This window comes from Mitsuaria sp. MSU3D (assembly GCF_056867975.1).
In genome coordinates this window covers 3,521,437-3,576,711 of sequence record NZ_CP200314.1, presented here as the reverse complement: position 1 = coordinate 3,576,711, position 55,275 = coordinate 3,521,437, and the positions used below count along the sequence as shown (strand labels likewise).

Below are 55,275 nucleotides of genomic sequence, written 5' to 3'. Positions count from 1 at the left end.
GCTGGACCATGACGGCGACAACCAGCACTTCAGCGTGCTGGTGCCCAAGGTCGACAACATCGCCAGCATCAGCGTGATCAAGGACGGCGTGACGCTGGCGCAGGCCCAGGCGAAGGTGACCAACGCCCGTGCGAAGTCGCTGGCGGCCGGCGGCAGCCGCGCGCAGGTGACGGTGAAGGAAGCCGGCGGCAAGGCCACGCTGCGCTGGGACGCGGAGTCCGCGCCGTTCCTGAGCGTGACCTGGACGGACGGCACCCGCCGCCTGAACCTGGCGCAGGACCTGCAGGGCGGCGAAGCGACGCTGGACACGCATGAACTGCCGACCGGCGGCCGCTTCGAGTTCATCGTGTCGGATGGCTTGAACGCCCAGCGGATCGAGTCGGCGCGTTGAAGCGGTTGAGCGCGCGCTAGCGCGCAGCCAGTCAAGACGGGGGATTGGGCTTGAGCGCTCGATCCCCCGTTCTCATTGGGAACGCCGGTGACGGATGCTTGTTCGCGAGTAGCGCGGACGTCCCGTCGCAGAATGCGCCGAAGTCCGTCGGCACCAGCAGGCGTCGTGTCCTTTATTTCGTGTTTGGTCCACCGCGCGTGCCGCCGGGGCTTGATTTGGTTCGGAGCGAGGGAGCGCCAAGCAGGATGACTTTCGTGAACTGCACGAGGGCGTCATAGCAGGTAAAACATCTCTCCGTTGAATTGACCTGCATTCGTCCGTCCCCGCGACATCATGAGCGTTACAGCCCGCGTTCCCGGCCCGTTGGGGACGGACACCAATCCCGGAGCCATCGATGCCGGAACGTCGATGCTCTCGCAAAGCCTTCCGCCAACACCCATCTGTCGAGAGTCCCCGTTCGATCACGCGTGCGCAAACCAGACGTCCACCGCGGCCACAACGAAAGAGCTGAGCGGCGCGCAGTGGGTGTCGAAGTTTCCAGGCAGTTCGAGCTTGGACGACCTCTCGGCGGACTTTCGACCAAAGGCAAAGAAGTTTCTTGATGCGATCCGCGCAGCAGGTGGATCTGTCGTGGTGAACGCGACCTATCGACCTAGGAAGCGTGCCTATCTCATGCACTACAGCTTGAGGATCGCGAAGGGTCAGATCAAGGCTGATGCGGTGCCGTCAATGGAGGGAGTCGACATCGAGTGGGTTCATGAGTCCGACGAAGCTTCCGTGAAGGCCGCCAAGGCGATGGTCAAGGGATATCGAATCGTCTATCCCCCGGCCTTGATCTCCCGCCATACTGAGCGCGGCGCCATTGATATGACCGTCACAGGCATCATCGGGAAGAAGATGACCGGCGCGGACGGCAAGGAGGTGGAGGTGAAGACCGAGGCCGATCTTCATGCCGTGGGAAAGAAGTACGGTGTCATCAAGCTCCTGGACGACGAACCGCATTGGTCAGACGATGGTCATTAAGTTTCCGCTGTTGAGACTCCCGCTACTGGCACTTCTGTTGTGGTGCTCGGCATGCGTCGGCTCGCCCAACATCGCGTTTGGTCTTGTGACGTTGGATGGTGATGGCAATGCAATGCTGGTCACCGACCGCCCGATCCCGGCAACGGCGACGATTCATCTGCAGTTCGCCGATGCGCAGTCGAAGCCGCGGTGCTGCAAGCAGCTGCGCGGGAGCGACTTCCGGGCAAGCAGCGAAGAGGTCGTCGCCACGAACAAGCTGACCGATGCCAAACCGCTGCTCTATCGTGCAAAGGTTCCTGGTGAATGGGCCGAGCTCCCTTTCGTGGGAGCTGCCGCCTTCGGTGACGTCGGCACCGTGACGGGCGACTCAACCAGCCTTCTGGGCACAGGTCGAGACGGCGTCAAGGTGCGTGCGGACCTCTGCGTCAGCAGAGAAGGCGTGCACCTGATGGAAAAGCAGGGTGGCAAGGTGGTGACCCATCTTTACCTCTGGCTCGGATACGAGGTGGAGTCGCCTACCTGTCGATGATGGCGGCGATGGCGTCGTCGACTTCGATGGTCCTCCCGGTATCGCCGCGCGATACCCCAGGACTTTCGTCCATTGACGCGGCAGGCCCCTGAAAGACACTGCGGTCCTTCTCCCGACCTGCTCCGGCCGCGCGCGACATGGACTCCTTCGAAGCTTTCTGCCTGCTCGCCGCCCTGGGCTATCTGTGGTGGCAGCTCACCAACGTGAAGCGGCGCGTCCGGGTCCTGGAGGAGCGCCTCGCGGGACAGGACGCTGCGCGTCCGCTGTCCGCATCCGCCGACGCGGCACCATCGTCACAGGGGGCGGCCCCGGTGCCGAAGCCGCCGGCCACGCTCCCTGCGGCGACATCGCCGATCGCCGCCGCGACGGCAACTGCAGCCGTGCCGATGTCGCATCAGGGTGTGCCGTCAACGCCGCGCTCCGTCGAGACACCGCCAACGCCTCACCCCGTCGACGCGCCGCAGGCGCCGGCGGCGCACGCGCCCGATGAGCCGGTCTCCGTGCCCGTCGGGCCTGCATCCGTGCCCGCGGCGGCGGTGACATCGACGACGGCCCCGGCACGCCCGCCAGCAGCAGCGCGAGCCGCGCCGGCATCGCCGGCTCCGTCCGCCACGCCGTCATGGCAGGTCGCCTTCTTCGACCTGCTGCGCAAGAACCTCTTCGCCGTCGCCGGGATCGTCCTGCTGCTGCTGGGCTTCGTCGTGCTCTTCCGCTCCATCGAGTGGGGCCATCTGCTGTCGCCGCTGGCCAAGGTGTCGCTGGGCTGGGCCGCGGCGGCGGCGCTCGGTTTCGCCGGCATCAAGCTCAGCGCGCGCAACGGGCTCTGGGGTCAGGTCGTGCAGGGCGGGGCGGCGGCCATCGGCTTCCTGGCGACCTATGTCGGCGCGTCGGGCTACGAAGTCATCTCACCGACCAGCGCGCTGGTGCTCTTCACCGCGATCTCCGGCGCGCTGGTGTATCGCGCGCTGAAGGAGGATGCGAAGGTGCTGGCCGGCGTCGGCTTCCTGGGCGCCTACGCGGCGCCGCTGCTGGCGATGTACGGCCACGCCGGGCTGCTCTTCAACCTCGGCTACGGCCTCATCGTCACGGCCTTCGCACTGTGGGTGAGCCTGTCGCGCCGCTGGCAGGAGATCGGCATCCACGCGCATGTTTGCGCGACGGGCCTGGCCTCGCTGGCCTATGCAGGCGCGAGCCACGAGCCCGCGCTGCCCGCATGGCAGCAGCAGGCGCTGCTGCTGGCCTACGTCGCGCAGTTCGCCGGCTGGGCCCTGGCCTGGGCGCAACGACACAGCCCCGCCGCGTTGGCGAGCGGCGATGTGTCCTCGCCACCGGCGCGCGAGATCCCGATCCTGAGCGCCTGCTTCTCGACGACCACCGTCGTGTTCATCGCGCTGGAGAGCTGGCTGCTGGCGCCGACCCCCTTCATGGTCGTCGCTTTCGTCACGGCGGCGGTTCTCGCCTTCATCGGGCTCAGGGTGTTCCGGCAGCAGGCGCTGCGCGAGACCGCCTGGGTGCTGAGCGCGCTGAGTGTCGCCGCCGGACTGGTGCAGGGCGACCTCGCGCGTTCGGTCGCGAGCTTCGGTCTGTTCGCTGAAGGCGCCATCCTGATGCTGACGACGCGCGCGCAGTCCGTCATCCGGCGCGTGCTGGCGCGCGTGCTCTTCGCCGTGGGCGCCGTCGCCGTGATGGACGTGCCGGCGCTGTGGCCGGCCGCGCTGCTGCTGGTGGCAGGTCTTGCCATGTCCCTGCGCATGCAGCGCGAGGGCAGGGCGGTGGACGAGGCGCTCGCGGCGGCCGTGACGGTCTCGGCCGCCGCGGCGTTCTCGTACCGGTATGCCGGGCTCGATTTCCGCCTCCTGCCCGTGTTCACGCTGATCATGCTCGAAGCGACCGCGCTGGCGCATGTGCTGGGCCGATCTTCGGCCGTGTCGGACGAAGCCGGTGATGCGATGCACGTGTCCTCCGCGAAGCATGCGGAGGATTCGAAGAACGCTGGCGTCGGAATCGTGCCGACGATCTACGCGACCGTCCTGGCGCTGGGATGGCTGCTCACGCTGACGGTGGCGCGGGAAGCGCCGCGAAGTCTGACGCTCGGCGCACTGGTGACGCCGGTGGTCTTCGGCGCGGTGGTGGCGTTGAGGTCGTTGCGCAGGACGCTCAGCCCCGGCGCGGCCGAGCGCGCGAAGGCGCTGCTCTGGCAGGCGCATCTGCTGCCGGCGCTCGTGGCCTTCATCTTCAACAGCAGTTGGGCGCTGATCGCCTTGCTCGCGGTCGCGGGTACCGCCGCCTTCGCGCATGTGCTGCTTGGACTGAGGGTCGATGCGCCGGCGGCCAAGGCGTTCTACGTCACGCCCTACAGCGTGGCGCACGCGGCGCTGCTGGGATCGCCGGTCCCGCTGGTGCTGGCGGCTTGGCCCCATGTCGGCACGAACAGTCTGGAATGGGTGATGGCGGCAGCGTCGTTCTATGCCGCGCTGGTCACCTGGTGGAAGCTCGGCGATGGCGTGCCCGCGCAGGTCCGCAGCGTCGCCGCTTTGGCGGCGGGCGTGGCGATGGGCTACGTCGTCGTCCGTGGCCTCACGGATCCGCCGCAACTCGCGTTCGAGCTCGCGTGGAACAGCTACCTGCTGCCGGTGGCGTTGGCCGCCGTCGGCGTGGGCTTCCTGTTCCTGAGCACGCGCAGCGGTCGTCGCCTGGCGTGGCAGGTCTCGGCCGTCGTCCTGGCGGGCTCGGCGGTGAAGCTGCTGCTGTCGCTGGGCAGCCTGGCCCTCTCGCCGATGGGCATCGTCGGCAGCCTGCTCGGCATGGGAGCGCTGTTCCTGCTGGCGGGATATCTGGCGCCGCAGCCACCGGCCAGGGAGTAGACACGCCAACGCGCCCAGCGGGCCTAGGCGAAGCGCTTGCGGTACTCGACCAGGCTCAACCCCAGCCTTCGGCTGAACGCCCGCCGGAAGCCGTCCACGTTCGCGTAGCCGACCGCGTCGGCCAGGCGCTTCGCCGGCAGGTCGGAGTCCTCCGCCATGCGGCGCGCGGCATCGATGCGGGCGTTCTCGACGAACTCCGCGGGTGTCGTGCCCGTCTCGCTGCGGAACACGCGCGCGAAGGTGCGCTCGCTCATGCCCGCGCGGCGCGCGAGCGCCGGGATGGACAGGTCCGCGCGCAGATGGGCGAGCACGTAGTCCTGGATCGTGCTCACGTCGGAGCGCTCCGCCGTCTGCGCGGCCAGATGGGCGCTGAACTGGCTCTGTCCACCGGGGCGCTTCAGGAACATCACCAGCTGGCGCGCGACGCGCAGTGCGAGCTCTCGTCCGTGGTCGTCCTCGACCATCGCGAGCGCCAGGTCCATGCCCGCGGTCACGCCCGCCGAAGTGAAGAGATTCCCGTCCTTCACGTAGATCGCGTCGGGCTCGACGCAGGCGTCCGGATGCTCGGCCGCGAGACGGTCGGACGAGTTCCAGTGCGTTGCCACGCGTTTGCCGTCCAGGAGGCCTGCGGAGGCCAGCGCAAAGGCGCCTGTGCACACCGAGCCGTAGCGACGCGCCGTGCGTGCCTGGCGTTGCAGCCAACGCCGCAGGTCCTCGTCGATCGCCATGTCGTCGCGCCGGGGGCTGCCCGCGACGAGCAGCGTATCGATGCGCCCGCGATGCGTCGCCACCGTCGCGTCGACCGCCATGCGCAGTCCGCTGCTGCTGCGGAGCAGGCCCGCGTCCGTGCTGATGACGCTCACCTGATACGCCTTGGCATCGTCGAGCTGCTGGGACGCTTCCGCGAAGACATCGGCAGGTCCGGCGACGTCGAGCAGCTGGAAGCGGGGGAAGGCGAGGATGGCGATGCGCATGGCGGTGAATGCCCGGTGATTGGCAGGAAACGCCGTGCCGTGGATGGGCACGTCCCAGGGAGCTTGGCAGAAAATAACAGCACACGAAAATTCAGCCAAGGACGCCCGCCATGCACGCCTCGCCTCCCATGCCCCCGCCCATGTCCCCGCCCATGTCCGTGACGCCGAGCCTGCCGGGCCCGTCGGCGTCTTCCGCTCACGCCGGCGCCTCGATCCGTCACCTGCCGGTGAACCTCTTCGCGTCCGTGATGGGCTTGTCCGGCCTGGCGCTGGCCTGGCGCCTCGCGCACCGCAACCTCGACGTGCCCGCGTTCATCGGCGAGGCGGTCGGCGCGCTCGCGGTCGCCGTGTTCGTGGTGATGGCAGCGGCTTATCTGGCGAAGCTGGCGAAGCATCCGGACGCCGTGCGCGCGGAGTTCCACCACCCGGTGGGCGGCAACTTCTTCGGCACGATCGCGATCTCGCTGCTGCTGCTGTCGTCGCTGATCGAGCCCTACAGCGCGACGACGGCCCATGCGCTGTGGACGCTCGGCGGGCTGGGTGCGTTCACGCTCGCGTTCATCGCGGTCTCGCGGCTGCTGAAGGGCCAGCTGGAGTCCGCGCTCGTCATGCCCGCGTGGCTGCTTTCCGGCGTGGCGACGCTCGACATCGCGGTCACGGGCCGCGACATGCCCATGGCGTGGGCGCCGGAGATGAACCTGATCGCCGGCGCGCTCGGCGCCATGCTGGCGCCGGTGCTGTTCGTGATGATCGTGAGCCGCCTCGTCCACCGCGATCCGCTGGCGCCGGGGGTGACGCCGTCGTTGATGATGCTGGTCGCGCCGTTCGAGGTGGGCTTCCTCGCGTACACCAACATCGTCGGTGGCGTCGATCGGTTCGCGGCAGTGCTCTTCTACTTCGGGCTGTTCCTGTTCCTCGTGATCGCGCCGAAGGTGTTCCGCCCGAGCATCGCGTTCTCACCAGCCTGGTGGGGGATCAGCTTCCCGATCGCGGCGCTGGCGAGCGCGGCGCTGAAGTACGCGCATCACGCGGGCGGACTGCCGCTCCAGGGGCTGGCGATCGCGCTGCTCGGCGCGTTGAGCGTGGCGTTGGCGGTGCTGTTCGTGAGGACAGTGCGGATCGTGTTGAACGGACAGTTGTTCCGCTGAACGGCCGCGACGGATCGGGCGCACGCCCAGCGCGAATGAAGTTCCCGTTACGACGCGAGCGATTGTTGAATGCGCCGTGTCAGGTCTTGCGGGTATCCCAGGAGGAGTGCCCGAAGACCCGCTGATAGCGTCTCCCACACAAAAACGCGCATCAGGGAGAGAGCGTGAAATCAGCGATTGGACTGGTCGTCTTGTTGGCGGCCGGGGTGCATGGCGTCGCCCATGCTCAGGACGACGACGGCAAGCCGCATCCGAAGTGGGATGACGGCACGAACATCATCACCCTGCCGAAATGGGACATCTCGGGGAAGTCGATCGGCTACATCAAGTACACGTCGGTTGATCAGGGGCTGATCCGGAACGTGCCGCCACTCGGCGGTGACGCTGGCTCTCCGCTCAAGAGCAACAAGGAGAAGCCGGCGGGAGCGAATGGTGGCACGGACGATCCGTGCACCACGCCGCAGACCACCAACCCGGTGATGATCGCCACCGGCGAAAAGTTCAAGGTCGAGCAGGACATCGTCGCCAACGGGTCCTACGGACTGGGCTTGAGCCGCACCTATCGCAGCTTCTCCAGCACGCCGGGCATGTTCGGTCCGAAGTGGACATCGAGCTACGACTACGCGCCGCTGACGCCGCTGGGCGCCTGCAACACGAATTCCGACTACCCGGGCAAGTGCGTCCCGAGTTCGATCCGCTTCACTCGGCCCGATGGCGCGAGCTACACGTTCACGCCCGATCCGACCAACAACATGGTCTATCACGTGAGCGGCTCGTCGGCGATGGGCAAGCTCACGATCGTGCCGCGTGATTGGTCGTTCGTCATCAATATGGATGGCGTCAGCTATTTCTACAACAACACCTACACGATCCGCAGCATCACCACCCGCGGCAGCTCGCCACTGGTGACCTACACCTACCCGTTCGCGGGCTCGACCTCGCCGTCGCGCATCGCCAATGCCGCCGGGCATTACATCGACTTCACCTACAACGCTGCCAGCGCGGTCACTCAGGCCAAAGACCAGGACGGCAACATCTGGACCTACGGCTACGACGCGCAGGGCATGTTGGCGACGGTCACCGCGCCGAGCGGCGCACCGGACGTCCGGACCTACTTCTACGAAGCCGGCGCGATCGATGCCAAGCTGCTGACCGGCATCGCCATCAACGGCGTGCGGTACAGCACCTACGGCTACTACGCGGACAAGCGCGTGCAGTTCAGCGGGTTGACCGGCGACGAGGAACGCGACAGCTTCAGCTACGGCACCAACACCACGACGCTCACCGACGCGCGCGGGCAGGCCACGATCTACACCTTCGCGTCGCTGCAGGGCGGGAAGAAGCTGACCTCGGTCTCGCGCCAGCCGACCTCGTCGTGCCCGGCCGCTTCCGCGACTACGGTCTACGACGCCAACGGCTGGACGGACTACACGCTCGACTGGAACGGGAACAAGGACGACTACAGCTACGACGCCGCCGGCAAGCTGCTGCAGCTCACGACGGCGATCGGCACCAGTTCGGCGAGCACGCAGGTCAACACCTGGAACGGCGACCTGCTCGCGAGCTCGCTCTTCAAGGACGCGAACGGCGCGTCGCTGTACCGGGTCGACTACACCTACTTCACGACGGGCAATGCGCTGAACAACGTGCAGACGATCGTGACCACGGACCTCGTCAACGGCGGCACGCGAACGACGACCTTCGGCTACACGTACGCCGCGTCCGCGGTGCTGACGAGCAAGACGGTGACGCAGACCCTGCCGGGCGGCAGCGCCACGACCACTTGGCTCTTCGACGCCGCGGGCAACCTCACGTCGGTCACCGATCCGGTGGGGCGGCAGTGGAGCTACTCGGGCTACAACGGACGCGGGCTTCCGTCCCACGTCGTCGATGCCAACGGGGTCGCGACCGACCTCGTCTACGACGCCAAGAGCAACGTCAGCACGTCCACGACGACCATCAACGGCGTCGCCCGCACGACGACCTACGCCTACAACGCCGATCGGCTGATGACGGATGCCAGCTATCCGGACGGCTCGGCGCAGCGGTGGCGGTACACGGCCTCGATGCGCCTTTCCGACGTCGGCAACGTGCGCGGCGAATACGTGCACACGGCAGTGGCGGTGCCGCCGTTGTCGAGCTCGACGAGCTCCGCGCGCAACACGCCGGCGTCCAGCGGCGGGACACCAGTGGTCGGCGGAACGGGGAGCTTCGCCACGGCGGCGCAGTACGACAGTCTTGGGCGCACGCTCACGACGCTCTGGAGCGACGGCGTCAACGCGCGGCAGACCTTCAGCTACGACAACAACGGCAACCTGCTGACGAGCACGAGCTCGGGGCACACGACGTCCATGGCGTACGACGCCGTAGACCGTGTCACGCGCATCACGGCGCCGGATTCGGGGATCACCCAATTGGGCTACGACCCGGCCGGCAACCTGCAGACCGTGCAGGATCCGCGCGGGTTGACGACGCGCTACGGCTACAACGGGCTGGGCCAGCGCGTGTCGTTGACCAGCCCGGACACGGGCGTGACGAGCTATGCCTACGACAGCGCGGGACGACTCGCCAGCGAGTCGCGTGCCAACGGTCAGGTCTGGACCTACGGCTGGGATGCGATCGGCCGCATGACGAGTCGGTCGTCGGGCGGGCAGGTCGAATCGTTCACCTACGACGGCGGCGCCAACGGCAAGGGCCATCTGACGCAGATGAACGACCTGTCCGGCCAGACGAGCTTCGCCTACAACGCGGATGGCCAGCTCGCCACGCAGACCGTGACGATCGCGGGTCAGACCTACTCGACGTCCTACAGCTATGACAACGCCGGTCGCGTTACCGGCATGACGTATCCGACGGGCGTGAGCGTGAGCTACCAGTACGACGCCTACGGACGGCTCAGCGCAGTGCTGGGGACGCCGACGGTGCCGTGGTCGACGGTGGCGAGCAACTTCCTCTATCAACCGGCGACGGACCGCCCCTATGCCTGGCGATTCGGGAACGGTCTGCCGCGCATGGAGACGTGGGACGCCGATGGGTTGCTGCAGCGCCTGGAGAGCCCGGGGGTGCACAACCTCGGCTACGGCCATCTCGGAGAGAACATCTCGCAGATCACCGACTCGGTGTATTCGGCGCAGACGAGCGCGTTCGGCTACGACGCCAATGATCGGCTGACGTCGGTCGGCAAGTCCGGCGACGACCAGACCATCGCGGTGGACAACGTCGATAACAGGACCCTGCTGATTCGGGCGGGTGCGTCGACCAGCTACGGCCTGGCCTCAGACAGCAATCGCCTGATGAGCGTGGGCGGCGCTAACTGGCGGAATTTCTCGTACGACGCGGTGGGCAACCTCTCCAGCGAGTCGCGTTGGGATGGGAGCCGCGGCTACGGCTATGACGCGTTCAACCGTCTCAACAGCGCGACGATCAGTGGCGTGACGATCGGGCAGTACCTGAACAACGGCATGAACCAGCGCGTCATGAAGACCAGCGCGGCGGGGCAGACGCGCTACTTCTACGGACCCGGCGGCGAGCTGCTCGCCGAGATCGGACCGCAGACGACGATCTACCTCTGGGCGGCAGGCGAGCTGCTGGGGATCTCGCGCGACGGCCAGTTCTACGCGAGTCACAACGATCACCTCGGCCGGCCGGAAGTGCTGACCGGATCGTCAGGCAACGTGGTCTGGCGGGCCAACAACGCGGCTTTTGATCGCAGCGTCGTCGTCGATGCCATCGGCGGGATGAATATCGGCTTCCCAGGGCAGTACTACGACGCGGAGACGGGGCTGTGGCAGAACTGGAACCGGTATTACGATGCGGCGGTGGGGCGGTACATTCAATCTGACCCCATCGGGCTACAGGGTGGCATCAACACCTACGCATATGCGGGGGGAATTCGCTCAGCTCGGTTGATCCGTTTGGACTAAATTACGCCGATTCGTGGGCGATTGGTGGCGCATTCGTTGGCGGTGGGCTTACAGCGGCTGGCTCCGTGGTAGTAGATGCCGCGACTGGAGGATTGAATATTCTCGCAACTCCGGCGGAAATTGGTGCAGGTGCCGCGGTTGGTGGAGGTATTGGCTTTGTGCTGGGTTCGGCCGCCGATTGGCTTGATTCGGTGACGTTTTCAAAAGGTGGTAGGCAAAATATTCGCGATAATGGACTCGTCGGCGTGTCCGATGACGAAATCGAACGGCGCCTTAAAGACCCAAATACTCCAGCCGCAGAAAAGGAACGATTGAAGAAGGAGCAGAAGGCGAGGGGTACGCGGAACCGGCGCAAAGATGGGCGAAAGAAGTGTTAACAGGATCGGAGGATTGATATGTGGTTCTGTGCTCACGCAATCATGTACTTCAAATTAATAGACGCCGCTCAAGAGTCATTTTTGATCCATGAGAATGTCTATCTTGTCGAAGCGAAAGGCACGGATGAGGCGGATTTGATTGCTCGGAAAATCGGCCAGTCGAGTGAAGATCCTAATGAGGATGGACATCTGGAACTGAATGAACAAAAGGCCGCCTATCTATTTGCAGGAATTCGCAAGATAATCGAGGTGGAAATTAGTTCGGAGACGATCTCTGCGATAAATCTCAGCGGGCGGGAAGTCACATATTCCGTATATGAGGTTGATACATTTGAAGATGTCTGTTCTCTGGCGAATGGTGATATGGTAGATGTCTTGTATCGAGAATAGGTATTAAGGTTGGTGTGCCTGTGCGGGTGTTAAATCGATCGGCCGCATGAAAAGATTATTCGTCGGAATTCTGAAGCTTGTCATCGCTGGCTCCGGGCCAGTTCTCATCTGGCATGGCATCAGTCTCTTTGAGAAGTACTTCGCTGCCTGGAAGGAAGATCCTGTTGGACTCCATACCGTGATTGCAAACAATCATGGCGTCTACAGATACATCACCGAAGCGCAAAACGACGAAATCCGCTTCTTTCTAAAAGCCGGAGCCGCCCTCGCGCTTGTGATGTTCGCAATGATCTTTCTAGAGCTCAAGAAGAACGGGAAACTGCGCGGCTGGCGCTCATAGAGTGCGCAACGGCAGGATGGCGCGCTGTTCGACAGGCGTGTTCAAGCGAGAGGCGAAAGATGTTCTTCTTCGGCGGCGGTGGCTACAAGAAGCCGGGGTATAGATTGCCCATCTGGATCAAGGTCCTCATGCTCCTGACCTTCATCCTTGGCTTCGTCGTCATTTGGTTGAAGTCCGGGCGTTGATTCGATGCTGGACGGCTTCCACCGCATCCAGCACCGCCTCCGGCGTCGCCGGCGCGCGCAGCGGCGGATCGCAGCGCTCGGGCCCGCAGGCCGCGACCGCGTCCTTGATCGCGAGCAGCACCGAGAACGGCAGCAGCAGCGGCGGCTCGCCGACCGCCTTCGAGCGGTGGATGCTGTCCGCCGCGTTCGGCGCGTCGTAGAGCGCGACGCGGAAGTCCTGCGGCATGTCGTTGGCCGTCGGGATCTTGTAGGTGCTCGGCGCGTGCGTCAGCAGCAGCCCCGACTGCGGATGCCACACGAGCTCCTCGCTCGTGAGCCAGCCCTGGCCCTGCACGAACGCGCCTTCGACCTGGCCGATGTCCAGCGCCGGGTTCAGCGACCGGCCGACGTCGTGCAGCACGTCGGCCCGCAGCACGCGGGTCTCGCCGGTCAGCGTGTCGATCAGGACCTCGGCCACCGCCGCGCCGAAGGCGAAGTAGTAGAACGGCCGACCCTGCAGCTTCGCGCGGTCCCAGTGCAGGCCCGGCGTCGCGTAGAAGCCGTCGCTCCACAGCTGGATGCGCTCCAGGTAGGCCTTGGCGACAAGCTCCTTGAAGCCGATCGCCTTCGGGCCGTCGAGGCCCTCGCGATGCCCGTCGCCGTTGCCGTCGGCGCGTCCGTCGACGCGCACCTCGCCGCCGTCGAAGACGAGCGCTTCCTCGTCGCAGCCGAGCAGCCGCGCCGCCAGCGGCAGCAGGCGCTGCTTGATCTTGCGCGCCGCATCCTGTGCCGCCTTGCCGTTGAGGTCCGAGCCAGTCGACGCCGCCGTCGCCGAGGTGTTGGCGACCTTGCTCGTGTCGGTGGCGCTCGCGCGCACTTGCGACGCGGGCACGCCCAGCTCGTGCGCCACCACCTGCGCGACCTTGGTGTTGAGCCCCTGGCCCATCTCCGTGCCGCCGTGGTTCACCAGCACCGAGCCGTCCGTGTAGACATGCACCAGCGCGCCCGCCTGGTTCAGGTGGACGACGTTGAACGAGATGCCGAACTTCACCGGCGTCAGCGCCAGGCCGCGCTTGAGCACGGGATTGGCGGCGTTGAAGGCGGTGATCTCCGCGCGTCGCGCGTGGTAGCCGGAGGTCTCGATCAGGTGATCCGTCAGCGGCTGGATCTGGTTGTCCTCGACGCGCTGCCCGTAGGGCGTGACGTCCTGACCGTCGCGATAGAAGTTGCGCTGCCGCACCGTGAGCGGATCGAGGCCGAGGCGCCGCGCGACGCCGTCGAGGATCATCTCGATCGCCAGCGCGCCCTGCGGGCCGCCGAAGCCGCGGAAGGCCGTGTTGCTCTGCGTGTTCGTCTTCGCGGCGTAGCCGTGCATGGCGACGTTCGGCAGCCAGTAGGCGTTGTCGAAGTGGCACAGCGCGCGCGCCATCACCGGGCCCGAGAGGTCCGCGCTGTGACCGCAGTTGGAGATCAGGTCGATCTCCGCGGCGAGGATGCGGCCCTCGTCGTCGAAGCCGACCGACCAGCGATAGTCGAAGCCGTGACGGCGGCCGGTGACGAGGAAGTCGTCGTCGCGATCGACGCGCAGCTTGACCGGCCGGCGCAGCTTGTGCGCCGCGATCGCGGCGACGCAGGCGAAGAGCGCCGACTGCGATTCCTTGCCGCCGAAGCCGCCGCCCATGCGCCGGCACTGCACGGTGACCTGGTGTGCCTGCCAGCCCATTGCGTGGGAGACCAACTGCTGCATCTCCGACGGATGCTGCGTCGAGCAGTGGATCAGCAGCGCCTGGTTCTCCTGCGGCAGCGCGTAGCTGATCTGGCCTTCCAGGTAGAACTGCTCCTGGCCGCCGACGGCCCATTCGCCGTCGAGTCGGTGGGGCGCGGCAGCCAGCGCCGTCTGTGCGTCGCCGCGTGCCAGGTGCATCGGCGGAATGACGTATTGGCCGATGGCATGGGCCTCGCACGCGGTCAGCACCGCCGGCAGCGGTGTGCTGACGACGGCCTGCTTCGCCATCGCGGCGGCGCGGCGCGCGAGCTCGCGGTCGGTGGCGATCACCGCGTAGACCGGCTGGCCGACGTAGCGCAGCTCGCCATCGGCGAGGATCGGATCGTCGTGGAGCAGGGGGCCGCAGTTGTTCTCGGCGGGGATGTCGGCGGCGGTCAGCACGGCGACGACGCCCGGCTGGCGGCGCAGCAGCTCGACATCGATGGAGACGAGCGTCCCGTGCGCCACCGGCGACAGCCCCAGCGCCGCGTGCAAGGTGCCCTGCGCTTCGGCGATGTCGTCGATGTAGGTGGCTTCGCCGCTGACGTGCAGGTGAGCCGCCTCGTGCGCGCGGCTGATGCCGACTTGCGGCTGCAGGGCTGGTGCCGGTGCGTCGACGTCGAAGCCGACCGGCAGTTCCGAAGGCTTGTTCATGCGACGCTCCGCTGCAGGTTGACGGCCTGCCAGACGCTGGCCGACTCGGCCGCGACGGGCGCGTTGGCGCGGGTCTCCAGCCAGAACCGCCGGATCAGGTTCGCGGCGGTGCGCTCGCGGTAGCTCGCGCTCGCGCGCAGGTCGGTCATCGGTTTGAAGTCCTCGCGCAGCGCCGCGGCCGCGTCGCTTGAGGCGGCCTCGTCCCAGGCGCGGCCGGTCACGGCGGCCTCGGCCTTCGCCGCGCGCTTGACGATCGCGGCCATGCCGCCGAACACGAAGCGGGCATCGCGCACGACGCCGTCCTCGAGCCGCAGGCTGAGCACCGCGCAGACGGCGGAGATGTCGCTGTCGTAGCGCTTGGCGAGCTTGTAGCCGCGCAGCCGCGTGCCGGGCGGCGGGGTGGGGACCTCGAGCGCTTCGACGAACTCGCCGGGCTCGAGGGCGTTCTTCATGTAGTCGAGATAGAAGGCCTCGAGCGGCAGCGAGCGCCGCGCCGCGCCGCGGCGCAGCACGATGCGCGCGCCCAGCGCGATCAAGGCCGGCGCGCCGTCCCCGATCGGCGAGCCGTTGGCGATGTTGCCGCCCAGCGTGCCGGCGTGCCGCACCGGCGGCGACGCGAAGCGCAGCCACAGCTCGCGCAGGGCGGGCACGCGCGCGGTCAGCGCGGACCAGGCGTCTTCCAGCGGAACCGCCGCACCGATGCGCAGCGTGGTGCTCTCCTGCACCGTGACCGTGTCGATACGCCGGAGTTCTTCGACACGACCCGTGAGGATCACGTCGCCGAGCTCGCGCTGCTGCTTGTTGACCCACAGGCCGACGTCGGTCGCGCCGGCGACGAGCCGCGCCTGCGGCATCGATTCGCGCAGCGCGGCGAACTCATCGATCGAGCGCGGCGCGAAGACACGCTGCGGCGGACCGGCGCGCGAGGGCGCCTCGTAATGGAGCGGCGGATCCTCGGCCAGCGCGCGCAGCGCTTCGACGATCGGCGCGCGATCGATCGTGCGCGCCGGCGCATCGAACATGCGCTCGCCCGCGTCCAGGATCGGCCGGTAGCCGGTGCAACGGCACAGGTTGCCCGACAGGTCGTCGGCGAGCGTCTGACGCCCGGGCCGCGTGCCGCAGGCCTGGTGCCGCTCATAGACCGCCTGCATCGTCATCGCGAAGCCGGGCGTGCAGAACCCGCATTGCGAGCCGTGGCAGTCGACCAGCGCCTGCTGGACCGGGTTCAGGTCGGCGCTGTCGCCGAGGTCCTCGACCGTCAGCAGCGCCTTGCCATCGAGCATCGGCAGGAACTGGATGCAGGCGTTGACGTTGCGCAGCTCGACGGCCTTTCCGTCCGCATCCAGCTCGCCGACCAGCACCGTGCAGGCGCCGCAGTCGCCTTCGGCGCAGCCTTCCTTGGTGCCGGCGCAGCGGGCGTGCTCGCGCAGGTACTGCAGCACCGTGGTGGTCGGCGGCAGCCCGGTGACGGACTGAAGCTGGCCCTGGTGGAAGAAGCGGATCGGGCGGGGATCGGTCATGGACGGGAAGAGGGCTGATGCGCTGGAAAGGGCGCTGGCTGGCAAGCAAGAAGCGGGCGAGGTTCGCAGCAGGCGAGGCCGGATGCAATTAACCGGAACGGTACTCCTCCGACGTCGCTATGGTTATACGATGGGTCTTATGACATCTATACGCCATCGGCCATGTCGGAAGCGCTGAACTTCGACAAGATCGACCTTCTTCTGGTGCGGGTCCTGCATACCTTGATTTCCGAGCGCAGTGTGTCCAGGGCCGCCATGCGGCTCGGCAGCACGCAGCCCGCCTTGAGCGCGCAGCTGCGGCGTCTGCGCACCCTGACGGGCGATCCGCTGCTGGTGCGCAGCGGCGCCGGCATGACGCCGACCGCGACCGCGCTGGAGCTCCTCGCGCCCGCGGAGCGCCTGCTGCGCGAGGCCGACGAGCTGTTCGGCGCGCGGCTGCGCAAGACCGGCTTCGATCCCGCGACCGCCGAGCTGCGCCTGCGCGTCGCGGCCAGCGACTACCTCGACCCGCTGTTCCTGCCGATGCTGGTGGCGCACCTGCAGCGCCTCGCGCCGGGCGTGCAGCTCGACCTGCAGCCGCTGAACGCCGATTTCGACTACCGGACCTCGCTCGCCCGCGGCGAGGTGGACCTGGTGATCGGCAACTGGCTGGAGCCGCCCGGCGAGCTCCACATGGGCCGGCTGCTGGTGGACGAGGTCGTCTGCCTGGTCAGCAACGATCATCCCGCCGCCCGGATGGCACCGCGTGCCTGGACGCAGGAGCGCTACCTCGACTGCCAGCACCTGGCGCCGATGCCGCTGAGCCGCGGCCAGCCGGGCGTGATCGAGCAGCACCTGGCCTCGCACGGCCTGGAGCGCCGCATCGCGGTGCGCTGCGCTCATTTCGGACAACTGCCGCAGATGGTGGCGCGCAGCTTGCTGGTGCTGACCACCGGCCGGCTGTTCTGCAACCGCTACCTGGACCAGTTGCCGGTGACGGTGTTGCGCTGCCCGGTGGCGTTCCCGCCGATGACGTACTACCAGCTGTGGCATGACGTCAGCCACAACAGCGCACCCCTGCGCTGGCTGCGCGAGCAGGTGCGCGAAGTCGCGCGCGAGCTCGTGAAGTGATGTTCCTGAATCCCTTTCCTCTGAACGCATGACGACCGACCGATCCGCCGCTCCCGCACGCCTGGCCCTGAAGGGCGACCTGCTGGACTTCACCGCCGCACCGCAGTGGGCGCGCGTGGACGACCCCGCCGTGCGCTTCCGTCCGGATCACTGGCTGCTGATCGAGGACGGTCGCATCGTCGGCGCGCAGCCCGAGGACCCGGGCGAGGGCTGGGTCCGCCATGACCACAGCGGCCGGCTGATCCTGCCGGGCTTCGTGGACACGCACGTGCACAGCCCGCAGCTGGACGTGATCGCGTCCTACGGCACGGAGCTGCTGGACTGGCTCAACACCTACACATTCCCTGCGGAGCAGCGCTACATGGACCCCGAGGTCGCGCACGTGGGCGCGGGCCGGTTCCTCGACGCGCTGCTGGCGCACGGCACGACCTCGGCTGTGGTTTATCCGACGGTGCACAAGGTCTCGGCCGATGCACTGTTCGATGCCGCCGCCGAGCGCGGCATGCGCCTCATCACCGGCAAGGTGCTGATGGACCGCAACGCGCCGGAGGCGCTGCGCGACGATGTCGTGCAGGCCGAGCGCGACTGTCTCGACCTGATCGCGAAGCACCACCGGCGCGAACGCCTGTCCTATGCCGTGACGGTGCGCTTCGCGCCGACGAGCACGCCGGAGCAACTCGCGATGGCCGGCGCGTTGTGCCGCGCCGATGCCAGCCTCTACATGCAGACCCACGTGGCCGAGAACCGCGGCGAGGTCGAGTGGGTCGCCAAGCTCTTCCCCGAGGCGCGCAGCTACCTCGACGTCTACGACCGCGTCGGCCTGTTGCATCCGCGCGCGGTGCTGGCGCACGGCATCTGGCTGGACGACGAGGACCGCCGCGTGATCGCGCGCACGGGCGCGCACATCGCGCACTGCCCGTCGTCCAACCTCTTCCTGGGCAGCGGGCTGTTCGACTGGCCCGGCGCGCTCGCCGCCGGCGTGCGCGTGAGCGCGGCCAGCGACGTGGGCGGCGGGACCTCGCTCTCGGCGCAGCGCACGCTGGCGGACGGCTACAAGGTGCAGGCGCTCAACGGCCAGCGCCTGACCGCCTGGGCGGGGCTGCATGCCGCGACGCTCGGGGCCGCCGAGGCGCTGGGGCTGTCGGACGAACTGGGCCACTTCGGCGCGAAGACCCTGGCCGACGTCTGCATCTGGGACTGGGCCGCCGGCCCGGTCGCGGAGGCCCGCATGGCGCTGGCGCGCGATCCGCATGAGCGCGCCTTCGCCTGGATGACGCTGTCGGACGACCGCAACCTGGTGGCGAGCTACGTCGCGGGCGTGCCGCGCTATCGCCGGCCCTGAGAAGGCCGCGGCCCGCCGTTCGTCGCGCCTGCATGCGTCCTGTCGCGGCAGCGCGCAGCGCGTGGATCCCGGGATAGTCAAATCCTGACCCTGATGCCTACAGTCGGGGGTTCCCGGGACGTCCCCGGGACCGATCAGGAGAGGAGATCCCCGATGACGAAGTTGTCCCCGATGGGCGCGCCGCGTGTGGCGCTGACGGCGCTGTGCCTGGCGCTGGGCGCGATGGCGGCGATGCCGGCGCAGGCCGCGACGGAGAAGGTCGCGAAGACCCCCGCGACCGCCGCCACCGCCAAGGCTCAAGCCAGGCCCTCGCAGCCGCGACCGGCCAAGCCCTACACGATCGAGCAGTTCATGGCGACGACGTCCGTCCGCGGCGCGTCGTTCTCGCAGGACGAGCGCCGCATCCTGTTCAGCAGCAATGCGACCGGGATCTTCAACGTCTACAGCCAGTCCGTCGACGGCGGCGAGCCGGTGGCGCTGACCCAGTCCACGACGGAGAGCCACTACGCGGTCAGCTATTTCCGCAACGACGACCGCGTGCTGTTCACGCGCGACCAGGGCGGCAACGAGAACAACCACCTGATCGTGCGCGAGCTCGATGGCAGCGAGCGCGACCTGACCCCCGGCGACAAGGTCAAGGCCGGTTTCTCCGGCTGGAGCCGCGACGGCGACGCCTTCTTCGTCACGACCAACGAGCGCGACGCGCGCTACATCGACGTCTACCGCTACGACGCCAAGACCTACGCGCGCACGTTGATCTACCAGAACAACGACGGCAACGCGGTGTTCGACGTCAGCGGCGACGGCCGCTGGGTGGCGCTGGGCAAGACCAACACGACGGCGGATTCGGACGTCTACCTGTACGACACGCAGTCGAAGGAGACCAAGCACCTGACGCCGCACCAGGGCGTGGCCTCGTTCAGCACGACGGACTTCGATCCGGAGTCGAAGACGCTGCTGATCCTGTCCAACGAGGGCTCCGAGTTCCAGCGCCTGATCGCCTACGACCTGGCCTCGGGCCAGAAGCGCGACCTGGAGAAGGCGGACTGGGACATCGTCTACAGCAGCTACTCGCGCGACGGCCGCTACCGCGTGACCGGCGTCAACGCCGATGCCAGCCTGGAACTGCGCATCGTGCAGACCGCCGACGGCAAGCCGGTCGTGCTGCCCAAGCTGCCCGGCGGCGAGCTGCGCGGCGTGACCTTCTCGAAGAGCAGCCAGCGCATGGCGTTCTACCTGAACGGCGACCGCTCGCCGAGCAATCTCTACGTCTACGACTTCGGCACGAAGCAGGTCAAGCAGCTGACGCGCACGCTGTCCAAGGACATCGATCCGGAGGAACTCGTCGAGGGCCGCATCGTGCGCTTCCGCTCCTTCGACGGGATGGTCATCCCCTCGGTCTACTACGAGCCGAAGGAGGCGTCGCCGACCCACAAGGTGCCGGCCGTCGTGATGGTGCACGGCGGCCCGGGCGGACAGACCACGCGCGGCTACTCGGCGATGGTGCAGTACCTGGTCAACCACGGCTATGCGGTGCTGGGCATCAACAACCGCGGCAGCTCCGGCTACGGCAAGACCTTCTTCACCGCGGACGACGGCAAGCACGGCCGCGAGCCGCTGTGGGACTGCATCGAGGCCAAGACCTACCTTGCCGGCACAGGGCTCATCGATCCCGAGCGCATCGGCATCATGGGCGGCAGCTACGGCGGCTACATGACGCTGGCGGCGATGGCCTTCCGGCCGGAGGCCTTCAAGGTCGGCATCGACATCTTCGGCGTGTCCAACTGGCTGCGCACGCTGGAGTCGATCCCGCCGTACTGGGAAAGCTTCCGCAAGGCGCTGTACCTGGAGATCGGCGATCCGGTGAAGGACAAGGATTTCCTGGTCGCGACCTCGCCGCTGTTCCATGCCAAGGAGATCCGCAAGCCGCTGCTGGTGATCCAGGGCAAGAACGACCCGCGCGTCATCAAGCCGGAAAGCGATGAGATCGTCGATGCGGTGAAGAAGAACGGCGTGCCGGTCGAGTACGTGGTCTTCGACGACGAGGGCCACGGGTTCTCCAAGAAGAAGAACCAGATCGAGGCCAACCAGAAGATGCTCGAGTTCCTCGACAAGTACCTGAAGCCCGGCTTGAAGAATTAAAACCGTGTGAAGTTGCACGGTTTACAGGCTGTTGCCGGGCTTCGCCCCGGCATAGGCAGGATGCCCCCAGCAGCAGAAAGCGCCCGGCCAAGTGCCGGGCCTTTTTGTCCAGACAGAGAAAGAAGCGCCCGGTCCAGGACGCCCGAGCAGGCCACAAGCTTGCGGGGCTCGTCGGGCTTCTACACGATGGGGGATCAGATCATGCGATTCGAAGGCACGTTGGACAGCTGGTATGCCGAGCGCGGTCACGGGATGCTCAAGCCGGCGCAGGGCGGTGATGCCCTGTTCGTGCATGTGTCGGCCTTTCCGATGGACGGCCAGACACCCCAGGAAGGCGAGCGCCTGAGCTTCGAGGTTGTGTCCAGAAGTGACGGCAGCAAACAGGCGGTGCGGCTGCAGCGCCTGCAGGAATTCAAGCTGCCATCGCAGTTGCGCCCCGCCCGCATGGCCTCGCGGCCGCCGCGTCCGATCGCCCGCCGTCGCACCTCGCCGCTGACATGGACGGTCCTGGCCCTGCTGGTGCTGGGCGTCGGCGCCACCGTGTGGGCACCCGCCAGCCATGCAATCGGCGGCAAGTTCCTGAGCCAGGCGCAAGACCTGACCCAAGGCCAGGCCCGCCGCTGACAAGTTGACTCCTTGGGGCTGGCACCTGCAGCCCCGTCGCCCTCGCGGAGGCCCTCTCGCTCCGCATTTTTCAGGCTGCCCCCGCGGGCAGCCTTTTTTGCGTCCTCAGACCTTCAGTTCGAGGCGCACCGTCCACACGGTGAAGCTGCGGCCGGTGCTCTCGCTGGTGACGATGCGGCCCGGCGTTGTGGCGATGCTGCCGTTGCCGTAGGTCAAGGGGACGAGGTTGCTGGCGGCCACGCGCATGGCCACGGTGGGCGAGAAGGTCCACATCGCAGAGAGGTCGATGACGCGCTTCTTGTCGATGTCGTTGAGCACCTGGTCGCTCTGCTGCAGCAGCGTCGTGGGCGTGTAGTTCAGCGAGGCGCCCAGCGTCAGCGGTACCGAGCGCAGCCGGTAGTCGGCACCCAGGTTGGCCGTGTAGCGCGGCTGCTGGTCCAGCTTGTTGTTGGGACCGGGGATGCCGTCCACGGCCGAATGGAACAGCGAGAGGTTGCTGCGCACGTTGACCGGGAGTGCGTCGGTCAGGTACTCGTCGAGACGGAACTTGGCCTCGAGCTCGACGCCGTAGGTCTTGGCGTTGCCGATGTTGCGCGGGCGGATGACCCAGCGCTGCTCGGTGGCGTAGGGCACCGTCTCGAGTTGCGCCTGGCTGCGGATCAGGTCGGTGATGCGGCGGTAGAAGACATTGGCGCTGAGCAGGCCGCCCTTCGAAAGGTATTTCTCGTAACCGATCTCGACACCGGTGGCCATCTCCGGCTTCAGGTCGGGGTTGCCGAAGCGGTCCGGGTAGTTGATCAGGTTGGGACCGCAGAGCACGTCCGGCGGCTGGCACGTGAACTGGTTGTTGATGCTGAGCCGGCCGATGACGTCGTTCAGGTTGGGCGCCTTGTAGCTGCGCGTGAGGCTGGCGCGGATCTGCTCGCGGCTCTTCTCGTCGATCTTGTAGACGCCGTGCAGCAGCGGCGTGAGGACGCTGGAGGTGTTCTTCACCGGCCCCTGGTTGTTGGTGCTGTCGGTCTGGATGCCTTCCCAGCGCAGGCCGGCATAGAAGCCCCACTGCTTGCCGACGCTCCACTCGTCCTGCCCGTAGACGGCCAGGCGGCGCGTGGAGGCGCTGACGTTCTCGCCGAAGTCGGCGAGGAAGGCGCAGTTGTTGCCGCTCATGGTCTGCCCGAAGACCTCGTAGCAGCCGCGCGTCTGGGTGCGCTCGGTGCCTTCGCCTTCCACGCCGGCGACGAGGCTGTGCTCGTTGTCCATCTGGTGCGTGAGCTTGAGGTTGACGCTCCACTGCGTGTCGCGGCTCCTGGTCGTGTCGTCCTGCGTGCGATAGAAGACGCCGGGCGTGGCGTCGAGGTCTTCCTCGCGATGGGCGCTGCTGTTCATCGTCATGCGCCCGGCGCCGAGGCGCGTTTCCATGCGGGTGCGCTCGTCGATGCGCTTGTTCCACTGCAGGTTCAGACGCGCCATGGCGGAGCGGCTGGTGCTGTCGTTCGTGGCGGTGTCGTACTTGATGCGTTCGAAGGCGTTCTCGTCGGGCACGGCGGACTGGGTCTGCCGGGAGCTGCTGCCGCCGCTGCCGCGGTTGACCATCACGAAGGGCTGCAGGGCGATGGTGTCGCCGCCGTCCAGGCGCAGCTGCAGGCGGCCGGTCATGTTGAGCGACTTGCGCTCGTCGGCGGTCTGGCCGCGGGTCTGCAGCAGGGTCTGGCTCTGAGGCGCGCCGGTGGTCGGGTCGAAGCGCTGCGTGAACGACTGCGAGTCGATGTCGTCCAGCCGCTTGTGCTGCATCGCGTTGACGGTGAAGTTGTAGGCGTCGCCGTTGTCGCCGATCTTGTCGTTGCGGGTCCAGTTGAAGTTCGAGGTGACGTGGTCGCGCTCGAAGGTGGTGGCGAGGCGGACCTCGTTGAGCCGCCGCTGGATGGCTTCGCGCAGGACGACGTTGATGGTGCCGGCGATGGCGCGCGCGCCGAATTCGGCGGTGGGGGCGCGCATGACCTCGATGCGTTCGATCTGTTCGGGCGGGAGCTCGTCGAGCGAGAAGCCCGGCGGCATGCGTTCGCCGTTGACGAGGATCTGGGTGTAGCCGCCGCCCATGCCGCGCATGCGGACCTCGCCGCCGCGGCCGGGGCGGCCGCCGGTGGTGACGCCGGGCAGGCGCTTCAGCACCTCGCCGATGGTGGCGTCGCCGTAGCGTTCGATCTCCTCGCGGCCGATGATGATCTTCGAGGCGGTGGAGGCGCGACGCTGGTCGTCGTCGCGCGAGGTGCCCTGGACCTCGACGCGGTCGAGCTGCGTGGGGTTGTCGGCTTGCCTGGGGGCGGACGGCGGCGCCGCGGGGCGCGAGCGCTCAGGGACGGGCGCGGGTGCTTTCGCGGGCGGGGTGGTGGGCGGGGTGGCCTGGGACCAGGCGGAGGAACTCAGGCCCAGCATCAAGGCGAAGGAGAGCGGATGCAGGGCAGGTCGGCGGGTGCTTGTCATCGGAAGCAATGGCAGGAGCAAGCGCGGCCCGATCTGGCGATGGCTGGGACGGTGGCGCGGAAGGTGGTGAGGGTGTCGCGGACGATGCGCAGGGCGATGCGTCGCGCGGCTTGGTCGAAAGGATCGCACGCTGTACGTTTCGTGACGGAGGCGAGCGCGGACTTTCAAAGTTCTTTACCCAAGGTGATGGGCGGGCGCGACGGAGGGGTGGGGAAACCCGAGGGTGGCGCCCTTCGCCTGGGGGGTTGCGGCGCGGCGATCGTCGTTCGACGCCCCCAATGAAAGAAGCCACCCATCGGGTGGCTTCGTTTCTGAAAAGGGTATCCGTGACGCTGGTGACGGGTTCCAGCTCTCTGCCCAGTAGTGCAGCCGGTTGTTGTCTCGGATGCATTGCATTCTGCCGAGGTTTTGTGACGGGCAGTTGACGAAAAGCAAGGCGAGAAGGGGTCAGTTCCTGATTCGATCAACAGACGCTGGCCGCCGTCGACGGCAAGCGCCGGGTCGACTCCCGCACGATCAGCTGCGGCATCGGCGGCTCGATCGTCGAGCCCCCGGTCCGCAGCAGATCCAGCATCGCGGAGGCCGCGCGCCGGCCGAGTTCGGCGATGTGGACGTCGACCGTCGTGCGCGGCGGGCTCGCATGCGCGGTGTTCAGGAGATCGTCGTAGCCGACGAGCGAGACGTCCTCCGGCACGCGGAAGCCGCGGCTGTGCAGCACGCGCGCGGCGCCTGCCGCCATCTGGTCGTTGGCGGCGAAGACCGCCGTGAACTGCGCACCGTGGTCGAGTATCCGCGTCATCGCCGCGGCGCCGCCGACTTCGCAATAGTTGCCGCCGCCGATCAAGTTCTCGTCGACGGCGAGACCCGCTTCGGCGAACGCCGCGCGGTAGCCGCGCTCGCGCTCCGCGGCATCCGCATGCGAGGCGTCTCCACCGATGAAGGCGATGCGCGTGTGTCCGCGCTCGATCAGGTGTCGCGTCGCCACGCGCGCGCCTTCGACGTCGTCGGTCTTCAACGCATGAAGCCCGGCTGCCTGCAGCGCCCGACCGGTCACGACGACGGGCAGCTCCCGCGCGAGCGCGGCGAGGAACTCATCGCTCAGGCCACCGGTCAACACGATGATCCCGTCCACGCGCCGCGATCGCAGCGAGGCGATGCAGCGCTGCTCCTCATCCGGCTGCCAGTGTCCGCTCGCCACGACGAGGCCGTAGCCCGCCGGCGTCAGCACTTCCTCGATGCCGCGCAGCATCAGCGCGTAGAACGGGCTCTCGAAGTACTGCGCGAGCAGCCCGACGTTGAACGTCCGGCCATCCGCGAGCGCGCGGGCGATGGTGTTGGGGACGAAGCCCAGCCTGTCGATCGCGCGACGGACGCGCTCGGCCTTGTCCGAGCTCACCTGCGCGGCGCCGCTGAGGACGCGCGAGACGGTGCTTGGTGACACGCCGCTGGCGGTGGCCACCATGCCCAGCGTGACCTCGCTGGACGTCGACAGGAGGGGCTTCTTTCTCTTCATGGGAAAGCGCTTTCAAGAACCCGATGATCCTACTCCCGTACGCGTCTGGTGGAAGAATGCGCCGCGATTCCCGCCTCGGCATTCGCCCGGGCCCGCCGCTTGCTCTTGCCGCTCAACTGCCATTCCTTCCAAGCCATGTCGGAACGCCTCAAGGTCCTGGTCGCCGATGACCAGCCGGACTCGCTCGATCTCCTGCGCGAACTGCTCACCGTCTACCACTTCGAGTTGCGGGTCGCACGCAGCGGGCTGGAGGCGATCGGCATCGGGCTGAAGTGGGAGCCCGACATCCTGATCACCGACATCGACATGCCCGACGCCGACGGCCGGCACCTGACGGGGCGGCTGAAGCTGAGCCTGCCGGCGCTGATCGCGATCGCGGTCAGCGGCACGCCGCTGAACACGGACTTCGAGTCCGCCGAGGATCTGATCTTCGACGACTACTTCGTCAAGCCGATCGACTTCGGGCGTCTGCACAAGACGCTGACGAAGTACGGGGCGAAGCTCGACGGACAGCCGTCGATGCCCTGAGGACGGGCTTCGTGGCGCGCGATAGACTCGCCGCGCGAAGAACCCATCAGAACGTCCCCGGGGAGGAACCACATGCGAATCGCCGCTGCGCTGCTGTGCGCGCTTGTCGTCACGCTGACCGGCTGTGCCGCCACTTTCGACAGGCATACCGAGAAGCTCGAGAAGGTCACGTCGGACGAGTACGTGAGATTCGACGAAGACGTCGAGTATGTGGAGCAACGGGGAGCCTTCGGCGGCGTCGCATGGCGGGAAGGCCTGGCCAAGGGGATCTACCGTCTCGAGGCGCGCAACGAGAAGGGGTCGTTCTATCGAGGGCCCGGCGCGTGCGTCCGGCAATACGCGCACAACGCCGTCATGGGGCCGTTCGAGGGCGGCATCTGGGTGCCGCGTGACCGGATCAACGAGCGGCCGATGATCTATTACTACTTCAACTACAGCACCGACAAGGCGGGCGCCGCCGGCGGGGCACTGCTCATCGCGATATTCGAGGCCGGCAAGGACTCGCTGTCGTTCATGCCTACCTCGAAGGCGGGGACCTTCCTCGATACGGTGCAGGTGACCAACCTTCCGCTGGCACCGCAGGCCTCGCGCTGAGGCGGGCCGACGCCCCGGAGGACGAGCCCGGGGGCGACCCGTATCATGGGCCGCACTCTGATCGACATCGGGAGGCGCCGTGAGGCGACTGCTGCACCTGACGAGCCGCCATCGCGCGCCGTCCACGAACCAGGCGCTGGGGTTGCTGCTCGCGTTCAACGCCGGGGCGGTGAACGCGGGCGGGTTCCTGATCCTGCAGCGCTACACCTCGCACATGACGGGCTTCGCCTCGCAGCTGGCGGACGGCGCGGTGATGGGGCAGGGGACCTTGGTGCTGAACGCGCTGGGGGCGATCCTGGCCTTCCTGGCCGGCGCGGCGGTGTGCGCGGTGCTGGTGAACTGGGCGAGGCAGCACGGCCTGCGCAGCGTCTATGCGCTGCCGCTGATGCTGGAGGCGGCGCTGCTGTTCCCGTTCGGGCTGATGGGCGCGATCACGCTCACGTGGCACACGCCGTTCGCGGTGCCGCTGACGGTGCTGCTGCTGGCGTTCATCATGGGACTGCAGAACGCGGTGGGATCGAAGACCTCGGGCGGGAGCATCCGCACCACCCACATGACGGGGAACATCACCGACCTCGGGATGGAGCTCGGCAAGATGCTTTATTGGAACCGGCAGCCGTCGGTGAAGCGCGCGGCGGTGCGGCATGACCGGCTGCGGGCGAAACGCGCGGGCGGCTTGCTGACGGCGTTCGTGCTCGGCGGCGGCGCGGGGGCGCTGGGGTTCAAATACGTCGGGTTCGTGTGCGTGGTGCCGCTGGCGACGGTGCTGTTCGTGCTGGCATTGCCGCCGGTGACCAAGGATTGGGAGCGGTGGCGGGGGCTGTTGACGCGAAGACGTTGAAGGCCGACGCACAATCGCGCCGATTGGAGCCTCGCATGCAAGACCACCTCGACGTCGACCTCAACCCTCAACAGATCAATGCCTTCTGGACCTGGCTGGTGTCGCGCCAGTCAGACCTGGATGCCATGGAATCGCCGGACGACCCGTTCTGGGACGAGTTGCTGGAACGTCTTCAAGCGTTGAACGAAGGCCTGTGGTTCGAGGTCTCGGCGGCCGGCGACAAGGACCGCGAGTTCGTCATCACCGCTCAGGGCGACTGGGAGCTGTTCCCGCTGGTCGAGGCGATGGTCTCGGTGGCGCCGGAGTTGCCGGGATGGACGGCAGTGCCGTTGAAGCCGCCGATGGGCTTCGGCTTCAGCATCGGCTATCGAGGCTTGGAACTGAACCCGGAAGACATGTGGTTCGAGCCACTCGTGGATCCCGATTCGCCGGAGGTGCTCGGCCTGCGTGTTGCCGTGCAAGGCTTCAACGACGACCAGGAAGAGGACTTCGCCAACGGGCTGCTGCTGATCCTGGACACCGCGCTGGGAGAGAAGGCCGCGGCGACGGACGTCGACCTGGTGGAAGTCTGCGAAGTGCCCGCGGATCCCGATGACGAGGGCTTCCTGCCGTTGCCGGAACTGGGCAGCTACCTGGCTTGGCGGAAGAGCCGGTTGACGCATTGAGCGGCAACCGGGGGCTCGTCCGAGCTCAGCGATCGCGCAGCGGTTGTTGCTGGTTCGGCCGGCGTTGCGCGTTGCGGTCGTCGACTTCGCGCTGACGCGCGATGCGGTCGCCCTCGCTGGCGTTGGCGGCGCTGTGCATCGCCTCGGCGCGACGGCGGGCGTCGGCGCCGCCGGTCAGGCTGCTTTGCGCGTCGACGGCCTGCTTGCTCACGTTCCAGTCGGAGGCGGTGTAGTTGCCCTGGCCCTTCTGGCATTGGCGCGCGCGGCGGATCTCGTCCTGGACGAAGCGCTTGGCGTCCGCGCTCAGCGAGATGGAACTGGCCTTGGTCTCCATCGCGGCGATGTCGCGATCGGAGGGGCAGTAGTTGGACGGAACGGTCGGTGCTGAAGCCTGAGGCGCGTTGGCCTGCTGTTGTTCAGCCGCTGCTCTGGAACGCTCTGCAGCCGCACGGTCCGCCGACGTATCAATGACATTGCTTTGCAGCGATTGCGGCTTCATCTGCTCGCCCTTCGCCGCGCACGGCTGGTCCGAGTAGTGGGTCTTGCCGTCGACGGTGCATTTCCAGACCTGGGCGTGGGCGCCCATCGCGGCGCAGACGCCGAGCAGCACGCCGATGAAGGTTGGCCGGATCTTTTTCATATGAAGTCTCCCTGAAACGAATCGAACGCACCGATGCACGCTGCAGTTGACCTGAGATGTTGCCGATGGTGTCCCGACGATCTTCCCTCATCGACATTCGCGTTGGCGTGCCTGCCCCTGTCGCTGGAAATTCCGGTGCGCGTGCCTTGCGTCCAGCCCGTCGCGTGGACAAGCTTCAGCTCCGACCCAATGGGAGATCGCAATGAAACTGATGCGTCTGTTGATCCTGTGTCTCGCCTGGTTGAGCGGTGCCGCGCAGTCGGCGCCGGCCGTGACTGGAGACGTCACGTTCAGCCAATTGACGGGGCTGTACACCTACACCTATGTCCTCGACACCAGCCAGCTACCGCCGGGCGGGTTCCATGAGTTCGGCGTGCTCTCGAACAGCACGCCCAGCCATGACGCGCCGCGTTGGGTATCGCATACCGAGCCGGCGGGTTGGGACCTCTACCTTGCAGTCGGCGGCTGGACGCAGCCGGGCATTGAGGTCGCGGGCTCGTTCTGGATGTGGGTGACTTTGACGCCCGAAACGGACCCCGGAAAGCTGATGACGTTTTCATTCAGCACGACCCATGCGCCCGACACAGGGACGGCCAACAACTTCGTCATCTATTCCGGCGCCAACGCCGGTCCGGAGAATCTGCCGGTCGATTTCGGCCGCATCGTCGGGCCTGATCTGACTGTGCCGATTCCAGTGGCCGTGCCGGAGCCGACCACGGTGCTGCTGTGGGTGGTCGGGCTGGCGGCGCTGGGTTGGATGCAAAGAAAAAGCCCCATCCGCTTCCGCGAATGGGGCTTCAATTCAGCTTTCCTCGACCTCAGGTCAAGTGAGAAAACCGGCGATCAACTGGCCGCCGGCTGTAGATAGGAGGCAACGGTAGCTCGCAGCTGATCCGCGAAATTGTGGATGTCATCGACGGATTCCAGCGAAAACTGTTCCTCGCTTTTGTCTGCGCTGAAGAGCCCGAGCCGAAGTTTCTGCGTGTTATTGAATCTCAGTCGGCAAACTGGCTTGCGATTATTGTCATCCAACAGGATCGCGCAGTAGCTTTGAGCGTCGCGCATGACCACGCGCTTGGATGGAACCAAGTTCCGGACAAGCGCGCGCACCGTATGGAATGCCTCCAGCTCTTCTGGGGTGGTCACCACCTGCGGCTCGTCTGGGATGGAGGCTGGCGGTAGGACTGGAGCAGAGTGCGCTGCGACGACGATCGGGTCTGGCACCGACACCGTCTCTGGGGCCATCGCACCTTTCAGTCGATCGTTGATCCGCTCGCCTAGCAGTTGCTCAAATGCACGCCTGGTAATCAGCGTGAACTGATCCTTGATTGCAGGCGTGAACCTGCGCGTGCCGAGAAGATCGCTGGATACCAGCCTGACAAATTCCTCGGCTGGATTGATCATCCACTCGGCCAGGCGCGTCTGGATCGCTCGTGTGTACTTGAGCTCGTTGGCCGTCGTGAGGATCGTCTCCAGGTCGAATGCTGCCTTCGCGAACTTCTTCAGTTCCTCGACGTCTCTCTCGTTGAAATCGAGAATGTTGAACTCGAAGAACGGTTTCTCGTCCATCTTGTTCGGTTGTTCGAGGTCGGTGAAGAAGCGGTAGACCAAGCCGTTCGTGAGCACACCGAAGCGCGCCTCGGTGACGTGGAAGTACCGGAACAACTGACTCGCGTGATTGATGCTCAGGTCGCCACCAGCTTTCTTGCACTCGAAAAGCATGATCGGCTTGCCCGCTCGAAGAATGGCGTAGTCGACCTTTTCGCCCTTCTTGGTGCCCACGTCAGCCACAAGTTCGGGCGTGACCTCGAGCGGGTCGAAGACGTTGTATCCGAGCGCTTGAATGAATGGCATGACCATGGCGTTCTTCGTCGCCTCTTCGGTCTGGATCAGTGCTTTGGTATTCGCGATGCGTGTTGACAGTACGCGCAGTTGATCAATGAAGTCCATTTTTTCCTCCCTGGATTTGCTGGACCGAGTGGTTGTATCACCTGACTCGCGAGTTGCCATCGGGGCTGGCCTTGATCACTCGTTGAGATACCTGCCCGCCGCGTCATCAAACTGAATGATTCGGCGCCGGCTCAGTTCCTGCACGCTGCCACCTTTCGCTCATGCCGGGAGGTGGAATGGCCGCGATCGACTACACATACCTGATTACCACGCGGGAGATCGACCGCAGAGGTCGATTTGGCACCGAACCGGGTGAGACGCATTTCATCCGCGTACCCTTCGGACAGAAGTCCTATGACCCGTCGCACGTGATCAAGGATCCAACGCGTTGGCGCAGGCTTGTCTGTGCTGCGGCCGATGGCGAGGAGGACGAAATCACCGGCACCAAGGGCGATGTTCTGGTTTTCGTCCATGGGTACAACAACGATATCGAGACAGTGCTCTGGCGCACCGAGATGCTGGAGACATCGCTGCGGGAACAGGGCTGGCGGGGTGCCGTCGTGGCCTTTGACTGGCCGAGCGCGAACTCGACGCTGAACTACCTGGAAGACCGCTCCGATGCGGCCGCAGTGTCGGACCGCATGGTGAAGGACGCCATCGGTCTGCTGATCGACGCGCAGAACGATCCTCAGAGCCCCTGTCGATTGAACACCCATCTGGTCGGCCATTCGACGGGCGCGTACGTGATCCTCGAAGCCTTCAATCAGGCGCAGAAGCGCGGCGACCTCTACAGGGCGGACTGGCGTGTCGCGCAGGTCGCGCTGATCGGGGGCGACATTGCATCCTCTGCACTCGATGCCTCCAGCGAATGGGGTCGAGCCATGTTCGATCGCTGCGTCAGAGTGACCAACTACGCCAACCGATTCGACAAGGTGCTGGGCGTCTCGAATGCAAAGCGGCTCGGGACAGCACCGCGTGCCGGGCGAGTCGGGCTTCCGCCGACGGCGCACTCGAAGGCGATCAATGTGGATTGCTCGACCTACTTCGCGAGCAAGGACCCGCGGACATCGGTGTTCCGCGGCACCTTCAACCATTCATGGCACATCGGCGATTCGGTCTTCGCATTGGATCTGGCGATGACGCTGGAAGGCGAGATCGACCGGCACCAACTGCCCACGCGCATCGATGCCGGCGCCGGTTGGGGGCTATCGCTGCGTGCGGGCAAGCGTCCCGACTTCCAGGCCGGGTGGGATGTCGATACGCCGGCGCTCGCACGCCGGGCGCTGCCTGACCCTGTGTGAGGTCGCTCGAGGGGCCGAACTTCGCAAAGAAAAAGCCCCATCCGCTTGCGCGAATGGGGCTTCAATTTTGGCTCCTCGACCTGGGCTCGAACCAGGGACCTACGGATTAACAGTCCGGCGCTCTACCGACTGAGCTATCGAGGAAAAGTCTGCTCAGATCCAATCGATCTGAATTCTTGGGCCAGCGTCTTCGGTCGGACACCGGCTGAAATAAAACGAAGGTCCGAAGACCTTCGTTGTCTGATCTTGGCTCCCCGACCTGGGCTCGAACCAGGGACCTACGGATTAACAGTCCGGCGCTCTACCGACTGAGCTATCGGGGATCAGAGCCTAAGAGTATACACAGAAAAATCAGACCCTCACAAGACCCACTCCACCGACGCCCGCCATGTGCGATTGGCGAGCGGGTACAGGTAGACGTGTCCGTATTGGTAGGGCGACTCGCGCCACGCACGACGGTCCGTCACGTTGTCCACGCCCAGTCGCCAGATCAGCAGTTGCCGTCCGACGTTCTGCTCGTAGCGCGCGCCCAGGTCCAGTCGCGTCCAGCTCGGGATCGCCACCGAGTTGTCCGGCACCACCATCCGCTTGCCCTCGTAGACCACGCCCGCCAGCAGCTCCAGCCCGGGGATGCCCGCGCTGTGCCGCGCCTGCAGCTTCAGCACCGTCTCCGGCACGTTCGTCGGCTTCAGGCCGTTGAGCGTCGCGTCCGCGCTACCGTCGCGGCGCGCGTGCAGTTTCATGCCGCTCACCATCAGGCCGCCGCCCGTCCACTTCAGGTCGGCCTGGGCTTCCACGCCACGATGGTTCTGCTTGCCGTCGATGCGGCTCTCGAGTCTGTCCTCGCCGCCCACCACCACCGGCACATCGTTCGTCGCCGGCTTGCTGATGTCGAAGTAGTTGATCGACCAGTCCACCGTGCGGCTGCCCGACTTCAGACCGATCTCCCATTGCTTGCTGCGGATCGCCGCCAGCGGCCGGCCCGCATTCACGTAGATCGGCAGGTTGGGCGCGACCGCCGATTCGACGCCTTCGCCCCAGCTCGCATAGGCGAGCAACTGCGGGTCGATCGCGTAGCTCACGCCCAGCCACGGCGTCGTGACCGACTGGCGATAGCTCGTCGCTTCGTCGCTCTCGCCGGCGGGCACGTTCACCTTGAACGACTCGCGATCCAGACGCGTGTGCCGCACACCCAGCCAGCCCTGCCATTGCGCGCTGAACTGCATCGCGTCGCGGAAGTAGAACTCGGTGCTGCGTTCGGTGCGGTCCGTGTTGGTCGAACCCAGCGTCGGATCGGCCACCGTGGGCAGCGTGCCGTCGATGTTGCCGGTGCCCGCCCAGTTGTAGGCCTGCCCCTGCAACCGGCTCTTGTAGCGCGAGAACAGCACGCCCGTCGACACCTGATGTTCGATGCCCAGCAGGCTCAGCTTGCCTTGCGCCGACAGGTCGAGTGCATCGCTGTTGCGATGCTCGTTGTCGCTGCGGAAATCGTACTGATCGAAGGTGCCGTCGGGGCAGTAGGTGCTCGGGTAATACGTGCCGTCGCCCGCGGTGCAGCCGAACGGATACGCGAGGCGGTCATCGTTCACCAGGCGCTGGATCGCCGCGTGCGCCTGCAGCTTCCAGTCGGCGTTCAGCTGATGCTGCACGCGCAGCGAAGCGGTGCGGCCCTCGAAGACCACCGGCTGGCTCCACGACTGGTTGTTCAGGTTGATGCGCGGGTCGATGGACTTCGCGTCGGGCAGCTTGTCGCCGAGCAGGCTGAAGCCGGGCTGGCTCGGCTGGGACTGGCGGCTGATCTCGACTTCCGCCTCGACCAGCGTGTCGCGCGTGACGCGCCAGTCGCCGGCGACGGCCATCAACCAGCGGCTGCCGTCGGCGTCGCGCAACTCGGGGCGCAGCTTGGCGGCCTCGATGTTGACGCGCAGGCCGAAGGCCTTGTCGTTGCCGTGACCGTCGCCGAAGCGGTGGCTCCAGTCCATCGCGGACTCGACGGTGCCGCGTTCGCTGACGCCCAGGCGCACGCTGGTGAGCTCCACCGTCGGGCGCTTCACGACGAGGTTGACCAGGCCGCCCGGCGCGCTCGTGCCGGCCTGGATGCCAGTCGTGCCCTTGATGACTTCGAGGCTGCTCTTGTTGGCCAGCGACAGCGCGGTTTCGGCGTTGATCGGCAGACCGTCGCGGCGGTAGTTGAAGCGGTTGTCGAGGTCGTAGCCGCGGATCTTCAGATAGGAGACGTAGCCCGCCGAGTTGTACGAGTCGCCCACGCTCGCATCGAGCAGCGTGAGTCCGGCGATGCTGAACAAGCCGCGATCGGTGAGCTGCTCGGCGGTGACGATGCTCGCCTGGATCGGGAGCTTGGCGACGGGCGTGTCGCCGAAGCCGCCGGCCATGACGGGCGCTTCCGACGTGCCCTTGACGACGACGCTGGGCAGGGCGGGGGAGGTCGCCTGCGCGCTGGTCGACGTGTTGGCCGACGCAGTGGCGGGCGCGGCGCCCGACGTCGTCGACTGCGCACCGGCATGGACCGAGACGCCGCCGGCGATCAGCGCGATCGCGAGCCGATGCAGCGGGAAGGAATTCAGAGCGGACGAAGTTGCCATCGATGTGCCGAAGCCAGAAATGCGATGGCAGGTCGGCAAACCGGACACGCCGATGAGAAGGCGGCGTGCGGGACACGAGGCGTGTCGAAGGCATGCTTCCCTGCGCGAGGATTAACTCGGCCTACAAAGATAAACCTTTGTAGGCTGACGGCTGAACTGGCCGTCATCAGGTTCAAAGGGACTTTCTCAGCCGGCGTTTGACCGCCAGCACCCCTAGCTTTCCCGGCGCACTGTGCCGGGATACAGCATTCTAGGTCGGCGATCGCCTCCTCACTGTGCATAGCGGATCCGGCGCTGGCTCGTCCCGTCTTGTCGCCGTGCCGCGCCGTGTCGTGTCGTGTCGTGTCGTTCGGATACAGTGCAATCCAAACGGGGAGAAAAAATGGCCACTCTGGCTGAAATGTTCGCGACGATGCGAGGGCTGGTGCCTTGGCCGGTGATGCGTGCTTTGATCCATCGCTCAGATCTTCCGCACGCGCGCGGGTGGGACGAGTTGTCGGATCGCATCGGCACGCTTGACGACGATGGTCAGGCGCGGGCGACGGAACGTGTGGAGAATTTCCTGAGGGAGTATCACTTACACGGAGAAAAGTGGGCGACCTTTCTCGACGTGCCGGAAGAGAGCAGGGTTGGACTGCTGGATTTTCTGCTTCAGCTAGAAGTACCAAATTCCGCTCCGGCGGACGCGTATCCACTTCGAGTCAGCGAGACATCCCTCGCGGAGCAGGATGTCGATGCGCTGTCGCTAGTTCATATCGAACGCGATGAGCATCGCGTGGCAATGGTTTTCTCAGCAGTGGTCAATGCGGAAACAAAGGAATTCGTTTTCCCGGATCAATATGCGGACTCTGAGGTGCCGGAGAGGTTTCGGGCATACGAAGAGATCGTTCTGGTGCGTAGAAAGTCCGCCCAGTATTTTCCCGTCGCTACGTTTGACCTGCAATCTGGGCTATTCCAGGTACTCGTCCCCGTATTGAACAATTTGGGGGCAGAAGACGTGATGCGGGCCAACCTTGTCCGCGCACTCAATAGCTATGTGGTGGGCCAGTTCGGACTGGCTATTCCGCTTGCCCTGCACCGGAACCTCTTCCCTGCTGTTCATAATTTATATGAAGCTGCTGAGGAAGGCATCGTTGTCGAGCTTGGCTTTATTACCGACACCCGGTCGGCGAAGCTTGAGCGAATGAAGGAACAAGACCTGCGCGACGAGCCTTTTCATTCCACGGGCAAGGGTGCAATTGGAGGCCTTCAAGAATTTCGTCTTCAGCTAAGGTGGACATTGGACGGAAGGGAAGTTGACGTGCTCCTTCCCGGGACAACCCGAACGATCTCCAAGCAGCCCTACGGCTTGTATCACGCGCGCATATCAGGTACCGTCATCCGGTCTGACTTCGACCACTGCATAGCAAAGCTCCTCACCTACAGCGCACCGTGAACACCCACGAAGCTATAGCTAAGGCGAAGGAGTCACTGGGAAGTGACGCCGAGCTTCGGACCCTCGACTGGGTCTTGGAGAGACTGTCTGATCGTCGGCCAGTCTATGAGATCCTGCCTGCTCTGATCGCCCGTGACATCGGCGCGGATGATGCTGCTGCGCGTCGGGACGTCATTCATGCGCTGGACGTGCTGTCTTTGAATAGTATTGGCGTCTTGCTGCGGGAATACGAACTCTACGCTGCAGATGGGGGAGAGATCCTAGAGATGCCTCTGCGATTGTCAGGCGAAGAGATTCGCAAAGCATTTCATACGGGGGTGCTGTACAACCCTCAGACGGGCGAAAAGGTGGAGGATTTTGCCTCTCGTGTGCATCTAATCTATAAGCCCAGAGCATGAAATGGAGTCTGGACGACCTTGCTAGCATGTATGGCAAGAAGGCGCTTTTTGATCATTTTGAGCGGCTATACCCCGAAAGCTATGAGAGCTTCGTGCAGACCGTCAATCGGGGGTTGGATCGGGCTGTGCGCGAGGCGCAAAGAGCGGCCCAGTATTTGTACACGGCTGATGAGGATACGATAACGACCTTCCTCGTTGCAAATTTACGCGGTCAGTGTATCGACGCCGAGCATGACGCTGATGCGGGCGGGCATGTTGATATTTATGTCGAGGACTCCCAGAAACAATTCACATGGGCTGCCGAGGCAAAGATCGACAGTAGTTGGCCGTGGGTGGAGGGCGGCGTCGGGCAGCTGATGGATAGATACGCAGTGGGCGCTCGTGGTGCCAATTGTGGGGCCCTGCTCATCTACGTAAAGAATGAGAACTGCAAGGGCGTAATCGCCGAATGGAAAAATCGTGTATCGGACAAATACTATGCGAAGGAACAATTCAAGTTGTCTGCTTGTCCGATAGAGCCTGACCATTCCTTTTATTCTGAATGCGTTTTCCCTCGCACTGGAAGCTTGTTTAGCATCCGACATTACGGCATATCGCTGTTTCGCAAAGCGAGCGCTGACGCTGAGGCGAAGAAGCAGGCGGAGAAAGCTGCCGATGTCCGGACCCAAGCTGACCGCGAAGCGGCTCTCGCGGATGCAAAGAAGCAAGCTGAGGAACTGCTCGAACAACTTGAAGGCTTGAAGGGAAGTGCCGGTGGCACCTTCGACGACGTAGCTCAAAGGGCGCGGCGGCTTTTTACAACGCTTGATGCCCCGTCGGGAAGTGCTAAGCCGAAACGTGTGCGCAATCGGAAGTCCACTGGCAGCTGACGGTCGAGGTCGCCTCGCGCATGAGGCGAGGCATGACTCGACGAGGTGGTGGCTTGGTCCTCAAATTTTTGGCACGCGTCAGTCGCGTTGTCTAAGCGCGATGGGGCGACTTAGTTCGCGGAGCCAACCCTTCCCCTGCCATAAATTTTGAAGACTGTTGCGGGCCACGGCCCCTGCCTCTCGTGCAACCTCGGGGCCGCAGGCCACGATCTGCCCTTCGTCGGTGATGATCGCAAGCTGCGCGGGGCGGCCGTTCACGGTGACGCTAAGGCCCTCGTGGGCCACAGCGCTGATGATCGCGCCGGGGATGGCGCCAGTCGGTTGTTGTCCGATCATGTGGTGCTCCTCGCTGTGGCTCTACTTAGGCGGCGGACTGGAGCGCGGAGAACTCGGCCCACACTTCGTCCAGCTCATCGGCGGCGCTCTCCGCCATGCCTTTTAGGCTGAACGCCTGACTTGCGGCGAGTCGCTGCTTCGGGTCCTTGGCGGCACGCATTGCGGCCATGTGGTCGGACTTGTCCGCGAGCACGGTGGCCAGCGTGAGGTTCTGCGCAGCAAGTCGGCTGTAGACCTCGCTGTCGCTGATCGCTACGGGCAGCAGTTGGGCGCGCTTCTCCTCAGCGATGTACGCGTGCACGGCGGCGAAAGCGTTGGCCAGCGTCGTGGTCGATTCCAGTCCGTTGCCGATCACGACTACCTTGCTCGCGGGTACGCCGATCTCAGCGAGCGCTTCGGCGGTGGCGATGGCGTCGCGCTCCTGCTTAGTGCCCGGCATCACAGGGATGACGAAGTAGTCGAACAGTTGGTGGCTGCGGCGCGTCTGCGTCATCCGCTGCAGGAAGTCTTCGACGTTGCTCGCGCCCACGTCCACAACCACGCCGTTCTCGCTGATGGCCAAGGCGTCGATCAACTCGCCGAACTGTTTGCCGCGCAGGGTCACTTCCTCCTGGCCATCGGCGTTGATGCTCTCGATGGCGACGAGTGCGGCGGCCGGCAGGTGGCGGCCGAACAGGTTGCGGGACAGGGTGGTCTTGCCGGCGTTGCCGGAGTAGCTGATGAGGGCGATGTTCATGGGCTTGATCATGGCGATGGCTTCTTGTGCGGTGAGGGGTGTCAGGTCTTGCTGGAGGGCTTCAGAAGTTGCTTGGCCAGCGGGCTCAGCGTCTGCTGCAGGTAGCGGTCGCCCACGCGCTGTGCGCGACCCTTGAGAGTTGCTGCGGCGGGCTCGGGTGGGGGCTCGTCGCTGGGGTTCTTCGATGGGCTGCATACGAGGGCTTCTCCGGTTGAGGCGCGATGTGGTGGCGCCGGGGTTGCTTCAGGTGGCGCGGCGGTTGCGCGCACGCGCAAAAAAAACTTGCTGATCGCTTGGCGAGAGACCTGCAGCCCCTGCGTCGCCAGCCACCCACGCATCTGCTCTTGCGTGTAGCCAAGCGCCTTGAGGCGCTGCAGCTCGTCGGCATGGGCGTTGACGCCCTGCAGGTTTCGCGGGTTCTCGCGAAGCCACTGCTCAAGCTCCATGGCCGTCGCCGCGTGACGCAACGGCCGCCGCTGCCCAGGGCCGCGGAGCGTCCGCGTACTCGCCCGGGCGTCGGCTGGCGAAGCCAAGGCCGTAGGCGTTCGGATCGGCGGTGTAGCGTGTGTCCCGCGTGTCGGGGCCGCGCTTGACGATCAGGCCCTTGGGGACGTTCGGCTTGCCGGGGAGGTGAGCGGGGCCGCGGTGAGCAGCGGTGCGCACGGGCGCCGGCACGCCGGGGAGCGTCACCAGTTGCTGGACGCCGGGGCGGCGGTCCACCTGCGGGCGCCTCTTCGCTGTTGCGGGCTTTGCGGGGCGGGGCGTGCCACGTGGCACCACGCTGCGGCCGAGCGTGGCCATCTTGGTCGCGTAGAACTGTCGCCCCGCAGCTCGCCGGTGCTGCTGGGCATCGCGGCGAGCCTGCTTCTCGCCGGCCTGCGCCTGCTCTCGTGTCGCGTAGTAGCGGAAGCGAGGGCCTTCGCGATGGCGGAACACCTCGCCGGTCTCCAGGGCGTGCAGCAAGGCTTTGCTCGCATGTCGCTCTCCGCAGCTGGTCAGCTCTGCAAGCTGCTGCACCGTGGTGCCAGCGTCGCCTGCGGTGCGGACGTGCGGCAGGATGTTCTCAACGGCCTCGGGCCGCGGCGTGATCAGGCCGAGCTGCGTAGCCTTCGCGCTCAGCGCGAAGACATGGCGATTCAACAGCTTGGCGAGATCGGCACGGGGCATGGTGCCGTAGAGCGCTCGCAGTTGGTCGGTCTCGGCCGCAGTCCAGTTGCGGTATGGGCGCTTGAGTCGCATGGGTCAGTCCTGGGGGTGGGTGAGGTCGATGAATCGACGCGAGGGGCGGGGGAGCGATGGCGCGCGCACGCGGCGGGCCTTCGCAGCGATCGACTCGGCGTCGGCGCGAAGGGCCGGGCCGAAGGCGTGGGAGGAGGTCTCTTTGCAGAGCACGCGTCGCAGCTGCAGTTCCGCTTCGACGCCGCACACGGCGCCGAACAGCGTCGCGGCGATCTCTGCGGTGGCAACTTCCATGTAGGTCCGCGGATCAACGCTGGACGGCAGTGATGCACTGCTCGCCTTGTGCTGGCGGGCCGTGGTGAGAATCAGGTCGCGGATGGCGTCGGCTGCGGCCTTGCTCAGGGGTTTGGCGGTCATGTCGGCTGCTCCAGGCGGGCGATGGCGATTCGCAACGCCGTCACCTGCGTGGACAGTTGGCGCTCAAGGAGGCCGTCGGCGTGCATGCGGCTCACTAGAACTCGGTCGCGCTGAATGCGCGTGGTCATCGCTGCCAGCTGTTGGTCGATGGCCATGTGCTGCTGCAGGGTGCACAGCTGGTGCTCAAGTTCGGTGAGTCGGATGCGCAGCGCGCGTGCCTTGAGCCATCGCAGCAAGCCGCGGGGATTCAGGCGCAGCGCCTGACGCAACGGATTAAACAAGCTCTGGTGCATCGCTGCCTCCCTGTTGATAAACGCAATTACACACCTTGTTTAAATAAGTGTCAACAAGATGTGTAATGCGCTGGCGCAACTGGGCGAAGGGCGGACAGGGCCTGAGGGCGCTCTGCTACCCTCCCGCGCTCTTACAGGAGGCACGGATGTCGGGGCGTATGCGGATCGTGGGTGGGGATTTCGAGGCCGGCGATTGGTCGGTGCAGGCGCGCGGCGGCCTGGTGTCGATGGCGCGCGTAGGCGGGTCTCTTCTTCCGAACGCGGTCGCTATGCCGTTGACCGCCGTCGAGCTTCTTTCCACCGAGCGGGCCAAGAGCGTGGCCGCGTCGGCGGGCTGGGCTGTCGCCGGGGCGGTGGCGTTCGGCGCTGCCGGCGCGCTGGGCGGTGCACTTCTCGGCGGCAACCGGACTGATGTCTGCTTCCGGGTTCAGCTCGAGGATGGTCGCGCGTTCGTTGCCGTGGGCGGGCCACAGGTGTTCCAGCAGCTCACGGCTGCGGCTGCATAAAACAAAAGGCCCCAGGGGGTGCCTGGGGCCTTATGCGAGGGGATCAGCGCTGACGGCGCCGCGGCGGCGGAAAGCCTCCGCCGATCACAATCGTGCATCTGCTCGCGCGGTTGATGTACACGTGTTGGACCGCGGCCCGCTCCTCATCGGTTTTATTGGCGCGACTGGCCTCAGCCGAATCCTCGGCTTGTTGTCGCATCGTTGCTAGAAACGCGTCGGCCGCGCGTCTTGTACTGCTATCACCCGTCACTTGGACTACTCCCCTCTTGACGCCATTTTGTCGGCGCCGTTACAGGGCGTAAATTCTCGCAACAATTGCCGCACAAAGCGCAGCCAGTAGCGCAATCCCCACTCTGTTGGTGTGCGCGAATCGCTCAAAGCCACACCACATGCAACTCGCAGTGCGCGCCCAGGTTGAGTGCCCGCACTGTGCACACACGCGACCTTGACCCTCGCCCGGAGTTACCGGCGGGCTTGCCAAATAGATGTCGCACTCCATCGGGTCATTGATTTCGACCACTTGAGGGCGCGGATGCGTGTTCATGCGTGCTCCTGCTTCTTGCGGGTGTGATGGCTCAGCTGATCGCCCGAATGCTGGCGCTGGTGCTCAGCCACCCTTTCCATGTGGTGCTTGTCCACCGTCTCCATAAGGGTCAGGTTGTGCGTGGTCTTCATCATCTTGTCCAGTTCGCCCGCAAGGGTGAACGCTGAGCTGCGCCAGTCCGGTGGCACTGGCGTTCCAAGGACCGCCGCGAGGATCTGGTCAATCTGCTCCAGCTTCGCCGCGGGCAGCGCAGCGAGCGCGTCGCGCGAGATTGAGCGCAACGGCCATCCAGGGTCGCCGACGCTGACTCCTGTTCGCGTACCCAGCAGCTCCTCCACCGTTATCCCGAGAGCCGCCGCAGCTTTTCCGTGCTGATCGCTGGGCATGTCCCGCTTCTTCCAGTTGGTAACCATGGCCGGGGTCACGCCCCCCATGGCTTCGCCGAACTCCGTCTGGTTCATGCCCCGCTTCTTCGCGAGGGCCAAGGCGCGGTCGATTACACGATCAGCTTTAGTCATGGCGTCAGCGTACACAAGGCGTTTACTGGAGATTAAACAAGCGTGTTGACTGGAAACTAAACAAAGTGTGTAATCCGGTCCCTATGAACACCACGTCTTCGCACCCGGACCATTCCGGCGACGCCGAACGCGCCGCACGCGCTGCGGTGATGGCTCGCGCCGCTGCGGCTGTGGGCAGCAAATCCAAGCTCGCCGAACTTCTCAACGTAACCCGAGGAGCGATCACGAACTGGATCGCCAGGGGAATCCCCACCGAGCGCGCCCCGGACATCGAACGCGTTACGCGCTCCCACGGAGCACCTGTCACGTGCGAGGAACTGTGCCCCAAGGTGAGCTGGCATGTGGTGCGCGGTAACCCGTTGCATTGAGTGAGTCAAGGGGGTCGGGAGCGAACAAGGCCGCATTGTGCGGTGGTTCTTTCGATCCCGTGTGTAAAAAAAGATGGGACACATACACATGAGCGGAAACGCTGAGTGGATCGCCGGAGCGGTGACACGCGTAATGGCCGCGGTGCGCGGCACGGTCGAGGCGACCACGGATGGCTACGTGCGGCATGGCGCCACGCTGGGGAAGGCGCCGGGCACCCTGCGCAACGAGCTGAGCGACCGCGGTCCCGACAGCCGCGCCAAGCTGGGAGTGGCTGATCTGCTGCGCGTGATGCACGCCTCCGGCGATATGCGAGCCCTTCATGCGATGGCGCTGGAGTTCGACCACGTGGCCATCCCGCTGCCCGCGGTGGCCAGCGCAACGTCGTGCGCCGACACGGTGGCGGCAATGGCGGTCGAGTTCGGGGAGTTGATCTCCGTCTACTCCCTCGCCGTGCAGGACAACCGTGTGACCAACAACGAGCTGGCGGGGGTCATCAAGGCGTGGGGCGAGCTGTTGGTCGCCGGCAAAGCGCTCATCAACGACGCGTCAGCGCGCAACGCTGCGCTGCACCGGTCCCAGGGCGCTGCCCTGACCTGCTGACAAGGAAACGACGATGCGGCCACGTGGAGGCATTCGTAAAGCGGTGGCCGAGCACATGGCTGCTGCGCAAGAGGGCGCCACGTGGCGCGACCTTGCGCAGCGGCTCGAAGCTCAGGGCCTCATCAACACTCGCGCGCCGTCCGAAATGGAGTTGGTGCGACGGGCTGTTGAGAACATGAAGCGTGCCGGCGAGATCGAGCCGGTGGGCGAGCGCCGGACGCGCTGGAGCCGACGGCCGCTGAAGCTGTACGGCGCTCGGCGCGCCGCGTGTGATCAAGCTGAGGACGGCAGTGCCGCCCTGGCAGCCGTGATGGGCCAGTGGCCCGCGCAGGTTGGCGAAGAAGGCTAGCGCATGCGCCGATAGCGCCACCCAAATCCGAACCCGATCGCTCCATGCGACGCCGAGCTGCGGCGCTGCAGGGAGTTGCTTTGCCCAAATGAACCGGAATCACCACCCGATGAGTAGCTCACCCGTCGAATCTCAGCGATGGGCCATCAAGCGCGCCGCAGCTCGCGCCACGTTGGACCCCACGCAACCAGGCCGCCGTCTGTCGCCGCCCCAGAAGGGCGTGCTCATGCAACTGGCCGATATGGCTGACGACAGCGGATGCTGCTGGCCGGGCGTCGCTCGCCTGTCAGAGCGCACGGCCTTCTCGGAGCGCTGCGTCCGCAACGCGCTGCGAAGCCTAGAGGCCATGGGGCTGGTGCGGACCTCACGCGGAGGTGGTCGCGGCAACAGCAACGAGTACCTCCTGCAAATGGGCGTTCTACAGCTCGCGGCAGCTCAGACGCCCCGGCGAGAAAAGGCGGTACGGCCTGCCGCTTCTAGCTCCGCCCCCGCCGCGGAAAACACGGCACGGGACGACTCGAAACCCGGCACGGCCTGCCCCCGAATTACCAATACCCCTCATACCAATACTCCCCCAACCCCCTCTCGGGGGCTTGATCCCCTTCGCATGAGTGAACGAGGGCGCGAGGATGAGACGCTCGGGTCTCCGATGGAGCTGTTGAGCCTCAAGGACTGGCTGGAGAGATGTCGCGAGCGGGGCGAGCAGGCCATCGCGCCAGACGACCCGGTGTGGGCCTACGCCGAGCAGGCTGGGCTGCCGGGCGAGTTCGTCGCGTTGGCTTGGCGCCAGTTCAAGCGGCGACGCCTTGGCGCGGGGAAGCGTCAGCGCGATTGGCGGCGCGCCTTCCGGGACTCCGTTGAGACCTGCGCCTATCGCCTCTGGCGTGCCACTGGTGACGGCTACACGCTGACGACCGAAGGTCAACAGGCGCAGCGCTTCTTCGAGCAGCTCGACGCCGCCGAGCGGGTGCAGGCATGACCGGGCACGACATGCGGCCAGAGCCGCCGATGTCGGTCGAGCGCCCGATGATCGTCCCGCCGCGGAGTGAGCAGGTCGAGCAGTCTCTGCTGGGCGGGCTGCTGATTGGCGGACGCGACGCGTTCGACCGCGCTGAGCAGATCCTGCCGAACGACTCCGCGTTCTACTTCGCCGTCCATCGCGCGATCTACCTGAGCATCCGGGCGCTGCATGCCCGTCATCGTCCGGTCGATGTGGTGACAGTGTTCGATGCCGGTGCCCACGAGCTGGCCTACCTCAACGCACTGGCCCAGGGAGTACCGAGCGCGTCGAATGTCGGCTACTACGCCGAGCGGCTCACGGAGCTGTGGCGGCGCCGCGAGTTGCTCCGGGTTGCACAAGAGTTGCAGTCGGCTGCGCTGGCGGAGCAGGTCGGTAGCGAACAGGTTGCGGGCGAGGATGTCGCGAGCATCGTGGACAAAACCGCGGGCGACCTCCTGCGCCTCGCCGAGGGGCGGGACGAACGCGGGCCAGTGCCGGCAGGCGAGGTGATGCTGAGCCTGATGCAGCACATGGAGGACTTGGTGGAGGGGCGGGTCACGATGATCGAGACCGGCCTGCGCGATATTGACGATCAACTGGGCGGCGGGCTGCGCGAAGGCGATTTGATGGTGCTCGGCGCGCGTCCCAGCATGGGTAAGTCTGCGATGGTGGGGACCGTCGCATTGAACACGTCGCGCGCCTGGGGCGTCCTGCTGCTGACCCAGGAGGACTCGCTGGCGACGTGGGGCAGTCGCGCCGTGGCGAACGTGGCGCACGTGAACCTGTCAGACCTCCGCAACCCGGTGAAGGCGAAGGAGCCTGATCGCATGTGGAAGGGTCTGGCCGAAGCGTCGGACGAGATCCAAGAGCGAGCGCTAATGCTGGACGATCAGGCTGGCCTGACCCTCTCGGATGTGCGTCGGAAGGTGAAGCAGGCGAAGCGGGCTCTGATGCCGCGGCCGGGTCAGAAGGGGCGACCTCTCAAGCTCGTCGTCATCGACTACCTCCAGCTCATGACCGGCGAGAAGGAGAACCGCAACCAGCTGCTGGGCGACATCAGCAATGGGCTGAAGAAGCTGGCCAAGGACGAAGGTGTGGCCGTCATTCTTTTGTCGCAGCTGAGCCGGAAGGCCGATGAGATGCCGATGGGGTCGCTGCCGCAGATGAACCATCTGCGCGATTCCGGCGACATCGAGGGCGCTGCCGACGTGGTGGCGCTTCTGCATCGGGAGGCGATGCGGCGCAAGACGGGCGAGAACGAGCAATGGGCGCAAATCAACTTCGCCAAGTGCAAGAACGGAGCGACCGGCGTCGTCAACGCGCGATTCATCGGCGCGCATCAGCGCTTCGAGAACTGGGACGGGCCGGTGCCATCGTTCGGCGCCGGTAGCGCAAAGAGCGGATACAGCGGTGGAGGGCTGAACTAATGCGAAAGCTGGAAGACATCGAGCGCAGACTGCTCAACTGGTCGAGGTGGAAGGCTGGCCCCGGCGTGGGCGGTCTGGGGTATGCCAGCGTGAACATGCTGGCGGCGCTGGCTGGCAGCTCGCGCGGCGCCCATGACCCGATCCCCATCCCGACGATGGCCATTGAAGCGGAGGAAACCGACTGCGCAGTGATCGCGTTGCCGTCCGAGCTGCGCCGCACTGTCGAGGTCGTTTATCTCGGACGTGGAGGTGCAGCTGACCATGCCCGCATGCTCGTGGTGCCGGTGCCGACGGTGCGGTCTCGCGTCTGTCAGGCACACAAGGCGATCAGCAACTGGCTCGCGGACAAGGCTCAAGGACGAGAGAACCAGCGAGAGAACGATGCTCGCCTGCAGTCAGCTGTTTTACGGAATATCACCAACCGCTAGAGTTCGGGCACCTTGGGGGTTAGCGCGTCGGCGCAAGCCTTCGAGGGGTGAGAGAGGGAAGCGAGGCGGTAACGCCCGGCAGGCTTGACGGTCTGCCGGGCGTTCCTTTTGGGCGATAGGACTGCCGTGAAATTCACGTTTGATCTGGACACGCGGGCAGTTCGCGCGGCACTTGGCGAGTCGGATCGACAGGTCCGCTTCGCCGGCATCCTGACTGCGACCAAGGTGGCGCAGGCGGTGAAGGCTGCGCAGGAGCGCGCGCTGCCGGCAGTGATCGACAGGCCCAATCCGTACACGCAGCGCTCGCTGTTCATGCGGCGCGCGACGGTGCAGAGGCCAGTCGCTGAGGTCTGGTTCAAGGACGACAGGGCCGCAAGTCGGATGGGTACGCCCGCGGCTGTGTACCTGGAGCCGCAGGTGTCGGGCGGTGCCCGGCGCGTCAAGCGATTCGAGAAGGCGCTGCAGCTCGCTGGCCACATGCCGAGCGGCTACCAATGCGTTCCCGGTGGCGGCTGCAAACGCGATGCCTACGGCAATCCGAGCCGTGGACAGATCATCCAGATCCTGAGCCAGCTGCGGATCACGCTGACCGCGGGTCACACCCGGAACATGCCCCATGACGCGGGCAAGCAGATCGCGGCGCAGCGTCGCGCGGGCGGGCGGTACTTCGTGGCCAAGCCCGGAACGCGGCTCTCTCCCGGCATCTACCTGCGGGAGTTCATCGGGCGTGGAGTGCTGCCGGTGTTCTTGTTCAAGAAGGCGACGGCGTATCGGCCGCGCTACGACTTCACGTCGATTGCGAATCGCGCTGCGGTGGATGCGCTGCCGGATGCGCGCCGCGAGGCCATCGCGCAGGTCAGGGCGTCGGCATACCGGCGCTGATGAGTCTTCGCTGCTGCTGCTCGATAGCTCGCCGCGTCTGCCACTGCACGGCGGGCGCGGGGGGTAAAGGCGTGCAGTGCCTGCCGCCCAGGCGGCCGGGCGGCAGCAGCGAGGGCTCGGCGCGAGCGAGGGCGGGGTGGGTCCCTCCCAGGTCCCGGCGACGTGAGGTCATTCGGGCCACGTCATAAGTGCCTTCGCTGGTCCTCTCACTTGGTTGACGGTTGACGGTTGACGGTTGACGAATGGGAAAGCTCAGCTACTCGCAGCTCGGTGAGCTGCTCGGAATCAGCAAGCAAGCGGTGGCCAAGGCGGTCAAAGCAGGCATGCCGGTGGACTCTTTCGAGGCCGCCGACACGTGGCGCAGGGCCAACCTCGATGTCAGCCGCACCAAGGCCGCTCGGGTCGATGTCAGCGCGGGGCCTTCGGGGCGAGGCGCTGATGACGCGGGCGACGACGATGGGCCGCAGTCCTCGGATGATGACGCCTACAAGCGCGCCCGCACCGAACGCGAGCAGATCCGCCGTGACCGGGAGCAGCTTGAGCTGGACCGCGAGCGCGGGAGCCTCGTGGACAAGGCTGAGGTCGCGCGGCTGCGATTCACCGAGTTCAGGGCGCTGCGCGATTCGCTCGGCCACATCGGCGCGCGGGTCAAGGATGCGCTGAGCGTCGAATCCGACCCGCTGCGCTGCGAGCAGATCGTGACCAATGAGCTGGAACGCGCTCTGAGCGTCTTCGCAGACCAGATCCTGACGCGCGGCGTCATGCAAGACGATGACGACGAAGACGACGGCGACGGCGAAGGGGGCTCGGGCGTCGATTGACGCGGTGCGCCGGGCCATCTCGGACGCGCTGCGACCGGACGCCAAGGTGCTGGTCGATCAATGGGCCGAGGACAACCGGATCCTGCCGCCAGACACACCGGAGCCAGGGCCCTTCCGCAACACGCGGACGCCGTACCTGATCGACATCCAGCGCACGATGTCCCCCGGCAGCCCGTTCCGCGAGGGTTGGTGGCAGAAGCCTCACCAGGTGGGCGGGTCTGTGTCGGGCGAGAACATGATCGGCGCTTGGGTCTGCGCGGCGGCCGGCTCGCTCCTCGTCGTCTTCCCAACGCTGGACGACGGGAAGCAGTGGGAGCTGCAGCGCTTCGAGCCCATGCGCGCGAACACCGCCGCACTGCGGAAGCGCATTCGGTCGGGCGGCGAGAAGGGGAGCGGCAACACCAAGATGCGCAAGCGCTACCCAGGCGGCGTCATGCGTCTGGTGGGTGCGAACCGTGTCGGCGCTCTGAAGTCGGCGACCTATCGCTACATCAAGTTTGAGGAGTGCGACGAGTACCCCGCTGACATCGACAACCAGGGCGGAACGATCAGCCTCGCGACCGCGCGAGCGGCGAACTTCGGAAACCGGGCCAAGATTTACGGCGACTCCACCCCGACGGTGGAGGGCGCGAGCAACATCGCCGCGAATGTGAAGCGCGGCGATCAGCGGAAGTGGTACATGCACTGCCCAGACTGCGGTCATCCGCAGACGCTGGTGTGGTCGCAGATGAAGTGGCGCGACGGCGACCCAGATTCGGCTGCATACGCATGCTGCGAGTGTGGCGCGCTGAACAACGAGGCAGCTTGGAAGGCTCGGAACTACGCGCCGCGTGCGCCTGGGATGAGCGAGGCGGAGGCCAAGGCCGCGGGACTCGCGTTCTGGGAAGCGACGGCCGTCGGCGAGCCGGGAGTGGCGAGCTGGTTGGGGTTGAACGCGATGGGGGCTCCCCTCGGGTGGCGACCGTGGCCCCAGCTGGTGATCGACTGGATTGCTGCGAAGGGTGACGAGAACAAGCTGAAGACCTTCACCAACAACATGCTGGGGGAGACCTACAGCGAGACCGTTCGCAATCAGGTCGGTGCAGGGGACCTGCAGAACCGCGCAGAGGCTTATGAGTTGATGACCTGCCCGCAAGGCGGCTTGGTCGCTGTCGCTGGCGTGGACACGCAGGACAACCGGCTTGCCATCGCGATTCGCGCCTACGGCCGTGGCGAGGAGAGCTGGGGCATCTGGCACGGCGAGATTTTCGGCAGCCCCGCTCAGCCGGAGACTTGGGCCAAGTTGGCTCAGCTGCTGGAAGCACCGATTACGCACGCAAGCGGTCAGGTCATGCGGGTGGATGCTGCGGCCATCGACGCAGGCGGCCACCACGCGGAAGACGTGTATGCGTTCACGCGCGCGGCGAAGCTCCGCGGCAAGCACTGGTTCGCGATCCGCGGGGCGAAGGCTTATGACCATCCGAAGCTCGGGCGGCCGAAGACCTACGAATACACGTGGCGCGGCAAGCCGGTCCCTGGAGGCGCAGAGCTGCGCTGGGTCGGAACGCAGGCCATCAAAAACCTGATCGACGGCCGCCTGGCCATCGTCGAACGCGGGCCCGGCTACTGCCACATGCCTCTCGGCTTCGGCGCCGACTACTACCAGCAGTTGCGGGCGGAGCGACGTGTCTGGCGCAAGGACGGAAAGACCGGCAATCGAGTGCTGTGGTGGGAGTGTCCTAGCGGGGTGCGAAACGAGGCATGGGACTGCGAGGTGTACGGCTACGCCGCGTACCTCTACACGATGAGCGGTCAGCACGCCGAGACCGTCTGGCGGGCGCGCGAGCAGCTGTTCGCGCCGCGCCACCCGGATCTGTTTGACCAGCCGACAGGCGCGCTGCCGGTGCAACTGGTTGCGCCGCGCGTGCAACCGACTGCGCCTGCGGTGCAACCGCGAGCAACCGATATGCAAACGCCTGCACCTGCGAGTGCGGCGCATGCGGTGCCGGCTGAGGGGCGGCATACGGCTCCGCCAGAGCGAGTCGTGGAGCCGGATCCAGAGCCGGAGCCCGAGCTGCAGGTCATCGACTTCAGCGCCGTGCGGCAGTACGCAGCGGCGCCATCGCCACCTCGCCGGTCGCAGTCCAGCTTCGTGCGCAGCTGGGCCTCGGCCGGTGTCTAGACCTAGGAGAGCACATGCAACAGAACATCATTGCGGGCGACACGCTCAGCTTCGCCAAGAACTGCACCGCCTATCCGGCGAGTGCGGGCTGGCAGCTCCTCTACACCCTGATTCCCCGAGCGGCTTCGGGACAACGGATCAACTTCGACAGCCAGTCGGAGGGATCGACGCATCGCGTCAATGTTGCCGCGGCGGTGACGAAGGATTGGGCGCCGGGCGCCTACTCGTGGGCGTGCACGGCTGTCGATGGCATCAATGTCTGCACCGTCGAGCGCGGTCAGTGCGTGATCGAACCCGATCCGCGGGAGGCCGCCGCGGGAACCGACAGTCGGAGCCTCGCGCGCCGAGCGCTGGACGACGCTCGCGCCGCTATGGCCGCATGGTCGCCCACGCGGCGCCGCTACAAGGTCGGTGATCGCGAGCAGGAGTTCAACAGCGCGCAGGAGATCCTGCGAGTGATCGGCTACTGGGAGCGCGAATGCGCGCGTGAAGAAGGGCGACCGCTCGGTGCCCGCATCTACTTCGGGACGCGTTGACCATGGGCGGCTTCAAGACGTTCAGCGAGCCCGGCAGCAGCATCCTGCGCGACTTCCGCGCCGCCATGGAGGCGCGGCGGCAGACGGGTCAGCCGATGGCCGCTCCGCTGCGAGCGCAGCGCAGTTTTGCAGCTTCCCAGTCCACGGTGCTTTCTGCGGGATGGCCAACCTGGGATGCCTCCATAAACAGCCTGTTGCGCAGCGCGCTGCCGGTGCTCAAGGCTCGCAGCCGGCACTGGTCTCGCAATACTGGCCAGGGCCGTCGCTTCCTGAACCTCGTGCGCAATGGCGGGGTGGGGCCTGCAGGCTTCCCGCTGCGGATGCAATGCGGGGATTGGGTCAAGGATGCCGACGGCTACAAATGGAAGCTGGACAAGCTGGCCAATGACGCCATCGAGGCTGCTTGGATGGAGTTCTGCCAAGCGGGCAACTGCGACGCATCGGGGAAGTTCAGCTTCGGCGAAGCCTGTCGCCTGCAGCTTGAAATGGTCGCTCGGGATGGTGAGTTTCTGGGCCGGCATCTACGTGGCGCACCCAACAAGTGGCGCTATCAGGTTCAGCTGCTCGCGACCGATCGCTTGGACCACAGCGCCAACGCCGATGCGTTGGGCTCGGGCAATGAGGTGGTGCTGGGCGTGGAGCGCAGCAGCGTGGGGCGCGCTGAGTTCCTCCATGTGCTGCGGGCCAACCCGCTCGATGCCCGGGCCACGCGCAATGCTGAACGAGTTCCGGCCGGCGACATGCTTCACGGCTTCGTGGCCATCGACCCGGAGCAAGCGCGCGGCGTGCCGTGGTCGCATGCGGTTCTGCTGGGCTCGCACATGCTGGCGGGCTTCTCGGAAAGCGCGGTGTTTGCAGCTCGTGCGGGAGCCTCGCAGATGGGGTTTCTGCAGCAGACGGCCGGTGAGGGCGGGCCGCTTCGGCCCGAGGAGCTGGGCGTCAAGCCCGACGCCGAGGGCGACCTTAGCAAAGAGCTGCGCCCTGGCGCTGTGGATCTGCTGCCGCCCGGCGTCACGTTCGTGGGATTTGATCCGAAGTATCCGAGCGATGCCTTCGGCCCCTTCACCAATGCGGTGAAACAGGACATTGCGGCCGGCCTCAACGTGGCCCATCACAACCTCAGCGGTGACATGAGCGGCGTGAACTACAGCTCGGCTCGAATCGCTGAGCTGGGGGAGCGCGACGGCTGGCGCGGTGTTGCGCACTGGTTCATCGGGGCATGGGTGCTTCCCGTGTTCCGTGAGTGGCTGCAGCTGAGCCTGTTGGCCGGAGCGATCCGGCTACCCAGCGGCGCGGCGCTTCCAGCGAGCAAGCTGGACAAGTACCTGGCCGGAGTGCAGTTCCGCGGCCGAGGTTGGGACTGGGTGGACCCGCTCAAGGAGGTCAATGCGGCGCGCATTGCTCGGGAGGAGGGCTTCATCACGCGCACCCAGGTCGTGGCAGCGAAGGGCGGCGACTTCGAGGACAACGTGGCCGAGCTGGCGCAGGAGAGCGAGATCCTGGCCGCGCACGGCGTGACCCTGGGGGCGGCTCAGGTCGGGCCGCCGCCATCCAAGGCGGCCACGGCCGCTGCCAACCCTGAAGAAGAAAAGGAGCTCGAAGAATGAGCAAGTTCCAGCGCGCAGCCCTCGTGGCTGCAGCCCTGGCGATGGCAGGCCCTGCCGTGGCCGAGCGGGCCATGGCTGCCCCGGTCGGCGAGACGCCGCAGCAACTCGCTGTGCGACTGCATGCGTCCGATGTGCTGCGCCTGTACGCCAAGGTCGACAAGGAAAGCATTAACGAGGAGGCACGAACCGTCGAGATCGCATGGGCCAGCGAGGCGCCCGTGCCGCGCTGGTTCGGCTTCGAGGTGCTGGACTGCACGACCGACAGCATCCGCCTTGCGCGCCTCATGGATGGTGCGCCGCTGCTGTTCAACCACGACCGCGATGGCCTCATTGGCGTGGTCGAAAGCGTCAGCATCGGCGCGGATCGCGTCTGTCGCGCAGTGGTGCGCTTCGACACCTCTGAGGAGGCTGAGAAGCGCTGGCGCCAAGTTCTCAACGGCGTGCTGCGCCATGTCTCGGTCGGCTATGCCGTGTCCGCGATGGTGCTGGAGTCCGATGAGGAAGGCATCCGCACCTACCGAATCACCGATTGGGAGCCTTACGAGCTGTCCATGGTGACCATTCCCGCCGATCACTCGGTGGGCGTCGGCCGCAGCGCCGACCTCTTCACTTCCCCCTCCGCGGCCACGTTGGCCACGACTGCAACCATTCCCGCAACGCCGAAGGAAAACCGTTCCATGCCGCAACCGATTGAAAACCCGACCCAGCCGACGGAGAACGCCGATCTGGCCCGCCGTGACGCCCTCCTGGGCCTTGGCCAGCGCTATGCCGCCTACATCAACATCGCCGACGTGCAGACCGCTTGCCGCGAAGGGCACACGCCCGAGCAGCTGCAGGAGCTGGTGATCCAGCGCATGACCAGCAAGCACAGCGACACGCGGAACGCGCACATCGGCATGAGCGACAAAGACGTGGGCCGCTACAGCGTGGCTCGCGCGGTGGCCGCCATGGTGACCGGCGACTGGAAGGCGGCCGGCCTGGAGCGCGAAGCCAGCGAAGCCGCTGCCAAGATGTTCGGCGGCACCTCGCGGGGCCTGCTGCTCCCGATGGACGTGATGAGCCGTTCGTTCAACGTGGGCACCGCGGCCGAGGCCGGCAATCTCGTGCCCACGTCGCTGCGCGACGATATGTTCGCCGACGTGCTGCGGAACCGTCTGGCCATGGGCCGCCTGGGTGCCACGATGCTGTTCGGGCTGACTGGCAACGTGGATCTGCCGCGCAAGACTTCGGGTGCTGCGCTGAGCTGGCTGACCGAAGTGGCCGGCGCCGCGACCACCCAGGTCAACACCGGCAAGGTCAGCCTGACGCCCAAGCGCATCGGCGGCGTCATTGAGTTCAGCAAGCAGGCGGTCATCCAATCGGCGATGGCGGTGGAGCCGCTGCTGCGCCAGGATGTGATGTCCGAGTATCAGGTGCAGTTCGAGACGGCGGCCATCAACGGTTCGGGCGCTGCGGGCCAGCCGCGCGGCCTGCGCAACACCAGTGGCGTGGGTTCGGTCGTGGGTGGCACCAACGGTGCGTCGCCCACCTGGGCGCATGCCGTGGCCTTGGAGAGCGCCTGCGCCAACGTCAACGCCGAACCGGACGCACGCAGCGGCTACCTCATCAACACGCGCTCGCGTGGCACGTTCAAGACCACCCAGAAGGCGGCCAATCTCCCCTTCATCTGGGAGAACGGGAGCACGCCGCTGAATGGCTACCGCGCGGAGGTCACGAACATCGTGCCCAACGGCCTGACCAAGGGCACGAGCGCAGGCGTGTGCAGCTCGCTGATCTTCGGCAGCAACTGGGAAATGTTCGTGATGGCCCAGTTCGGCGCCATCGAGCTGCTGCTGGACGAGGTGAGTCTGGCTGCCAACGGTTTGAACCGCCTGCTGCTGAATGCCTTCGTCGATACGGGCGCGCGCCGCGCGGCCGACTTCTCGGTGATGGACGACGCGCTGGCCGGCTGATCGCCCGAGGCCGCGTTCTGAGCCGGCTGCCGTCGTTTGACGCGACGGCCGGAAGACCCTTTCTTTTCTCGCCCGCCCGGCTTCGCCTGCGCGGGCTTTTCCATTTGGAGACCTCTGATGTTCCAACAGTCCGCCAAGCCCGTTGACCTGATCGTCATCGAGCCCACCCGTATCGACGCGCAGCCCATCGAGGCTGGCACGGTGCTCAAGCAAGTCCCGCCCGACCTCGCCATGGAGCTGGCTGCAGCTGGCAAGGTGCGCGTCGCCACCGAGGAGCTGATCGCCGAGTATCAGGAGCGCGCCAAGGCCGCCAAGAAGCTGGCCAACGCCGAAGCCGGCAAGGTGGCTGACGCCCAGGCTGCCGCCGACGAGCGCATGGCGACCACCGTGGCCGCGGCCGTCGCCGCGGCGTTGCAGGCTGCCGGCGTCGTGCCGGCGAACCCGGCCAAGGGCTAAGACATGGCGGCCGGCGAGACCGACGCGGATCTGCTGGAGCTGATGAAGTTGGAGGGAACGCCGGCTGAGCTGGCCGGCGCCCCGGTCCTCGGGATCTTCGAGGAGCCCACGGCGGTCGATGCCCTTGGCGGTTTCGGTGTCGCCGCGAGTCGGCCTCAATATCGCCTGCCCAGCTCCGTTGTTCCGGCGAACGTGACCGATGCGCCGCTGCAGCTCATGCATCGCGGTGACTCTCGACGCTTTGCAGTGCGCGAGCACGAACCCGACGGCACTGGCCTGACGGTGCTGAAGCTCAGCGAGGTCGCATGAGCGCGTCCGGCTTCAGTGACGTGACGCTCGCCGCGAAGCGGGCACTTCAGGCCGAGCCGGCCGTGGCGAACGGAAACGTCCGTCGCGGCCAGCCCCGACCGCTCCAGAGCGGGCAGTCCTCCGCCGCCCTGGTGTTGCCGGCTGTCGCCCAGGGCGACGACGAGCACACGGCTGGACCGCGGGACTGGCGCACCACCGTAGTCGTGGAGCTGCAGGCGCGCGCTCAGCCCGGCCAGGAGCCTGAGGACGCCCTGGACGTGCTGCTGTGCGATGCATATGCCCGACTGCTGCGCCTGGGTGACTTCTGCCCTGCTGTGGTGGAGGCCATGGGCGCCCCGCGCGTTGAGTGGGACATCGCTGAGGCGGACACCTCCATCGCGACCGTGCGGCTCGCGTTCACCGTGCTGCATCGAACGCAGCCGGGCTCGCTGCTCTCCGACACCTGACCAACCCATTACCCAAACGACGATGAACACCAAGACTCGTATCGAGCCCACCGAGGGCAACCCCGAGCCGCTGCCGCCCGTCGGCGGCCAGTGGATCCGCGACGAAGACGGCGGCCTGCGGCCGTCCGATCAAGCGACGGCGGAGGCGGCCGGCCTGGACTGGCGGGAGCAAGTCGCCGTCACCGACGGCGCGGAGGTCGCGGACACCGCGGCAAAGAAGCGCGCACGCTGATCTAAAGAAGGAGCAACAGAATGCCCCGCTATACGCGAAAGTCCGCCATCCTGGCGGCGAAGGAGGCCACCGTGGGCGTCGATGCCGCCCCGACCGGCGCGGCCAATGCGCTGCTGGTCTCCAACCAGAGCAT

The 55,275-nt window shown here is 66.1% G+C and carries 55 protein-coding genes, 2 tRNA genes and 1 pseudogene (2 of these 58 cut by a window edge); 41 read left to right on the top strand and 17 right to left on the bottom strand.

The window, feature by feature from the left end; translation table 11 throughout:
• The 4 genes from AC1VNM_RS15655 to AC1VNM_RS15640 form a co-directional block, all read left to right on the top strand.
• Positions 1-391, top strand: partial view of a peptidase inhibitor family I36 protein gene (locus AC1VNM_RS15655; RefSeq protein ID WP_483107511.1) — the end only. The gene continues 1,625 nt to the left of window position 1, outside the view; only the last 391 of its 2,016 coding nucleotides appear in the window; the start codon falls outside the window, past its left edge; its stop codon occupies positions 389-391.
• 333 nt (positions 392-724) lie between these two features.
• Positions 725-1,414: a hypothetical protein gene (locus tag AC1VNM_RS15650; protein WP_483107510.1), complete on the top strand. Its 690-nt coding sequence runs from the start codon at positions 725-727 to the stop codon at positions 1,412-1,414.
• A gap of 112 nt (positions 1,415-1,526) precedes the next feature.
• Positions 1,527-1,943, top strand: coding sequence for a hypothetical protein (locus AC1VNM_RS15645; RefSeq protein ID WP_483107509.1), 417 nt, complete (start codon positions 1,527-1,529; stop codon positions 1,941-1,943).
• Positions 1,944-2,080: 137 nt separating this feature from the next.
• Positions 2,081-4,807: a DUF2339 domain-containing protein gene (locus tag AC1VNM_RS15640; RefSeq protein ID WP_483107508.1), complete on the top strand. Its 2,727-nt coding sequence runs from the start codon at positions 2,081-2,083 to the stop codon at positions 4,805-4,807.
• Positions 4,808-4,830: 23 nt separating this feature from the next.
• Here AC1VNM_RS15640 and AC1VNM_RS15635 read toward each other — a convergent pair whose 3' ends face one another.
• The gene (locus AC1VNM_RS15635; RefSeq protein WP_377161138.1) at positions 4,831-5,781 is read right to left on the bottom strand and encodes a GlxA family transcriptional regulator; all 951 of its coding nucleotides are present in this window, start codon (positions 5,779-5,781) and stop codon (positions 4,831-4,833) included.
• 152 nt (positions 5,782-5,933) lie between these two features.
• Here AC1VNM_RS15635 and AC1VNM_RS15630 point away from each other — a divergent pair, with 152 nt between their 5' ends.
• The 5 genes from AC1VNM_RS15630 (at position 5,934) to AC1VNM_RS15610 (ending at position 11,959) form a co-directional block, all read left to right on the top strand.
• Positions 5,934-6,929, top strand: coding sequence for an SLAC1 anion channel family protein (locus AC1VNM_RS15630; RefSeq protein ID WP_483107507.1), 996 nt, complete (start codon positions 5,934-5,936; stop codon positions 6,927-6,929).
• A gap of 164 nt (positions 6,930-7,093) precedes the next feature.
• Positions 7,094-10,852, top strand: a complete 3,759-nt coding sequence (locus AC1VNM_RS15625; RefSeq protein ID WP_483107506.1) for an RHS repeat-associated core domain-containing protein — start codon at positions 7,094-7,096, stop codon at positions 10,850-10,852.
• Positions 10,853-10,944: 92 nt separating this feature from the next.
• Positions 10,945-11,229, top strand: a complete 285-nt coding sequence (locus AC1VNM_RS15620) for a hypothetical protein (protein WP_483107505.1) — start codon at positions 10,945-10,947, stop codon at positions 11,227-11,229.
• 42 nt (positions 11,230-11,271) lie between these two features.
• Entirely contained in the window at positions 11,272-11,619 is a 348-nt protein-coding gene (locus AC1VNM_RS15615; protein ID WP_483107504.1) for a hypothetical protein, read from the top strand.
• A 46-nt stretch (positions 11,620-11,665) separates the two neighbouring features.
• A complete protein-coding gene (locus AC1VNM_RS15610) occupies positions 11,666-11,959 on the top strand; it encodes a hypothetical protein (protein ID WP_377161146.1) in 294 nt (97 codons plus the stop codon).
• Between the two features lie 159 nt (positions 11,960-12,118).
• Here AC1VNM_RS15610 and xdhB read toward each other — a convergent pair whose 3' ends face one another.
• Entirely contained in the window at positions 12,119-14,542 is a 2,424-nt protein-coding gene (gene xdhB / locus AC1VNM_RS15605) for a xanthine dehydrogenase molybdopterin binding subunit (protein WP_483107503.1), read from the bottom strand.
• Entirely contained in the window at positions 14,539-16,062 is a 1,524-nt protein-coding gene (gene xdhA / locus AC1VNM_RS15600; protein WP_483107502.1) for a xanthine dehydrogenase small subunit, read from the bottom strand. Before xdhA ends, xdhB begins: the two co-directional genes overlap by 4 nt.
• Before the next feature lie 162 nt (positions 16,063-16,224).
• Here xdhA and AC1VNM_RS15595 point away from each other — a divergent pair, with 162 nt between their 5' ends.
• From AC1VNM_RS15595 to AC1VNM_RS15580, 4 genes are all read left to right on the top strand, one after another.
• A complete protein-coding gene (locus AC1VNM_RS15595; protein ID WP_483107501.1) occupies positions 16,225-17,172 on the top strand; it encodes a LysR family transcriptional regulator in 948 nt (315 codons plus the stop codon).
• 28 nt (positions 17,173-17,200) lie between these two features.
• On the top strand, positions 17,201-18,514 hold the full coding sequence (gene guaD, locus AC1VNM_RS15590; RefSeq protein WP_483107500.1) for a guanine deaminase: 1,314 nt from the start codon (positions 17,201-17,203) through the stop codon (positions 18,512-18,514).
• A gap of 153 nt (positions 18,515-18,667) precedes the next feature.
• Entirely contained in the window at positions 18,668-20,656 is a 1,989-nt protein-coding gene (locus tag AC1VNM_RS15585; protein WP_483107499.1) for a S9 family peptidase, read from the top strand.
• Between the two features lie 201 nt (positions 20,657-20,857).
• The gene (locus AC1VNM_RS15580) at positions 20,858-21,280 is read left to right on the top strand and encodes a cold-shock protein (RefSeq protein WP_377161158.1); all 423 of its coding nucleotides are present in this window, start codon (positions 20,858-20,860) and stop codon (positions 21,278-21,280) included.
• A 105-nt stretch (positions 21,281-21,385) separates the two neighbouring features.
• On the opposite strand, the gene AC1VNM_RS15575 is transcribed toward AC1VNM_RS15580, so the two are convergent.
• Together AC1VNM_RS15575 and AC1VNM_RS15570 are read right to left on the bottom strand one after the other, a co-directional pair.
• The gene (locus AC1VNM_RS15575) at positions 21,386-23,761 is read right to left on the bottom strand and encodes a TonB-dependent receptor plug domain-containing protein (protein ID WP_483107498.1); all 2,376 of its coding nucleotides are present in this window, start codon (positions 23,759-23,761) and stop codon (positions 21,386-21,388) included.
• Positions 23,762-24,224: 463 nt separating this feature from the next.
• Positions 24,225-25,274, bottom strand: coding sequence for a LacI family DNA-binding transcriptional regulator (locus AC1VNM_RS15570; protein WP_483107497.1), 1,050 nt, complete (start codon positions 25,272-25,274; stop codon positions 24,225-24,227).
• Positions 25,275-25,409: 135 nt separating this feature from the next.
• Here AC1VNM_RS15570 and AC1VNM_RS15565 point away from each other — a divergent pair, with 135 nt between their 5' ends.
• From AC1VNM_RS15565 to AC1VNM_RS15550, 4 genes are all read left to right on the top strand, one after another.
• Entirely contained in the window at positions 25,410-25,802 is a 393-nt protein-coding gene (locus AC1VNM_RS15565; RefSeq protein ID WP_483107496.1) for a response regulator, read from the top strand.
• Positions 25,803-25,874: 72 nt separating this feature from the next.
• Positions 25,875-26,396 carry a hypothetical protein gene (locus AC1VNM_RS15560; protein WP_483107495.1) on the top strand — a complete coding sequence of 174 codons (522 nt, stop codon included), beginning with the start codon at positions 25,875-25,877 and terminating at the stop codon, positions 26,394-26,396.
• Between the two features lie 79 nt (positions 26,397-26,475).
• A complete protein-coding gene (locus AC1VNM_RS15555) occupies positions 26,476-27,237 on the top strand; it encodes a YoaK family protein (protein ID WP_483107494.1) in 762 nt (253 codons plus the stop codon).
• A gap of 35 nt (positions 27,238-27,272) precedes the next feature.
• Entirely contained in the window at positions 27,273-27,902 is a 630-nt protein-coding gene (locus AC1VNM_RS15550; protein ID WP_377161168.1) for a hypothetical protein, read from the top strand.
• Between the two features lie 25 nt (positions 27,903-27,927).
• Here AC1VNM_RS15550 and AC1VNM_RS15545 read toward each other — a convergent pair whose 3' ends face one another.
• Positions 27,928-28,542 carry a DUF4124 domain-containing protein gene (locus AC1VNM_RS15545; protein WP_483107493.1) on the bottom strand — a complete coding sequence of 205 codons (615 nt, stop codon included), beginning with the start codon at positions 28,540-28,542 and terminating at the stop codon, positions 27,928-27,930.
• 202 nt (positions 28,543-28,744) lie between these two features.
• On the opposite strand from AC1VNM_RS15545, the gene AC1VNM_RS15540 reads away from it, so the two are divergent.
• Positions 28,745-29,410: a PEP-CTERM sorting domain-containing protein gene (locus tag AC1VNM_RS15540; protein ID WP_483107492.1), complete on the top strand. Its 666-nt coding sequence runs from the start codon at positions 28,745-28,747 to the stop codon at positions 29,408-29,410.
• On the opposite strand, the gene AC1VNM_RS15535 is transcribed toward AC1VNM_RS15540, so the two are convergent.
• Complete coding sequence (locus AC1VNM_RS15535; protein WP_483107491.1) at positions 29,386-30,492, bottom strand: type I restriction endonuclease; 1,107 nt, start codon at positions 30,490-30,492, stop codon at positions 29,386-29,388. The genes AC1VNM_RS15540 and AC1VNM_RS15535 overlap by 25 nt on opposite strands.
• Positions 30,493-30,668: 176 nt before the next feature.
• On the opposite strand from AC1VNM_RS15535, the gene AC1VNM_RS15530 reads away from it, so the two are divergent.
• Positions 30,669-31,733 carry an alpha/beta fold hydrolase gene (locus AC1VNM_RS15530; RefSeq protein WP_377161178.1) on the top strand — a complete coding sequence of 355 codons (1,065 nt, stop codon included), beginning with the start codon at positions 30,669-30,671 and terminating at the stop codon, positions 31,731-31,733.
• A 68-nt stretch (positions 31,734-31,801) separates the two neighbouring features.
• Here the strand turns inward: AC1VNM_RS15530 and AC1VNM_RS15525 are convergent.
• The 3 genes from AC1VNM_RS15525 to AC1VNM_RS15515 all read right to left on the bottom strand — a co-directional run bounded on the left by AC1VNM_RS15525 (position 31,802) and on the right by AC1VNM_RS15515 (position 34,336).
• Positions 31,802-31,877 (bottom strand) — tRNA-Asn (locus AC1VNM_RS15525).
• Positions 31,878-31,980: 103 nt separating this feature from the next.
• Positions 31,981-32,056: transfer RNA gene (locus AC1VNM_RS15520), tRNA-Asn, on the bottom strand.
• Positions 32,057-32,092: 36 nt separating this feature from the next.
• A complete protein-coding gene (locus tag AC1VNM_RS15515; protein WP_483107490.1) occupies positions 32,093-34,336 on the bottom strand; it encodes a TonB-dependent siderophore receptor in 2,244 nt (747 codons plus the stop codon).
• A gap of 382 nt (positions 34,337-34,718) precedes the next feature.
• On the opposite strand from AC1VNM_RS15515, the gene AC1VNM_RS15510 reads away from it, so the two are divergent.
• Genes AC1VNM_RS15510 through AC1VNM_RS15500 form a run of 3 tightly spaced genes read left to right on the top strand, consistent with a single transcriptional unit; the run spans position 34,719 to position 37,038 of the window.
• The gene (locus AC1VNM_RS15510) at positions 34,719-35,771 is read left to right on the top strand and encodes a hypothetical protein (RefSeq protein ID WP_483107489.1); all 1,053 of its coding nucleotides are present in this window, start codon (positions 34,719-34,721) and stop codon (positions 35,769-35,771) included.
• Positions 35,768-36,169 carry a hypothetical protein gene (locus AC1VNM_RS15505; RefSeq protein WP_483107488.1) on the top strand — a complete coding sequence of 134 codons (402 nt, stop codon included), beginning with the start codon at positions 35,768-35,770 and terminating at the stop codon, positions 36,167-36,169. The genes AC1VNM_RS15510 and AC1VNM_RS15505 overlap by 4 nt, the downstream gene beginning before the upstream one ends.
• Complete coding sequence (locus AC1VNM_RS15500) at positions 36,166-37,038, top strand: hypothetical protein (protein WP_483107487.1); 873 nt, start codon at positions 36,166-36,168, stop codon at positions 37,036-37,038. The genes AC1VNM_RS15505 and AC1VNM_RS15500 overlap by 4 nt, the downstream gene beginning before the upstream one ends.
• Positions 37,039-37,116: 78 nt before the next feature.
• Here AC1VNM_RS15500 and AC1VNM_RS15495 read toward each other — a convergent pair whose 3' ends face one another.
• Genes AC1VNM_RS15495 through AC1VNM_RS15470 form a run of 6 tightly spaced genes read right to left on the bottom strand, consistent with a single transcriptional unit; the run spans position 37,117 to position 39,999 of the window.
• Positions 37,117-37,374: a hypothetical protein gene (locus AC1VNM_RS15495; RefSeq protein WP_483107486.1), complete on the bottom strand. Its 258-nt coding sequence runs from the start codon at positions 37,372-37,374 to the stop codon at positions 37,117-37,119.
• 25 nt (positions 37,375-37,399) lie between these two features.
• Complete coding sequence (gene stbB / locus AC1VNM_RS15490; RefSeq protein WP_483107485.1) at positions 37,400-38,122, bottom strand: StbB family protein; 723 nt, start codon at positions 38,120-38,122, stop codon at positions 37,400-37,402.
• A 29-nt stretch (positions 38,123-38,151) separates the two neighbouring features.
• On the bottom strand, positions 38,152-38,556 hold the full coding sequence (locus AC1VNM_RS15485; protein ID WP_483107484.1) for a hypothetical protein: 405 nt from the start codon (positions 38,554-38,556) through the stop codon (positions 38,152-38,154).
• Complete coding sequence (locus tag AC1VNM_RS15480; RefSeq protein ID WP_483107483.1) at positions 38,546-39,349, bottom strand: hypothetical protein; 804 nt, start codon at positions 39,347-39,349, stop codon at positions 38,546-38,548. Before AC1VNM_RS15480 ends, AC1VNM_RS15485 begins: the two co-directional genes overlap by 11 nt.
• Positions 39,350-39,352: 3 nt before the next feature.
• Positions 39,353-39,706 (bottom strand): hypothetical protein, encoded by a 354-nt coding sequence (locus AC1VNM_RS15475; RefSeq protein WP_483107482.1) that lies wholly within the window; start codon positions 39,704-39,706, stop codon positions 39,353-39,355.
• The gene (locus AC1VNM_RS15470) at positions 39,703-39,999 is read right to left on the bottom strand and encodes a hypothetical protein (RefSeq protein WP_483107481.1); all 297 of its coding nucleotides are present in this window, start codon (positions 39,997-39,999) and stop codon (positions 39,703-39,705) included. The genes AC1VNM_RS15475 and AC1VNM_RS15470 overlap by 4 nt, the downstream gene beginning before the upstream one ends.
• 65 nt (positions 40,000-40,064) lie before the next feature.
• Between AC1VNM_RS15470 and AC1VNM_RS15465 the strand changes: the two genes are divergently transcribed.
• A complete protein-coding gene (locus AC1VNM_RS15465) occupies positions 40,065-40,505 on the top strand; it encodes a hypothetical protein (RefSeq protein ID WP_483107480.1) in 441 nt (146 codons plus the stop codon).
• Between the two features lie 540 nt (positions 40,506-41,045).
• On the opposite strand, the gene AC1VNM_RS15460 is transcribed toward AC1VNM_RS15465, so the two are convergent.
• Entirely contained in the window at positions 41,046-41,510 is a 465-nt protein-coding gene (locus AC1VNM_RS15460; protein ID WP_483107479.1) for a helix-turn-helix domain-containing protein, read from the bottom strand.
• Between the two features lie 140 nt (positions 41,511-41,650).
• On the opposite strand from AC1VNM_RS15460, the gene AC1VNM_RS15455 reads away from it, so the two are divergent.
• From AC1VNM_RS15455 to AC1VNM_RS15370, 18 genes and pseudogenes are all read left to right on the top strand, one after another.
• Entirely contained in the window at positions 41,651-41,935 is a 285-nt protein-coding gene (locus AC1VNM_RS15455) for a Cro/CI family transcriptional regulator (protein ID WP_483107478.1), read from the top strand.
• Between the two features lie 88 nt (positions 41,936-42,023).
• Entirely contained in the window at positions 42,024-42,536 is a 513-nt protein-coding gene (locus tag AC1VNM_RS15450; protein WP_483107477.1) for a phage regulatory CII family protein, read from the top strand.
• A gap of 55 nt (positions 42,537-42,591) precedes the next feature.
• On the top strand, positions 42,592-42,885 hold the full coding sequence (locus AC1VNM_RS15445) for a hypothetical protein (protein WP_483107476.1): 294 nt from the start codon (positions 42,592-42,594) through the stop codon (positions 42,883-42,885).
• An 88-nt stretch (positions 42,886-42,973) separates the two neighbouring features.
• Positions 42,974-43,231: pseudogene (locus AC1VNM_RS15440) on the top strand (helix-turn-helix domain-containing protein); the annotation flags it as partial.
• 261 nt (positions 43,232-43,492) lie between these two features.
• Complete coding sequence (locus AC1VNM_RS15435; RefSeq protein WP_483109355.1) at positions 43,493-43,864, top strand: hypothetical protein; 372 nt, start codon at positions 43,493-43,495, stop codon at positions 43,862-43,864.
• Positions 43,861-45,312 carry a replicative DNA helicase gene (locus AC1VNM_RS15430; protein ID WP_483107475.1) on the top strand — a complete coding sequence of 484 codons (1,452 nt, stop codon included), beginning with the start codon at positions 43,861-43,863 and terminating at the stop codon, positions 45,310-45,312. Before AC1VNM_RS15435 ends, AC1VNM_RS15430 begins: the two co-directional genes overlap by 4 nt.
• A complete protein-coding gene (locus tag AC1VNM_RS15425) occupies positions 45,312-45,740 on the top strand; it encodes a hypothetical protein (protein WP_483107474.1) in 429 nt (142 codons plus the stop codon). The genes AC1VNM_RS15430 and AC1VNM_RS15425 overlap by 1 nt, the downstream gene beginning before the upstream one ends.
• 126 nt (positions 45,741-45,866) lie before the next feature.
• Positions 45,867-46,622, top strand: coding sequence for a hypothetical protein (locus AC1VNM_RS15420; RefSeq protein WP_483107473.1), 756 nt, complete (start codon positions 45,867-45,869; stop codon positions 46,620-46,622).
• A gap of 242 nt (positions 46,623-46,864) precedes the next feature.
• On the top strand, positions 46,865-47,443 hold the full coding sequence (locus tag AC1VNM_RS15415) for a hypothetical protein (RefSeq protein WP_483107472.1): 579 nt from the start codon (positions 46,865-46,867) through the stop codon (positions 47,441-47,443).
• A complete protein-coding gene (locus AC1VNM_RS15410) occupies positions 47,394-49,604 on the top strand; it encodes a phage terminase large subunit family protein (protein WP_483107471.1) in 2,211 nt (736 codons plus the stop codon). The genes AC1VNM_RS15415 and AC1VNM_RS15410 overlap by 50 nt, the downstream gene beginning before the upstream one ends.
• Before the next feature lie 14 nt (positions 49,605-49,618).
• Entirely contained in the window at positions 49,619-50,140 is a 522-nt protein-coding gene (locus tag AC1VNM_RS15405) for a hypothetical protein (RefSeq protein ID WP_483107470.1), read from the top strand.
• Between the two features lie 2 nt (positions 50,141-50,142).
• Positions 50,143-51,747 (top strand): phage portal protein, encoded by a 1,605-nt coding sequence (locus AC1VNM_RS15400; RefSeq protein WP_483107469.1) that lies wholly within the window; start codon positions 50,143-50,145, stop codon positions 51,745-51,747.
• Complete coding sequence (locus tag AC1VNM_RS15395; RefSeq protein WP_483107468.1) at positions 51,744-53,699, top strand: phage major capsid protein; 1,956 nt, start codon at positions 51,744-51,746, stop codon at positions 53,697-53,699. The genes AC1VNM_RS15400 and AC1VNM_RS15395 overlap by 4 nt, the downstream gene beginning before the upstream one ends.
• A gap of 117 nt (positions 53,700-53,816) precedes the next feature.
• Positions 53,817-54,155: a hypothetical protein gene (locus AC1VNM_RS15390; RefSeq protein ID WP_483107467.1), complete on the top strand. Its 339-nt coding sequence runs from the start codon at positions 53,817-53,819 to the stop codon at positions 54,153-54,155.
• A gap of 3 nt (positions 54,156-54,158) precedes the next feature.
• On the top strand, positions 54,159-54,464 hold the full coding sequence (locus AC1VNM_RS15385) for a head-tail joining protein (protein ID WP_483107466.1): 306 nt from the start codon (positions 54,159-54,161) through the stop codon (positions 54,462-54,464).
• A complete protein-coding gene (locus tag AC1VNM_RS15380) occupies positions 54,461-54,910 on the top strand; it encodes a hypothetical protein (protein WP_483107465.1) in 450 nt (149 codons plus the stop codon). The genes AC1VNM_RS15385 and AC1VNM_RS15380 overlap by 4 nt, the downstream gene beginning before the upstream one ends.
• A 22-nt stretch (positions 54,911-54,932) precedes the next feature.
• Entirely contained in the window at positions 54,933-55,142 is a 210-nt protein-coding gene (locus tag AC1VNM_RS15375) for a hypothetical protein (RefSeq protein WP_483107464.1), read from the top strand.
• Positions 55,143-55,162: 20 nt separating this feature from the next.
• Positions 55,163-55,275, top strand: partial view of a phage tail tube protein gene (locus AC1VNM_RS15370; RefSeq protein WP_483107463.1) — the start only. 850 nt of this gene lie beyond the right edge of the window; 113 of the gene's 963 nt are visible here — the first part of the coding sequence; the start codon lies at positions 55,163-55,165; its stop codon lies beyond the right edge, outside the window.

Excerpts from the sequence above, each read along its gene's own strand:
- AC1VNM_RS15380 (WP_483107465.1), top strand. The coding sequence starts at position 54,461 with ATGAGCGCGTCCGGCTTCAGTGACGTGACGCTCGCCGCGAAGCGGGCA.
- stbB (WP_483107485.1), bottom strand. The coding sequence starts at position 38,122 with ATGATCAAGCCCATGAACATCGCCCTCATCAGCTACTCCGGCAACGCC.
- AC1VNM_RS15435 (WP_483109355.1), top strand. The coding sequence starts at position 43,493 with ATGAGTGAACGAGGGCGCGAGGATGAGACGCTCGGGTCTCCGATGGAG.
- AC1VNM_RS15635 (WP_377161138.1), bottom strand. The coding sequence starts at position 5,781 with ATGCGCATCGCCATCCTCGCCTTCCCCCGCTTCCAGCTGCTCGACGTC.
- AC1VNM_RS15510 (WP_483107489.1), top strand. The coding sequence starts at position 34,719 with ATGGCCACTCTGGCTGAAATGTTCGCGACGATGCGAGGGCTGGTGCCT.
- AC1VNM_RS15390 (WP_483107467.1), top strand. The coding sequence starts at position 53,817 with ATGTTCCAACAGTCCGCCAAGCCCGTTGACCTGATCGTCATCGAGCCC.
- AC1VNM_RS15630 (WP_483107507.1), top strand. The coding sequence starts at position 5,934 with ATGTCCGTGACGCCGAGCCTGCCGGGCCCGTCGGCGTCTTCCGCTCAC.
- AC1VNM_RS15575 (WP_483107498.1), bottom strand. The coding sequence starts at position 23,761 with ATGACAAGCACCCGCCGACCTGCCCTGCATCCGCTCTCCTTCGCCTTG.
- AC1VNM_RS15425 (WP_483107474.1), top strand. The coding sequence starts at position 45,312 with ATGCGAAAGCTGGAAGACATCGAGCGCAGACTGCTCAACTGGTCGAGG.
- AC1VNM_RS15640 (WP_483107508.1), top strand. The coding sequence starts at position 2,081 with ATGGACTCCTTCGAAGCTTTCTGCCTGCTCGCCGCCCTGGGCTATCTG.
- AC1VNM_RS15515 (WP_483107490.1), bottom strand. The coding sequence starts at position 34,336 with ATGGCAACTTCGTCCGCTCTGAATTCCTTCCCGCTGCATCGGCTCGCG.
- AC1VNM_RS15470 (WP_483107481.1), bottom strand. The coding sequence starts at position 39,999 with ATGCACCAGAGCTTGTTTAATCCGTTGCGTCAGGCGCTGCGCCTGAAT.
- AC1VNM_RS15540 (WP_483107492.1), top strand. The coding sequence starts at position 28,745 with ATGAAACTGATGCGTCTGTTGATCCTGTGTCTCGCCTGGTTGAGCGGT.
- AC1VNM_RS15455 (WP_483107478.1), top strand. The coding sequence starts at position 41,651 with ATGAACACCACGTCTTCGCACCCGGACCATTCCGGCGACGCCGAACGC.
- AC1VNM_RS15580 (WP_377161158.1), top strand. The coding sequence starts at position 20,858 with ATGCGATTCGAAGGCACGTTGGACAGCTGGTATGCCGAGCGCGGTCAC.
- AC1VNM_RS15610 (WP_377161146.1), top strand. The coding sequence starts at position 11,666 with ATGAAAAGATTATTCGTCGGAATTCTGAAGCTTGTCATCGCTGGCTCC.
- xdhB (WP_483107503.1), bottom strand. The coding sequence starts at position 14,542 with ATGAACAAGCCTTCGGAACTGCCGGTCGGCTTCGACGTCGACGCACCG.
- AC1VNM_RS15535 (WP_483107491.1), bottom strand. The coding sequence starts at position 30,492 with ATGGACTTCATTGATCAACTGCGCGTACTGTCAACACGCATCGCGAAT.
- AC1VNM_RS15410 (WP_483107471.1), top strand. The coding sequence starts at position 47,394 with ATGACGACGAAGACGACGGCGACGGCGAAGGGGGCTCGGGCGTCGATT.
- AC1VNM_RS15565 (WP_483107496.1), top strand. The coding sequence starts at position 25,410 with ATGTCGGAACGCCTCAAGGTCCTGGTCGCCGATGACCAGCCGGACTCG.
- AC1VNM_RS15645 (WP_483107509.1), top strand. The coding sequence starts at position 1,527 with ATGCTGGTCACCGACCGCCCGATCCCGGCAACGGCGACGATTCATCTG.
- AC1VNM_RS15545 (WP_483107493.1), bottom strand. The coding sequence starts at position 28,542 with ATGAAAAAGATCCGGCCAACCTTCATCGGCGTGCTGCTCGGCGTCTGC.
- AC1VNM_RS15495 (WP_483107486.1), bottom strand. The coding sequence starts at position 37,374 with ATGATCGGACAACAACCGACTGGCGCCATCCCCGGCGCGATCATCAGC.
- AC1VNM_RS15595 (WP_483107501.1), top strand. The coding sequence starts at position 16,225 with ATGTCGGAAGCGCTGAACTTCGACAAGATCGACCTTCTTCTGGTGCGG.
- AC1VNM_RS15475 (WP_483107482.1), bottom strand. The coding sequence starts at position 39,706 with ATGACCGCCAAACCCCTGAGCAAGGCCGCAGCCGACGCCATCCGCGAC.
- guaD (WP_483107500.1), top strand. The coding sequence starts at position 17,201 with ATGACGACCGACCGATCCGCCGCTCCCGCACGCCTGGCCCTGAAGGGC.
- AC1VNM_RS15530 (WP_377161178.1), top strand. The coding sequence starts at position 30,669 with ATGGCCGCGATCGACTACACATACCTGATTACCACGCGGGAGATCGAC.
- AC1VNM_RS15615 (WP_483107504.1), top strand. The coding sequence starts at position 11,272 with ATGTACTTCAAATTAATAGACGCCGCTCAAGAGTCATTTTTGATCCAT.
- AC1VNM_RS15450 (WP_483107477.1), top strand. The coding sequence starts at position 42,024 with ATGAGCGGAAACGCTGAGTGGATCGCCGGAGCGGTGACACGCGTAATG.
- AC1VNM_RS15430 (WP_483107475.1), top strand. The coding sequence starts at position 43,861 with ATGACCGGGCACGACATGCGGCCAGAGCCGCCGATGTCGGTCGAGCGC.
- AC1VNM_RS15375 (WP_483107464.1), top strand. The coding sequence starts at position 54,933 with ATGAACACCAAGACTCGTATCGAGCCCACCGAGGGCAACCCCGAGCCG.
- AC1VNM_RS15445 (WP_483107476.1), top strand. The coding sequence starts at position 42,592 with ATGGCTGCTGCGCAAGAGGGCGCCACGTGGCGCGACCTTGCGCAGCGG.
- AC1VNM_RS15395 (WP_483107468.1), top strand. The coding sequence starts at position 51,744 with ATGAGCAAGTTCCAGCGCGCAGCCCTCGTGGCTGCAGCCCTGGCGATG.
- AC1VNM_RS15465 (WP_483107480.1), top strand. The coding sequence starts at position 40,065 with ATGCGCTGGCGCAACTGGGCGAAGGGCGGACAGGGCCTGAGGGCGCTC.
- AC1VNM_RS15415 (WP_483107472.1), top strand. The coding sequence starts at position 46,865 with ATGGGAAAGCTCAGCTACTCGCAGCTCGGTGAGCTGCTCGGAATCAGC.
- AC1VNM_RS15400 (WP_483107469.1), top strand. The coding sequence starts at position 50,143 with ATGGGCGGCTTCAAGACGTTCAGCGAGCCCGGCAGCAGCATCCTGCGC.
- AC1VNM_RS15485 (WP_483107484.1), bottom strand. The coding sequence starts at position 38,556 with ATGGAGCTTGAGCAGTGGCTTCGCGAGAACCCGCGAAACCTGCAGGGC.
- AC1VNM_RS15460 (WP_483107479.1), bottom strand. The coding sequence starts at position 41,510 with ATGAACCAGACGGAGTTCGGCGAAGCCATGGGGGGCGTGACCCCGGCC.
- AC1VNM_RS15550 (WP_377161168.1), top strand. The coding sequence starts at position 27,273 with ATGCAAGACCACCTCGACGTCGACCTCAACCCTCAACAGATCAATGCC.
- AC1VNM_RS15480 (WP_483107483.1), bottom strand. The coding sequence starts at position 39,349 with ATGCGACTCAAGCGCCCATACCGCAACTGGACTGCGGCCGAGACCGAC.
- AC1VNM_RS15405 (WP_483107470.1), top strand. The coding sequence starts at position 49,619 with ATGCAACAGAACATCATTGCGGGCGACACGCTCAGCTTCGCCAAGAAC.
- AC1VNM_RS15560 (WP_483107495.1), top strand. The coding sequence starts at position 25,875 with ATGCGAATCGCCGCTGCGCTGCTGTGCGCGCTTGTCGTCACGCTGACC.
- AC1VNM_RS15585 (WP_483107499.1), top strand. The coding sequence starts at position 18,668 with ATGACGAAGTTGTCCCCGATGGGCGCGCCGCGTGTGGCGCTGACGGCG.
- xdhA (WP_483107502.1), bottom strand. The coding sequence starts at position 16,062 with ATGACCGATCCCCGCCCGATCCGCTTCTTCCACCAGGGCCAGCTTCAG.
- AC1VNM_RS15570 (WP_483107497.1), bottom strand. The coding sequence starts at position 25,274 with ATGAAGAGAAAGAAGCCCCTCCTGTCGACGTCCAGCGAGGTCACGCTG.
- AC1VNM_RS15385 (WP_483107466.1), top strand. The coding sequence starts at position 54,159 with ATGGCGGCCGGCGAGACCGACGCGGATCTGCTGGAGCTGATGAAGTTG.
- AC1VNM_RS15650 (WP_483107510.1), top strand. The coding sequence starts at position 725 with ATGAGCGTTACAGCCCGCGTTCCCGGCCCGTTGGGGACGGACACCAAT.
- AC1VNM_RS15500 (WP_483107487.1), top strand. The coding sequence starts at position 36,166 with ATGAAATGGAGTCTGGACGACCTTGCTAGCATGTATGGCAAGAAGGCG.